We start from the raw sequence: 57,272 nt of genomic DNA, 5'->3' as shown, positions 1-57,272 counted from the left end.
GGCGGCAAGTCCGAGATAGTCGTTCGAGGAGAAATCGAGCCCGGTGCGGGGCGAAAGCGTCCGCAGGCGATCCTTGCGCGCCAACCCCTGCAAGGTCGCCTCAAAGCGAGCAAGCGGCGGCTCGTTCATCTGGCCTCACATTCCATCGGCTCGATGCCGAGACGCTGAAATAGAAGCCTGTCCTTGTCCTCGTCGGGATTGTCCGCCGTCAACAGCGTGTCCCCGACGAAGATCGAGTTGGCGCCGGCAAAAAAGCACAGCGCCTGCGTCTCGTCGGTCATGCCGGTGCGACCGGCGGAGAGCCTTACATAGGACTTCGGCATCAAGATGCGGGCGAGCGCAATGGTACGGACGAACTCGATCGGATCGATGGGTTTGGACTGGCCGAGCGGCGTGCCATCGATCGGGATCAGCATGTTGATCGGCACGCTTTCGGGCGGCTCAGGCAGCTTTGCGAGCGTGATCAGCATGTCGATGCGGTCGGCCTTTTCCTCTCCCATCCCGACAATGCCTCCACAGCAGACCTTCATGCCGGCCTCGCGCACATGCTCAAGCGTTTCCAGCCGGTCGGCGAAGGTCCTGGTCGAGACGACCCCACCGTAATGGCGCTCGGAGGTGTCGATGTTGTGGTTATAGTAGTCGAGGCCTGCCTGTTTTAGACGTGTGGCCTGCTCAAGATCGAGCATGCCGAGAGTCATGCAGGTCTCCATGCCGAGCGCCTTGACCCCCTCGACCATCGCCACGACCGCATCCATGTCGCGCGCCTTGGGCTTTCGCCAGGCAGCGCCCATGCAGTAGCGCGTGGCTCCGGCCTCACGCGCCTTGGCCGCCTCGGCGATGACACGCTCGACCTCCATCAGCTTCGACGCTCTCAGGCCAGTTGCGTGATGCGCAGACTGGCTGCAATAGCCGCAATCCTCCGGACAGCCGCCGGTCTTGATGCTCAGCAGCCGGCTGAGCTGCACACGGTTTCGATCGAAGTTCTGCCGATGGATGGTCTGTGCCAGGAAGAGCAGGTCGTTGAACGGCATGCCGTAGATAGCCTCGGCCTCTTTGCGGTTCCATCGCGCCAGCACTCTGTCCATCGGTCCCAGGGCTTTGTTCATCCCCACTTCTTTCCAATCGTCATCGTCAAAAATTCTTTGTTTCTGGTCCACGAACGCATGCCGAAGTCTGTCGGTCGGCGAGCCTGTTACGACATGAGCCATCGATCAGCGCAATGCGCGCGGGGGTGCAGGCTCCTGCAGCACCTGGTCTGCGCCTGCAGCTGCGAGGCTCTTCCTTTTTCGTTTCCATCAGTTCAGGCTGCAGCCGTACCCGTGGGCCGGCATATCCAGGCCGATGTCGAGGATCGGCGCGCTGTGTGTCAGCCATCCGACGGAGATGAGATCTACTCCGGTCGCCGCGATCGCCGGGGCCGTGATCGGTGTCACCCGACCGGAAGCCTCGGTGATGACGCGGCCATCGACCGTCGCCACGGCGCGCGCAAGATCTTCGACCGACATATTGTCGAGCAGCACTGCGTCGATTCCCAGTGCGAGCGCTATATCGAGCTGCTCCAGCGTGTCGACCTCGACCTCGATCTTCACCATATGGCCCGCGGCGGCGCGCGCTCGCTCTATTGCCGTGCGAATGTCGCCGGCGATGGCGATGTGGTTGTCCTTGATCAGCACGGCGTCATCGAGCCCGAAACGGTGATTGGCGCCGCCGCCGACACGCACGGCGTACTTCTCAAGTGCGCGCAAACCGGGCGTCGTTTTTCTTGTGCATACGATCTTTGCCTTATGGCCACGCACAGCCTCGACCATCGCGGCTGTGGCCGTGGCAATGCCGCTCAGGCGGCAAAGGAAGTTAAGCGCCGTGCGCTCGGCCGTGAGCAGGCCACGCGCCGGTCCGCACAGCTTGGCAATGATCTCGCCGGCCGCGACATCGCTGCCGTCCGGGCGCCAGATTTGCATTTGGATCGCAGGCTCGACGAGCAGCAGGGCGAACGCAACCAGATCGAGGCCGGCGATGATTCCCGTTTCGCGCGACTTGAGCATCAAAGTGGCCGTGCAATCATGCGGGATCACCGCATCGCTGGTCAGGTCGCCGCATCTGCCCAGGTCTTCCAGGAGCGCACCGCGCACGATCGGTTCAATCAGGGTCGAGGGCAGGGGTGCGAACGGTTTCATATCAGGTGCTCCGTGTCCGTGCCTGCCACCCAATTGCGAGTGCGACCCGCACTGCGCCGCGGAGTGTCAGCCTGGCGAGGCACGCCTCTGCATCGCGCCAGGGAAATCAGTGCGGAAGTGCGAACCACGGCTCTCTTGGTCAGCCACACGGTGAAAGATTTCGGCGACTGGTAATTGTGCGCCAGGATGACCGCATTGCGCGCGCGCTTCAGCGCGAGGATCGCTTCAATGTCGTCGGCAAAAGCCGACCATTCGAATGGCGGGATCACCCGCCTGACGCGCTCATTTAGGGACGCGGCCATAGGTAACGCCCAGTCATCAGCGCCTCCGATTATATTCGATGTGACAATAAGGGGAATATTTCTAGCTTGACTATAAGCTGTGTCAAGCCCGAGACATTGGCAATTTTGTCCCGGCGAAAGCTCTTTCATCGAGCACGGCACGGCGGAAGCGATAGAGCTTTGCGGGCCGCCCACCCGTATCGACTGAAGTGTCGCCAGTCTCCTCGACCAGCTCTTGTTGCTCAACAAGCCTGCGGAAGTTCGGCTTGTCGATCAGTCTGCCAGCCAATGCTTCCACCGTCCGCTGCAGCTGGAGCAGCGTGAAAGTCGGTCTCATGAGCTCGAATACGACTGGCCGGTATTTGATCTTGGAGCGCAACCGCGTAACGCCTGTCGCCAGGATGCGGCGATGATCAGCGACCATCGCCTTGCCTGAGACGGCCGCAGACGGAGGCGCGGCCTTCCCGTCGCTAGCCTCTTCGACCAATCCTGCTTCGTAGAGCAACTCATAGCGTTGGAGCGTGAGCTCCTCGTTCCAATGGCGGTCGTCAAAGCCGAAGGCGATCGCCACCCTCTGCCGGCGTTCGCGCTGCCTGGCCGGATCGCCAGCGCCGTCTGCCCATTCCATCAAGCGCGCTCGCAGAATATCCAGGCCCATCGGCGGCGAGCCGGAGCGGTGATCCTCCCATGGAAAATATTCGTACCAGCTTTGCCAGCCGCACGTGGATGAGGCCGTCCCCTGTTCCTTCCGGGTGAGTGCGAGATAGCTGATCGAGATGACGCGCTGCTGGGGCTCGGGGCCGGCACGGTCCCGATCGGCGAACGTGTAGAGTTGCTCGATATACCCAAGGGGATGGCCGGTTTGCTGTTCGACCCACCCCCTCAAACCGGATTGCGGCGATCGGTGCTCGAGCGCAAATGGTCCGGAGGGCAAGGTGTCCGCCTGACCGATTGTGAGAAGACAGGGCTCACCGCCATTTACGGCGACGACCACCGCGGTCAGGTCCACTTTGGCTTCGTCGGCCTTATCCTCGGCTCTGTCTTTCCCGGGTCGTGTTCGTTGCTCTTCCATATCTGCGAACTTGGTTGGCCCCAGCTCGGCGAGACTCTAATCGATTTAGTGTAAGCGTGACTTCCTGCACGTCAACACCCCACAGCTGGACGGCATTCTTATCTCTTCGCACTTGCACTAAAATGTGCCAAACGCGACTCCGGCGGTTGGTAACGCAACGGAAGGAGGCCTAGATTGAGCGCTCCGAGTGATGCGTAGGCAAATACGCCACCGGATATCCCCTCGCGGAAAGGCCAGGCCCCACTCGTCCGCCTCACTGCCTATACACCCCGGTCGCCAGGATGGCCGATCGACATTGCGACATTGGCCTCGTCGGGGACACGTCGGCATGATAATGCACAGGCTATCCTCGGCGCTGGGGGGGCAGCCTCGAAAGGATGATCATGCACGGCCGCGGCCTGCAACACGCGCTGATGGTCGTCGACATGCGGTTCGGTTCTACCAAGAGGGGCCGCAGCAGGCCTTCCGCAAAGCGGCCGCCTTATCGCAGAGACCGGATGTGCAGCGGTGAAGCTCGAGGGCGGCCGGTCCATGGCCCATACAATTCGCCTTCTCACCGCCCGCGGTGTACCTGTAATGGCCCTTGTCGGCTTGACCCCGCAGGCAGTCAACATTTTCGGCGGCTACCGTGTCGAGCGGCGGGGAGACGATGCCGAGCGGATCAGGCGCGACGCTGCTGCGGTCACGTAGTTAGGCGCTTTCTCAGTGGTGTTTGGAGAAATTCCCCGAGCCGATCGCACGCCGCATTAGCGCAGAGATCGAAATCCCCACTATCGGCATCGGCGCCTCGCCAGCCTGCGGCGGCCAGTTCTGGTGAGCGACGACATGCTCGGCCTCTTTACCCCTGTCCGGCCGAAATTCGTCAAGCGCTACGCCGAACTGGGCGACCAGGCCGATGCGGCGATTGCGGCTTATGCCGCCGGCGTGAGGGAACGGCGCTTTCCGGCGGCCGAACATCTTTAGCGAACGAGACCAAGGCCGGAGACCTCACATGAGTCGTGCCGATCGTTGGAACCGTTGCCGAGCTCCGCGCTGTTGCAGCGGGATGGCATCGTGCTCAGGGCGCCCGTGTCGCCGTTGTGCCGACCATGGGGGGCCTGCCTGAAGGCCATCCGAGCCTCGTGCGTGCCGCGCTTCAGAAGGCTGAGGCGGTAGTCGTGACGCTGTCGTCAATCCTAAGCAGTTCAACAGTGCCGCCGACCTTTGCCGCCTATCCCCGCACGGAAAACGAAGATGCCGCCGAGCTCGTGACGACAGGCGCACATCTGCTCTATGTGCCGGATTAAGACGAGTTGTATCCAGCTGGCGTTGACACGACCGTTTCGGTGTCCACTCTCAGCGAGGGCCTGTGCGGCGCCTTCCGGTCCGGCCATTTCGACGGTGTGCGACGGTCGTGGCCAAGCTCTCCCTGCAGACGGCGCTGACTTCGCCTGTTTGGCGAAAAGAAATTCCAGCAGCTTCAGCTTGTCAGGCGCATGGTCCGGGACCTCGATATTCCGACGCCGTGGTCGCATGTCCAACAGTCCGCGAACCCGATGGTCTTGCGCTATGTCGCGCAACGTCCGGCTCTCGCCAGCAGAACGCGTCATCGCCCCAAGGCTCTTCGGTCTTGCTCGACACGGCGGAGCGGCTTGCGCGCGGCTTTCCTGTCCTGCCCATGCTTGATGAAGCGCGTGCAGCAATTCTGCCAGCGGGTTATCGCGGGGTCGAGTACCTGGAACTCCGTGGGGAGACGGACCTGCAGCCATTAGCAAAGTTTGGGCGCTTATCTACTTTACAAACAGACCAATGGTCGGTAGTAACGCGCCGGATTACAACTGGAGCGATTCGATGGCTGCAATTGGCGATATTTTCAAACCTGGTGACAAAGTTCAGCACTCGGGTATATACCAAGTTGTTCACGACAAGAACCATGCCAAGGAACATGAAGTGACTTGCGTGTTCGAAAAGACGTTTCCGCCATGTCGCGGCTGCTCTCACCCGCGCTTCAAGCTCCTAAGAGCCGCTCAGCACATCGATAATAACGAACACTTCACGGGGAAGTAGGATCATGGTCGTCGATTGAAACGGCTAGCAATCGGTGGCCGCCGAGGCCTTTTGACACTGATTCGCAAATTATCGTCATGCTCTGCTTCAGTTAGCGCAGCATTGATATGCTCCTGAATCTCTTCCAAGCTGTAGCAAAGCGTTCTCGTTTGAACGGTCCATTGGTCCTCTCCATCAAAAAGCCCGCTCATCGCGGGCTTTTTTCCTTTTCCAGTCGGCCTGTGTTTTGGGTCTGGCGGGGTGTGCGCCAGCTTGCCAATACTTTGCTGTTTCCGGTTGAAGCGAACACCGCGAAGCTGGCCACGTGCCAACCGGGGATGTTGAGACGTTATCGATGAGGCGTGTGTCGCCGAGCCAAGCCGCGACAAGCAAGGCGATGATGGCGAAGTCGTCCCCGTCGCGTCGGTGCGGGGTCGTTAGACCAAGTCTCAGCCTAATCATCGAGCAACACTTGAGAAGGTTGCGCAAAGGGCAGATCTATCGCGTGTTTGAAAACTCGTCGAGCAACTCTCTGCAAGCGTCGATGCTGTCGATCTCCATGAGGCAATGCCGCCGCAGCCGGATTCAATTTTCCGCTCTTCGCCTATTTCAACCGTCCGCCTCCGGCCAGACGTCCCTCACAGCAGGAATTCTGGAAAAAGCAGCTGAGTTTGGCTGACGCCGCGGGAGTTTGAATCACGGACATAGGCAGCGCGCGGTAAGTCGGCCTGGGATATCAGCTGGATCCTTGCCGTCTCGAAGCGCACCGTGACGTTCCACCTGGAAAACACCAAGGCAAAGCTTGGCGTGCGAACCATCAACCAGTGCGTGGCGCGACTGACTGCTTCCGCCAGTGGAAATCCTGACCCGTTTTTTGTCCGATAGCTGTAAAGGTCTACAGGCTGCATCAATGTCGGCTTTGCTCTTCAATGGCGGGAACATATCCTGCCCGGAGGCGACAAATGATGCAGCTGATAACACCTGAACTCTACGGCGAATTTCCAAACGAGCTCAAAGAAATGCACGGGGTCAGGCATCGGGTCTTCAAGGAAAGGCTGGATTGGGAAGTTGAGACCGAAAGCGAGATGGAAACAGACGCATTTGACAGCCTGAACCCCGTCTATCTGCTTCTCAAGGGATCCGACTGGCGAATTTGCGGTTGCGTCCGTCTTCTGCCGACTACCGGACCGACAATGTTGCGCGACACATTTCCGATGCTGCTGGGTGAGACTGCGGCGCCCGCGAGTGCCTGCATTTGGGAGAGCAGTCGTTTCGCACTCGATCTACCTCCATCAGCGCCTAAGGCTGGTGGACTGGCGCAAGCAACCTACGAACTCTTCGCCGGCATGATCGAATTTGGCTTGGCGAACAATCTCACTCGGATTGTGACAGTGACCGATACACGCATGGAGCGGATCCTGCGTCTTGCAACGTGGCCGTTGTCGCGCATCGGACAGCCAAAGCCAGTCGGTAACACGGAGGCAGTCGCCGGCTTTCTCGAGATTTCCCACGCTAGCCTCTTGCGCATCCGCTGGAAGGGACGTCTGAACGGACCGGTGTTATGGCAACCGGTTTTCGGCCTGTCGGCATAGGCTAACGATGCTCAGCCTGACCAATGCTCCTGCCCGCGGGCGCTACGAACTGTCGATTGCTGACCAGACTGGCGTAGCTGCGAAGGTTACGACCTTCCAGTCAATTCATCGACGGGTGAATGGTGGCTCCGACACGGCCAGGGAGCTGTCACGACGGCCTTGGATTCAGCGCTCCGCAAGCGTCGAATTCCTGCCCAAGAGGTTCGGCGATGAGCAGCCGCCGGGATCGCGCAGCGACTAGTACAGCCGATCAGGCCATCTTAGGCAGGCAGGTTCTTCGGACTTGATCAGAACCAGTTGAACCGCCATATACCGGTCCGGCCGCCATTCAGGTTGCCCATGGACGAGACCGAACCGGTCGAATTGATGTCCATCTATTCGACTTGCTACGAGCGCCAACTCGGGTGGAACTCTCCCGAGCTGTCAGGCGCCTCTGCTCTCCTTCGAGGTGATATATGAAAGATCCGCGCATTCCCGAGCCAGTCTTGAAGGCTATGTTGGGGGGAACCCACATCATCCGTGCTTATCGTGAGCACCTTGGATATTCCGTCGACGACCTGGCGGTGGCGTGCGGCCTAGCCGCTGAGGAAATCCTGAACATTGAGTCCGGTCTGAGATACAACAAGGGTTATCGAGATCGGATCGCGAAATCGCTGTCACTACCCGTGGGAATTCTTGAGGCGGACATACTTGACGCGGCCTAATCAGGGGAAGACTTGTTGCCCGTTAGGTCTGTGGGGAGCAGGTCGCGTACAAACCAACTAATTGGTGTTCCGATGGCGACAGGATTAATAACAGAACGGAACCACCAGCAAGCACATGATGCATCTTTCCCTCTCAAGCTACCACTGCTGATCTGTCAATTTTAGCCGACCGGGCAGCACGGAACGGCGCTTTCGCCGAAGCGCCGTCCTTGCCTCGAGGAGTTGCGCGAGCGCACAACCTCCAGACTCGATAATCAACACGCCGCTCTAAAGCGGCGGCACGCGGATTGAAGCGTGTCTTTTGTGCAGAGTTCGGGCGCGCCCGAATTGCGCTTTTCCGATTGCGCTTTTCCGGCTGAGCATACGCTTGGGCTTGGAATCCACGAACGAGGCTCAGCCCCGCTGTCGGGAACCCTGCTGCACCACCTTCTGCACCACGGCACGTCAGCGCATAGCGCATCAGACTAACACCGGGTTCACAACATTGACTCGCTGAGATAGGAGGAGCGCAGAGAAATCTCCGGTCGCAGCCTTACCCGGTCAAAACAAGGATCCCACAATGAAGACTCTCGTTATCTGTTCCGGAGGATTAGACTCCGTGGCCCTTGCTCACAGCGTGGCAGCGGAGCACGAACTCGCCGGCCTCCTGTCTTTCGATTACGGCCAACGGCACAGGAAAGAATTGGGCTTTGCCGCTCTCTGCGCGGAGCGACTGAACACTTTGCACCAGATCATCAACATCCCCGAAATTGGCCGCGGCCTTTCCGGTTCAGCGCTGACCGATGATGTCGACGTGCCGGACGGACACTACGCCGAAGACACGATGAAGATCACGGTGGTGCCGAACCGGAACGCCATCATGTTGGCGATCGCCTTCGGTCTCGCCGCCGCGCACAAGGCAGAAGCGGTGGCGATGGCCGTACATGGTGGGGACCATTTCATCTATCCAGATTGCCGTCCGGCCTTCATCGAAGCTTTCCAGGTGATGCAAGACCGCGCGCTCGACGGCTACGCCGACATTCGCCTTTATACCCCCTACGTCAACCTCACGAAGGGCGACATCGTCGGGGATGGAGCAAGAAACGGAACCCCATTTGCGGAGACCTGGTCGTGTTACAAGGGCGGCGAGCTTCACTGCGGACGGTGCGGGACCTGCGTGGAGCGGCGCGAGGCGTTTCATCTCGCGAGGCACGCTGATCCAACCGACTACGAAGACGCCAACTTCTGGCTCGAGGCGCTGCGGAGGAGGAGGGCCTGATGTTCCGCATCACCAAGGAATTCCACTTCTCGGCCTCGCATCAACTAACCTCGTTGCCACCCGATCATCAGTGTGCACGCCTGCACGGGCATAACTACATCGTCGAAGTGGAGCTATCGGCGAAAGACCTAAACGCGCACGGCTTCGTGCGCGACTATCACGATCTGGCGCCGCTCAAACGCTATATAGACGACAGCCTCGACCATCGGCACCTCAACGAAGTGCTGGGACATGAGCAAGTCACGGCGGAATACTTGGCCAGACATTTCTATGAATGGTGCAAGGAACGTCTGCCGGAAACCGCCGCCGTGCGGGTAAGCGAAACCCCGAAAACCTGGGCGGAATACCGGCCGTGACGGACACGCGTCCTGCAATTCGTGTGAGCGAGATATTTGGGCCCACCGTCCAGGGCGAGGGAGTGCTCATTGGTTTGCCTACAGTCTTCATCAGAACCGGCGGGTGTGACTACCGGTGTTCCTGGTGCGACAGCCTCCATGCGGTGGACAACCAATTCCGCCGCGAATGGGAGATGATGCCGATCGATATGGTGTGGCAAAGCGTCGTTGGGCTTTCCGGTGGCCGGCCGGTGATGGTGTCGCTGTCGGGCGGCAATCCGGCGATTCAGCCGTTCGCTACGCTGATCAAGCTTGGCCATGGTGAAGGCTACCGTTTTGCGCTGGAAACCCAAGGTTCGGTGGCCAGGGACTGGTTTGCGGATCTTGACGTGCTGGTTCTCAGCCCAAAGCCGCCGTCAAGCGAGATGAGGACGGATTGGGCTGCATTCAAAGCGTGCACAGAAGCGGCGCAGGACAAGCCGCAAATCGTGCTCAAGCTCGTTGTTTTCGACGAGAGTGACTACGCATACGCCAAAGATGCTGCCGCGCGATTTCCACACCTTCCGGTTTATCTGCAACCCGGCAATCACACGCCACCGCGCCTTGGCAATGGAGACGCACCTGTCGACCTGAACGGAATAATCAAACGCATGGAGTGGCTTGTGGAAAAGGTAACACGCGACAGGTGGTTCGAAGCGCGCGTGTTGCCGCAGCTGCACGTTATGCTCTGGGGAAACAAGCGAGGCGTCTAGTCTCGCCTGTACGGGAAATGCGCCTGCGGATCTTCGGTTCGACGGTGGCTTCTATCTGGCGGCGCTGCCGAGTACTTGCGGAGGTGCTTGAGGCCAGGCAGCGGCTTCGGCCGCCGACAGAGTTCGACAGAAGGCAAGTCCCCGATCGTCGTTGCTCCGTTTTCGAATTCCAGCCTGGGGGATTGGCCGGTCGAAAATTTCGGCTTGTCGCAGCTCTTTCTCGCCGGTAGCGCTGAACATCTTCCTTGGGCGATCACGATGTCCTGGCGATGCAGGCCTGAAAGAGTTCGATGGTGTTCGCAAGCCCGACCCACAGCATGAACTTGCCCTGCGGAAGGTGACCTTTGTGCCTTGCGCTATCCGGCAGCGTTTCGTCGAAATCGGAAAGCGAGCGCGAGGCGCTGAGCATGTAGGAGTGCCCCGTGCCGAGCTTTGCGTGGGGTGCCAATGCGGGATGCATCTGTAGCATTATCTCCCGCAACCAGAGGGCTTACCGGATCGCTTGAAATGTATCCACGGGGTAGATGCGTCTCATCGAAACAAACGATTTTATCAATCCTCCGGAATCTCGCATCTGACGACAGCACCTTACAACACACTGATCACCCGCTACCACTATCGTGAACGACTGCGAAAAAAGGGCCGGAAAGGACAATCTATCCATGAGCTCAGACGTGCGACGGAAGTTGTGCTGGGAAAATGAGTTGTAGCTGGCCGCCGTTTCGAACTCTCCGACTTCCCGGAGAACCTATGGACTGACTGGGGTCTTCATCCAGACCCACTCGAAGGCGGCCGAGCCGTTTGACGACGGTCCACTTTGCACATCCGGGATGCCGGCGTGCCGGCGCTAAATCGGGTGCCGGCAAGGCTTTCGTCATCGACCCCTACCCCGCAGACCATCTCTAATCAATCGGTACTCGTGAGTGGCACAAGCCTGGTCAGGGACGATTTTCGCGACGCGTGGCAGAGGCATGGCGCCGCGCTCCACGTCAAAATAGGTGAAATGGAAAGGAACGGAAATGACTGATCAACTCACAACGGAAATCATTGCCATAATAAAGAAACGCGTCGAGTCAGAGAATGGTGAGGGGACCAAGCTATCCGTCGGCGAAATAACCACTACGACGGAACTGACTGGCCTCGGCATCGATTCACTGGGGTTAGCGGACGTGCTCTGGGACCTGGAGCAGGCGTATGGCATCAAGATCGAAATGAACTCGGCCGAGGCTTGGTCGGGTGTCCAGAATGTCGGCGGCATCGTGGAAGCTATCCGCAGCTTGCTTGCCAAGGCCGCTTGAATGGACAGACGCGTTGTCATCACCGGTATAGGCGGGCTGTGCGGGCTAGGCACCGATGCCACCTCGATTTGGACAGGCATGCGCGAAGGCCGCTCGGCCATCGGCCCGATTGTCAATTCAGAACTTCATGGTCTGGAAGGCATAATCGGCGCCGAGATCAAAGCATTGCCTGAGCACGACATTGAGCCCAGGCAACTCGTCTCCATGGGCCGCTGCAGCCTGCTTGCCGTGCTTGCGGCGCACGAAGCCATGCGCCAGGCCGGACTTTCCTGCGATGAAGGAAATGCCCATCGCTTCGGCGCTACAGTGGGCGTCGGCTTCGGTGACTGGGAGGCGACCGAAAAGGCCTACCGCGCCCTCCTTCTGGACGGCGCGGCGCGCGTGGGTCTCTTGACTGGAGTAAAGGGGATGCCGAGCGCAGCTGCCTGCCATGTCAGCATGAGCCTCGGCCTGCGTGGGCCGGTCTTCGCCACCACCTCCGCATGCGCCTCGGCCAACCATGCGATCGCATCGGCCGTCGACCAGATCAGGTACGGGCGAGCCGACGTGATGCTTGCCGGAGGCAGCGACGCGCCCTTCGTATTTTTTGTGGTGAAGGCATGGGACGCCATGCGCGTACTCGCTCCGGATACTTGCCGGCCCTTCTCCGCCGACAGAAGGGGCGTAGTGCTGGGCGAGGGTGCGGGCATGGCCGTGCTGGAAAGCTATGAGCATGCCACGGCGCGCGGCGCCACGATCCTTGCCGAGATCGCAGGCATCGGCCTTTCCGCTGATGCCTTCCACATCGCCGCGCCGGCTGTCCATGGACCGGAAGCGGCGATGCGCGCCTGTCTTGCCGATGCCGGGCTGAATGCCGAGGATGTCGAGTACCTAAACGCGCATGGCACCGGCACCAAGGCCAACGACGAAATAGAAACGGCGGCGATCAAGCGCGTCTTCGGTGACCATGCTAACTCGCTGTCCGTCTCCTCCACCAAGTCCACACACGGCCACTGCCTCGGGGGAGCGAGCGCGCTCGAAATGATCGCCTGTGTGATGGCGATCCAAGAGGGTGTTGTTCCGCCGAGCGCGAATTATCGCGAGCGGGATCCCAAATGCGATCTCGATGTCACCCCCAATGTTGCCCGCGAGCGCAAGGTGCACGTGGCCATGAGCAATGCTTTCTCCATGGGTGGCTTGAACGCGGTGCTGGCATTCAAGCAGGTGTAGAACCCATGCGAAATGCCTCCCGTAACTCTACCTCTCGTATCCAAATGCTTGCCGGATCACAGTTGTGAGGGGCTGCCTTTGGACCGTTTCGGTGAATGCGCCAAGTGGCAGCGGAAGCTCGACGAGCCTGGGCCCCGTTTTTGCAGATTTCTCAACTGAAGCGATTTGGACGTACCGCGGAAGGTTAAGCGACGCCTTCGGTTCGGCTCGAGGGTTTGTCCAAAGCTTTACCCGACAATGTCTGGAGGCACGCAGGGCCGCCAGTGACCGCTTCCGTGCGAAGCCGGTCCTTAGAAAGGGAATCGATAAATGTTCGATCTGACCGGCCGCAAGGCGCTCGTCACCGGAGCAAGCGGTGGAATCGGCGAGGCCGTGGCGCGGGCGCTTCACGCGCACGGCGCAACCGTCGGCCTGCACGGCACGCGTGTCGAAAAGCTCGAGGCGTTGGCTGCCGAACTTGGCGGGCGGACAAAACTGTTTCCGGCGAACCTTTCGAACCGCGACGAGGTCAAGGCCCTGGGCGCAAACGCGGAAGCCCAACTCGAAGGCGTCGACATACTGGTCAACAATGCGGGCATCACCAAGGATGGGCTTTTTGTCCGCATGTCGGACGCGGACTGGGACGCGGTACTCGAGGTCAACCTGACCGCCGTGTTCCGGCTCACACGCGAACTGACCCATCCGATGATGCGCCGCCGCAACGGCCGCATCATCAACATCACCTCCGTGTCCGGCGTAGCCGGCAATCCCGGCCAGGCGAACTATTGCGCCTCAAAGGCTGGCATGATCGGCATGTCGAAATCGCTGGCGCAGGAGATCGCGACACGCGGCGTGACGGTGAACTGCGTGGCGCCGGGCTTCATCGAATCGGCCATGACCGACAAGCTGAACGACAGGCAGAAAGAAGCGATCATGGCCGCCATTCCGGCCAGGCGCATGGGCACCGGCTTGGAAGTCGCCTCGGCTGTGGTCTACCTAGCCTCGAACGAGGCCGCGTACATCACCGGCCAAACCATTCATGTCAACGGCGGCATGGCAATGATTTAGCCTAAAAAGTTCAGTGCGCCCCGATGACGCGTATCAACAGGGCAGGAAGGTTCCCACCCAGATAGCGGTCGGTTGGTCTGGCAACTGACGACCCGGTCGGTGGGGCAACTGGCGAGGTCGAGCGTCGTGATCAAGGCCGCCTTGGGCGGAGGCTTAGATCAAGTTCTTTGAAGCGCATGCTTTCCTATCCATAGCGTGGATGCATTCATTCGAAACAAACGATTTTGCCAATTCTGCAAAACGTCGCATAGCGAGATTTCAAAGAATGCAAGCCAAAGGGCAATTATCCATGTTGTATTGGCTCCGAGCAGTTTTTTCCGGCGTACGCCTGACGGTGTGCTCGCAACACAACGGAGTCGCTTGGTCATTGCGGCTAGTTTCCTCGGTGACCTGCGCAAGTTGCATCGAGCCGGCTCGATGCGACAAGCATCCCCCTGCTAGGCGCTTCCCAACAAAACAGCAACAAAGATGAGGTGTTTCCATGTGCTCTGACGTGCGGTGGAGGTTGTGCTGGGAAAGTGACTTGCAACAGACCGACCATGTCGAACTCTCCGAGTTCTTCCAAAAAACCTACGGACCGACTGGGGCCTTCAACTCAAAGCCATTCGAAGGCGGCCGTAGCTGGGCCGGTGCGAGGCCGGAGCTCCGCGCAATCGGCTACGACGCGCACGGCGTAGCGGCTCATATCGGCATACTCCGCCGTTTCATCAAGGTTGACGAGGTCGAACTCCTGGTGGCCGACCTGGGGCTGTACGGGGTGCGTCCGGATCTTGAGGGACAAGGGATCAGTCATTCAATGCGCGTTGTATATCCGGTATTGCGGCAGCTTGGGGTTCCATTCGCTTTCGGCACCGTCCGGCGCGCGATGCGGAACCATATGGAGAGGTTCTGCAGAGACGGCATGGCGGCGATTGTGTCGGGCGTTCGCGTGCGGTCCACTCTCCCAGATGTGTATCTGGACCTGCCGCCCACGCGCGTCGAGGACGTGCTCGTCGTGGTTGTGCCGATTGGACGCTCGATGAGCGAGTGGCCATCCGGCACCCTGATTGATCGGAACGGTCCGGAGCTATGAAACATCTTGAAGTGCCGGGTGATCGCACTGAAGGCACCGCAGCGGCGGGTTTTTGCAGAGCTGCTCGGACTGAATACGCGATCCCATTCACGTTAGCTGTGGGCAATCGAGGCTGAATTAACATGCAAAATCCGCGCATCTAAATCGTCCGGACGCGGGGTTCCGCGCGCACAGACGTTCCGGACCCTCTTCGCCGTCACCAGATGCGAGACATTGCGGCATCCCACGAAGGCATGCGGTGCCGAAAGCGCTGTGGGTCGGCCTTTCGAAGCTGAGCGTCAGCCACTTCGTGGAAGACGCTCTTCGGCGCCGAGCAAGTTGCAACGAGGCGAAGAAGCTCGCACATCTGCTGAGCGCGGCTCACGCCCCGGAGACGAGGGCAGGAATGATCAAAGGCTCATTCGCCTCGTCAAGAACGGAGAAACTGTACCGGCCATCTGTGTCAAGATCGACGGAGTAGCTCAGGCGGTCGAGTATGTAGTTATCCTGGTCGAACGTAACGATCCGCGGCTTCAGCGAGGTGATATGCGCTTCGTCCAGGTAGATGGAGTTGCAGACAATAATCGGGTCGTCGGGCTGACAGGTACGAGCCGCCGCTCCGTTCAGGATGCAACAGCGTGAACCGCGCTCGCCGAGGATGACATAGGTCGAAATCCGCGCACCGGAATTTCTATTCCATATCTCCACGAATTCCATCGGCAGGATGCCGGCTGCCTCGCAGTGGTCGGGGTCGAGCGTTATCGAACCGTGGTAGTTGAGGTTCGCTTCGGTGACGTGGATGCCGTGCAGCTTGCCGGCCACTATTTTTCGCATTGTTGTCCTCATCAGCATACGAGGTGAGTCTTGGCAACGCCCGGCTAATCACAACGGCCAGCGCACCGCCGCTGAGACCCGCACCCGCCGCCCCCAAAAGAATTTTATCGCCCGGCCAAAATGGCTGCGCCCGATGGGCGAGCGAGAGCAAGATCGGATCGTCGCGGCGGAAGAGTTGCCATAGTGACGATTGCGCGATCGGCTATGCCGAGTTTCTCCCGACCACGACGAAAAATCGAACATTGGTCCTGATGTTGCACGAACCAATCGAGGTAGCGGTGCAGGTGAAGTCATATCAACAGCTCCGTTCGGATGTTTGCCAACTGATCGTGACGGCATTCTCAAAGGCTGTGCAGAGCGTCAGTCGTGAGGGGAGGGCAGCAGCATAGCGCCGGGGGAAATCGGATCGGTAATGTGAACCGCGGCTCTCCTCGCGTCGAAGGGCTGCGATAGCCATCAACAGTGTCACCAGCGCCGGATCGGCCGCGACCGTCTCGCCGACAGAGATCGGCAGCAGTGTCGCGACCGTATCGCGCATAGATTTGCCATTCCGAACAATGCCAAGCGCTTTCGACACGAGCGGGCGTATGGGTGAAGGGTCGGGCCGGACGGGAATGGTTGCGGGAAGCCTGGGCCACTGCCAACCCGCGCAAGATCCAGCCACGCTTGCCGCGACCCAGACTGCTGTCGCAACAGCTTCCGCGAGAGAGTTGCTGGCAAGCCGGTTGGCGCCATGCAGTCCCGTGCATGCGACTTCGCCGCAGGCCCACAGGCCGCCAACGGAACTGCGCCCTTCGGCATCAACGGCCACTCCGCCCATGTGATAGTGAGCGGCGGGACGCACGGGAATAGGCTCCACAGCCGGATCGATGCCGGCCTGCTTGCAAATAGCGTCGATCGCCGGAAAGCGTCTTGCGAATTTCTGCCCGAGGCAATGTCGGGCATCGAGATAGACGCGATGCCCGACAGCGAGCTGATCCGAGATCGCCCTCGCAACCACGTCGCGCGATGCGAGTTCTGCTCCGGGTGTGTCGGCCAGGAAGCGATGGCCGTCTTCGTCGATCAGCACCGCGCCTTCGCCTCGTACCGCTTCGCTGACAAGCGGCATTGGCCGGCGCGGACCATCGAGCGCGGTCGGGTGGAATTGCACAAATTCGAGATCGGCGAGCTCCGCTCCAGCACAGGCGGCAAGCGCAAGACCATGCCCGAATGAGGAGAGCGGGTTCGTTGTGTCGCAAAACAGCCCGCCTATCCCACCGGTCGCCAGCACCACGCGGCGTGTGGGGAATGCGAGCACGCCGCCGTGCAAGACTGCCACCAAGCCCACAATGCTGCCCTCCGACACAACCAAGCGAAGCGCTGTCATGCCTTCCATGATCGTGATCGAATGGGTTCGCCGCGCCACGCCGAGCAGCGCCCGAAACAACTCGCGGCCGGTTGCGTCGCCGGCGGCGTGGACGATGCGGCGACGCGAATGCGCCGCTTCCAGGCCGAGCCGCAGCCTCCCGTCGAGTGAGCGGTCGAAGGGAACGCCGAGACGGATGAGATTCTCGATGGCTTTAGGTGCGGCCTCAATCACCCGCCTGGCCATCTGTTCGTCGCAGTGTCCGTCGCCGGCAGCAAGCGTATCGGTGAGGTGGAGTTCCGGCGTATCGTCCTCGCCGAGGCTGGCTGCGAGCCCCCCCTGTGCAAGCGTGCTCGAGGTGTCGGTTCCGAGCGGGGTTCTGGAGAGCAGAACGACCGGTTGGGGCGCCAGATGAAGCGCCGTCAGCAGGCCGGCGAGGCCAGCGCCGATAATGACCGGCGCCCCACCAATGTCATGGATGGCGGGCGTCATACGAAGAGCATGCGTTCCACAGCCCAGCGGGCCCGTTCAGTGACGTGCGGATCGATGGTGATGACGTGACGGTTCTCTTCGAGCGCGGTGCGGATGTTGGCGAGCGTGATGCGTTTCATGTGCGGGCACAGATTGCATGGACGCACGAAATCCACGTCCGGATGCTCGACCGCGACATTGTCGCTCATCGAACATTCCGTCATCAGCACCACACGCGCCGGCCTATGCCGCGCGACATAGTCGGACATCGCCGCCGTCGAGCCGGCGAAGTCGGCTTCGGCCACGACCGCGGGCGGACATTCGGGATGGGCAAGTACGCTGATGCCGGGATGCGCCTCACGCAGCTCGCGGATGTCGGCCGCTTCAAAGCGTTCATGCACCTCGCAGTGCCCCTTCCAGGCGATAATCTCAACCTTCGTCTGTCGCGCGATGTTCTTCGCCAGATATTCGTCGGGCAGCATGATCACGCGCGGCACCCGGAGCGACTTCACCACTGCGAGCGCGTTGCCTGAGGTGCAGCAGATGTCTGACTCAGCTTTCACCGCGGCGGAGGTGTTGACGTAGGTGACGACCGGAACACCGGGATAACGCTGCCGCATCAGGCGCACGTCTTCGGCCGTGATCGAGTCGGCCAGCGAGCAGCCGGCGGCGAGATCCGGGATGAGCACGGTCTTGTCGGGATTGAGGAGCTTGGCTGTTTCAGCCATGAAATGCACGCCGGCTAGTACGATCACATCCGCGTCGACTGTCATCGCCTTGCGGGCCAGCTCCAGGCTGTCGCCTACAATGTCAGCCACGCAGTGAAAAATCTCCGGCGTCTGGTAGTTATGCGCCAGGATGACCGCGTTGCGCTGTCGCTTCAGTTTCAGTATCGCGTCGATGTCGTCAACGAAGACCGGCCACTCGATCGGTGGGATAACGCGCCGAACGCGGTGGTATAGCGAGGCGCTCGAAGGCAGGACGGCGCTCATCGAGCCTCCAGTTATAGTCAACGCGATTATAAGGCCTATAATCGTTGTGACTATAAGTGGTGTCAACCCCGTACGAGCGGCAATTTTGTGCCGGCCACAGGCCTCTCGTCTAGAATAGCATGGTGGAAGCGGTAGAGCTGCGCCGGCCGGCCGCCGGTCTCGGCGGTCGTCGCTCCGGTCTTCTCAACCAGCTCCTGCTGCGCTATGAGCCGGCGAAAGTTCGGCTTGTTGATGAGCCTGCCGGAGAGCGCCTCCACGGTTCGCTGTAGCTGTAAAAGCGTGAAGAGCGGCGGCATCAGTTCGAACACAACAGGCCGGTATTTGATCTTGGAGCGCAGCCGCGCAATAGCCGTTGCCAGAATGCGGCGATGATCGGCCCTCATCGATCTCCCCGGCACCGGCGCGAGGATGGCAGAATCTCCGCCGCGCTTTGCTTCCTCCACCAGGGCGGCTTCGTGGAGCAGCTCGTAGCGCTGCAGCGCGAGCTCTTCGTTCCATGCCCGGTCGTCCATGGCAAAGGCGACCGCCGCTCGCCGCCGGCGCTCGAAGCGCGTCGCGCCGTCGTCCGCGCCTTGCGCCCATTCGATGAGGCGCGGCCACAATTGTTCCAGCATCGGGGGCCTGCCGTAGCGATGATCCTCCCAGGGGAAATAGTCGTACCAGCTCGCCCAGCTGCGCCTGCCCGAGGCGCCCGCATCTTCTTGGCGGGTGAGTGCGAGATAGCTGATCGAGATCACGCGCTCGTCGCCGCCGGTCCGATCGCGATCGGCGAAGGTGTAGAGCTGCTCGATGTAACCGAGAGGCTGGCCGGTCTGCAGTTCCACCCATGCCCTGAGGCTCGACTGGAGCGAACGATGAGCGAGTTCAAACGGGCCCGAGGGGAGGGCGGCCCCTTGTTCGATGGTCAGAACACATGGTCCAGCGTCGTTCACGGCGACGACGACTGCGATCAGGTCCGCGTTGACGTCGTTGGTCTTGCCTATAGCTCTGCCTTTCCTCGGTCCCTTTGCCTAGTCCATAAGTCAATGGCCTACTTGGCAAGCTCCGCCCCGTCTAAACCGATTTAGCTCTGTGTTTTATCATACCACTCGTCGCGTCAACACCACGCGAGTGGCGATTATATCTCTTCGCACCCAGACAAAAATATGCCAAACGCGACAGTCGCCATGGGTAACGCCGGGTGAGGAGAGACGTGGATTGAGCGATCTCAGCCTGTCGGCCGAGCGGCGCGTGGCAGCACCGAAGCTCGCCGAAAGCGGGCTGTTCTTGATAGCAGCCGGCGTCAACAGGAAGGCCGCACCGCCTCACCGAGTCGGAGCCGAACAGCCAATCCTTGATTTGTCCCAGCTATTCGCCTCGCTCGGTATGTTGCGGCCCCGGCATGTCGGAAGGCCGGCTCAGAGACACTTGAGCTCGATATCGTGTTTCCTCAGGGCGTAGCCAATCTGGCGCGGCGTCAGTCCAAGCAGGCGCGCTGCCTTTGCCTGTACCCAGCCGGATCTTTCCATGGCCGCGATGAGACGCTCGCGATCGGTCATCTTCCCGTCGCTTACGAGGGCCACCCGAACAGGCGCTGGCAGTGCCAGATCACTGTAAACAGGCGGGGCCCCAAAGGCGGCCGAAGCAACAGCACCAGGCGATTGCATGGCCGGGTTCAGTGGCGATGGTGCGATCGGCTCCGATTTCGTCGCAGTCTCCGTCAATGCGTGCTTCCAGAGCATCGCGGAAAGGCATCGGCCGTGGCAGCAATCAAAATCGCTTCTGACGATTGACGCTCCCGCTGACAGGGTCGCTGTCCGCTGCACGCAATTTTCAAGCTCGCGGACATTTCCGGGAAAAGCACAGTTCATCAGCACTTCAGTCCCACTCGCATCGAAGACCAGGCTGCGGCCGTTCTCGCTGTTGAACTTCTTGAGAAACTCAGCGGCAAGCAGCGGAATATCACTGCGCCGTTCGCGCAATGCCGGCACCAGCAAGGGAACAACGCTGATGCGATAATAAAGGTCGGCGCGAAACTCGTTCCTTGCAACAGCGTCTTCCAGGTTCCTGTTCGTGGCAGCAATCACGCGAACGTCGACCTTAATCGTCTGGTTGCTGCCGACGCGTTCGAACTCCTGCTCCTGCAGAACGCGCAGCAGCTTTGCCTGGAACGAGGCAGAAATCTCGCCGATCTCATCCAGAAACAACGTTCCCTTGTCGGCGAGCTCAAAGCGCCCCTTGCGCGAGTTGAATGCACTGGTAAAGGCACCCTTTTCATGACCGAACAGCTCGGATTCCAGGACGGTCTCAGGGAGCGCTGCGCAATTGAGCTTGATGAACGGCCGCTTGGCGCGCCCCGACAACTCGTGAACGGCCTTGGCGACCAGCTCCTTGCCGGTCCCGGATTCCCCGCGCAGCAAAACGGTACTGTTGGACCTGGCTACTAACGCGACCTTCTCAAGTAGCCTGCGCAGCGCCGGGCTGTCGCCAATGATCCCCTTGACAGGAGCCCTTTTGCCCTCGTGCCCAGGCTGCTTGAGCTCGCCGAATTGCTTTTGCATCCGGATTTTCTCGGCCATCGGTCGCTCGCGGTCGGACGCGAACAGGCGATGCAGCTTCACTGTCTGCCCAACCAGATTGGCGATCGTGGTGAGGAGGCGGAGGTCGTAATCGAGGAGGGAGGCTGATTTGTTGTCCAGGATGCGATCGATGGTCAGCGTGCCCACGACGTTCGCATCGATGCGAATGGGGACGCCGATGAACGACACTTTCACGTTGTCGGACGCCCCGAGCACGTCCTTGTCGGCGGCGTTGAAGGCCGGATCCACCGCTATGTTCTCGGCGACGAGCGCCATGCCCGTCGTTATGATCCGGTCGATCGCCGCCCGTGGCAGATGCTTTCGGTGGCGATCATCGCTGCCTTCGCTCAAGCCGGCGCCGACGATCATGTCCGGTATGCCGGCACCGTTGAAGAGCGAGATGATGCCGTGCCGCACCTGCAACAACGATGGCAGGAGACCGACGACGTTGGCCAACGTGGCTTCGAGCGCAGCGGGGGCGGTGAGTGCTTTCGATGTTTCGAAGATATCTGGCGCCCTCTCGCGCAGCGGCACAAGAGACACCACGTGATTCGTCTCGGATTTTGAATTAGGTGTTTTCATTTCTGGAAGCGATATGCAGCGTGACGAGATCTGCCTGGCACTTTGCTCGCAGCTGCGAGCATCGTGCTGCATATGATCATCCATCTCGCGCCGTGAAATCGTTGCTCGAGGCAAGTGCGCCTATTGTCCGGCGCGCGGATATTCTTGGCCAATCGCATTGGCGGGCGTCTTCGCTCTGCAGGCCACTGCACAATCGACGAGTTTGCTCGCCTCGGCCTGGTACGCGGGAATTCATTTAAGCAGGAAAAGGCGTTGATGAAGACAGTCTTGACGATTGATCGGCCAGGGAGTGGGACGTCTGCAGCCGGCTCTTCGTGACCAATTAGGTGGCCGCCGAGATGATAGTCGATGTCGATGCCAGTCAGGCCCGGGTCGCGGGCAAGTGCGGCCCTGGCAAATTGGGGCGGGGTCATGCGGTCGATCGCAAAGCGGAGCGATGCTTGACGCATGGCTTTCCTTTCTCTTCCATGAAGTGCGGGTCGTCGTTCTCGGATGACTTGCTTGCGCCGCGCAGCAATCATTCGTTGTTAAACGAGACCGGAATGAAGGAGGTGAGTCAACCAAACTCCCGCCGCTTTCCTTTCATCGATGAAAGGAAATCAGGTTCTCATGATAGTATTTTATCACTCTTTCAGACGTTTTCCGGCAGATAGATCTCAAATGGTAGAAAAGTCTCCCCAGGGGTCTCCGAAGTGCCGACCTTGATGGCCTGGGCCATCAGCGTCATCAATTCCTGGCAAAGCAGGCGCTGGGACGTGCCGACCGACATCGTGATCGTGCCATCTGCGAGTGCTGCCCGCGACTCCGGCGTGATCTCGTTGACGATCGCGACGAGGCCCCGGCTTTCGCCTTCTTCACGGAGCGCGGAGATCGCTCCCTCCATACCTCCTCCGGCCACATAGAAGCCGGTGAGTTCGGGTTCCCGTTGCATGAGATCCAGCGTTGCCTCGTAGGTGATCTGCCGTGCCTCAAGGTTCACGAGCGGATCGAGCAGCTCGAATGTCGGTGCATTCTCACGGAAATAGGAGCGAAAGCCGACCTCCCGCAGCTCCTGCCCCTGAAAACGGTGGCTGCCGACAAAAATCGCCACCTTGCCCGGCCGTCTTGCAACCTTTGAAAGCATCCACGCTGTCGTCCGCCCGACCTTGCGGTTGTCGAGGCCGATATAGCCCTCACGAACACCTTCGGCGAAATCGGAAAGCAGCGAGAAAACCGGTACGCCTTTTTCCTTGAGTTCTTGGACGGCTGCCGTGATCGCGGGATGGTCCGGCGCCACCATGGCGATCGCGTGGCAGCGCGCGCCGAATTCCTTGAGCAGTGGAACAAGGTCGCACGGCATGTGCGACGGCGCGAATTCGATGAGCGAAGTGCCGTGGAAGCACTTCGCCGCGTTTACCGCCGCTTCAACCTCAAGCGCGAGGCGCTGGTAGAAGTGGTGAGTCGGTTTTCTCAGGATGAAGCCAAGCCGATATTGCGGCAGGTCCCGCTGCAGGCGCTGCTTGATAAGACCTGCGGCGTGATATCCGATGGCCTGTGCCGCGGCTAAGACCCGCTGCGCAGTCTCCTCCCGCACCGGATGACGGGCATTCAGAACTCGATCAACGGTGGCAACACTGAGCCCGGCTTCCCGGGCGATATCAGCAATTGTGGGTCGCTTCGCCATGGTCCGAGTCTGATTAAAACGACATCAGGAAGAAACCCGGTAAAGGTAAGATTTTTCAGTAAAATCTGTCATTCCTGCATGATCCTGTTCGCTACCGGGAATTCTTGTCGTGGCGGGGTGGGAGGCAGAAGCCGAAACCTGAACCACGCGCCTTCCGACCGTCTTCGACATCATCGATGCCCATAGATCATTGATCCCTCTGTGCCAAGGTCGCTTTCGTTGCGTAGAGCGTTGGCGAATTGCTCAGCCGTGTCGACGAGAGCTGACCGCGGGGCTCCGATTGAGTTCCGCGCCCGGTTTCATGAACCGTCGCAATCTTCGTAAGCCCTTAAGCGCGTCGTCGATGGCTTGTGTGTCGTGACCAGTGCGGGACCTTCGCAAGGCACACATGATTTTGCACTCACCGCACGTTGGGATTCTTGATTTCATTGGCCCGCGCGAGGCTGTTTGGAACCCGCGGCTCGATTGTCAGGCGTTTGCGACCAGCCAGGCGATTCAACCGGTGGCGATGCTGCCGCCTTGCACGGTGCGGGCGCCGTCAGTGGCTGGCCGGTTGATGTCTCGGCGGGCTGGTGGCCGAAGAAGGCAGCTTGCAAATGCGCCTGATCCAATTCGCCTTCCCAGCGGGCGACGACAAGCGATGCCACCGCGTTACCGATCAAATTGGTGAGTGCCCTGCATTCCGACATGAAGCGGTCGACGCCAAGGATCAGCGCCATTCCAGCAACGGGAACGGTCGGCACTACGGACAGCGTAGCGGCCAACGTGATGAAGCCGGCACCTGTGACACCTGCTGCACCCTTCGAGGAAAGCATTGCGACGAGCAGCAGGAGGACCTGATCGCTAACTGACAAATCCGTATTCGTCGCCTGCGCGGTGAAAAGGGCCGCCAGGGTCATATAGATATTGGTGCCATCCAGATTGAAGGAATATCCGGTCGGGATGACCAGGCCCACGACCGAGCGCTTGGCCCCGGCCTTTTCCATTTTCTCCATGAGAGAGGGCAGCGCGGCCTCGGAGGAGGAGGTTCCGAGAACCAGCAGCAGCTCTTCCTTGATGTAGCGGATAAGAGAAAAGATCGAGAAGCCGTTGTAACGGCAGACTGCACTGAGAACCCCGAACACGAATACAAAGGCGGTGAGATAGAAGGTCCCGACCAGCATCGCAAGGTTGGCAACCGAACCGATGCCGTATTTGCCGATCGTGAAGGCCATTGCTCCGAAAGCGCCGAACGGTGCGGCTTTCATGAGGATGCTGACCAATTTGAAAACGGGTGCAGTGAGGTCCTGAAGGAAGGAAAGAACCGATTTGCCCGATTCCCCGACCATCGCCAGCGCGATGCCGAAGAGGACGGAGAAGAACAACACCTGGAGAATGTCGCCTTCCACGAAGGCGCCGACAATCGTGGTCGGGATCATGTTTATCAGGAAGCCGGTCACGGACTGCTCATGGGCCTTTGCGGCATAGCCATTGACGGCTTGGACGTCGAGCGAGGCCGGATCGATGTTGAGGCCGGCCCCAGGCTGAATGACATTGCCGACGATGAGGCCGACGAGAAGAGCGAGCGTCGAGAAGGTGACGAAATAAGCCATCGCCTTGCCGGCAACACGGCCGACCTTCTGAAGATCGCTCATGCCGGCGATTCCGGTCGCCACGGTCAGAAAAATAACGGGCGCGATGATCATCTTGACGAGCTTGATGAAGGCATCGCCGAGCGGCTTCAGGTGTTCTCCGATTTGCGGATAAAAATGGCCAACTGCAACTCCGAGGATGATTGCGACAAGCACCTGCACGTAAGGCTTGGCACAAAGAGTCTTGCCGGATGCGCGGTTTGCGCCGGGGGCCAGTGGGGTCAACATGTTATTCTCTCCCTGACCGGTTTGGGGCGGGCCCTTCCTCCCTTCCCGTGCTTCTCCCATCGCGGCACTCCGGTCGAACGCTGCTTCGGTCCCGGTCGCAACAGTCGTGCCAAGCCAAGAAATCGCCCGGTCTCAGGTATTTGCTACAATTGCAGAGCAAGATTGGGTGGTTTTGTGCACTGATCGCTGGCGGGAGACCCAAAGTTCCGAACCAGCCCGCTTGCAATGGTTAATTCCAGCAACGCAAAGTTCTGACTTTGAAGGACCCAAAGCGCGTGCACATGGTTCTGCCAGGCTCACAACAGGTCGTCTTAGACGGTGGTTCGCCACGGGGGAAATGCTCCGGCGTAGAGGCGGGCGAAACTCCGAGCGAGCGCTTCCTCGCTATGCTCGAGATGAGCAGCCGTCAGGTGTTAGCAGTGAGTAAGCAGCTGACCGTCCTTCCGCCGCTACTAGCGCACTCCGTTACTTCCAAGCGACAACCAAGATCGACATCTCCGTCGGAAACCTGGCCTTGCCGCCGTAAATTTGGGCGGCTTGTCCGGCGGCGAACCCTTTCAGATTGGTCGATACATCAGAACCCGACCCATCGGGATCAGCTGCAGTAAATAGTCGAAATCGCTGATGTTGCCCGTTAGAACGGTAAATCCCAATTTCTGCGCATGCAGGAACAGCACGCAGTCCTGAAGTGCCCGAAGCCTTGAATCATGCTTGTAGCCTCGGAGGCGACACAGCATTCCTGACAGAAGGGCGGCTCGGCCCAAGACATCGGGATCTGGCGCAAAAACCCGATGGGGCGGCATATCCTTGATCATGGTCCCGATCTGCTTGATTGCCTTGCCGGTGCCCGAATGTTTCGGGTCAAGGACACCGACTGTGTGCATCAGCTCTTGGATCGCTACGGTGGAATGGTTGATCTGCCTGACATCGAGGAGGTCGGCAACTGCTTCAGGCGCCCGGCCTTGCAAACCGTCGATGTAAACGCAGGTGTCCAGCAGCAGTTCTTGCCCCGCCCCGACCAGGTTGCCGATGATCGGCAGTTCCATGTCGGGGCGGCGGCTTAAGGTTTTTTGTGGATCAAATCGCGACCATCTTACGGCCACACTAAAGTCGAAATCGGCCAATTCAGAATCCGAGCTTCAGCGTCGGATCCACAGTTCCCCGTGTTTTCCTGAAGGTCTCGGCGAAGTTGTCTTCCAAAGCCACATTAGCCAACGCAAATTCGACGAGTTCGGTATCAGACATCAATCCGGTTCGAGCTTTGGCCTTCTTGATTAGATCAGTACTCACCCGCCCCGCAATCCTGCCGTCCTTCTCAGCGCGCAGGCCGGATTCTTCCGCCCTCTGCAGGACGGCCTTAATCCTGGCCAAGCGACGGACCTGCAATTTCTCAGCCAGTTTGGGAAGGGTTCTCGTCCGCTTGCCCACTGCCCCTCGGCCGCGACGCATACGTACAGCAGTCTTCGTCATCGCGACTCCTCGCATGTCCGTTTAACAAAATTCGAATTTAGTGAACATAGCAGGCAGGGTGAATTTTTCAAATCGAAAGGTGCGAAGACATCCCGATCCTCTCGCCGGCCGACCTGAGGCAAGGCCCGCGGACTGATGCCGTCAACAACGCCTCCTGGACCGCCAATGGCGAGCGCGCCGGCATCTCATGGGGAACGCACACGGGAGCAGCTGGGCTATCTCTCGGGCTATTATGGCCGCACCCCCGTCACCCGTGTCGGCAAGCTTGAGCTGCGGGTTCCGCAGGATCGCGCCGGCCGCTTCTCCACCGAGTGTTCGAAGCGCCTCGGTGGCCACCCTAGCGGAGATGTATGTGCAGGCCGTGTCGACCAGGAAAGTCAGGGTGATCACGGCTGAGCTGTGCGGCCATGCGTCCTGGGCGGCCTCATCGATCTTGGCCATCAACAAGCGACTGCACGAGCCTGAAGACCTTTGCCGAGCGCCCGCTTCGCGGGCCGTTTGCTTACTTAGACGAGCAGCCTATCCCTTATCCATAGCGTGGATGCTCGCGATCTAAACAATCGATTTTACCAATCCGAGCCTGTCGTACATAGACCGGCTAAGTGACATGCACCGCCGCTGCTCTATCGCGTGAGGTGCACAAACGAATCCAATTGCTGGGAGAATGAGTTGCAGATTGCCGACCCACCTCGAACTCTCTGATTTCTTGAGAACACTGCGAGCCAGCCGGGGTCTTTAACGCAAAACCGTTCGAAGGCTCGACGTTGCGCCGGTGCACGGCTGAGGTCCGGTTAAACCGTGCTTGCAGATCTGCTCAACCGATCGACGGCAGACCAGGCGTGGAGCTCTCGCAAAGGAGCTGCGGCAATTGCGGAAGCAGCGCTGCGTTCGGTTGCGCCACATAGATCCTGTAGTATCCATCAACACAGCGGTCAAGGGCCGAAAGGATCAGCGGCCTCTACGAAAATGGGTTGGCCAGTTCAAGGCAGTGATACGAAGACTATGCAAATGCAATTGGCAACGACCACTATCGTTGGCTATTGGTCCGCGCGGGAGCGAGACAGCCAACCCTCCTAATGCTTATGGTGTTCTGAAGGAGACAATGTAGATGCGTGTTAATGGCTCGAGAATGGGTCGGTTCGTTGTTTCTCGACGGCGCGAGGGTCTCGGTGACTGCCTGTGGTCTCTCGCATCGGCTTGGGACTACGCACGTCGGACGGGACGAGCTTTAGGAATAGATTGGCGCGGCTCTTGCTACCTTGACGATCCTTTTGCGAATGCCTTTCCGGTTTTCTTCAAGCCAATTGAGGAGATCGGTGGTGTACCGGTCATTTGCGATGACCAAATCAACCACGTCTCATTCCCCGGACCGTTCTTCCCGTCGTGGTGGAACAAGCCATCCATTGACTGCGTGTACCGTCCGGATGAGCAGATTTTCCAAGAACGTGATGAGCTTAGCGGTCTCTTCCGAGCCCAGGATGATTGTGAAGCGAACACGGTAATTTGTGATGCTTGTTTGATGTGGCGTTGCGATGAGGAAGCCGAGCGAACGATATTTCGGAGCATCACGCCGAGGGCCGAAATCGAGGATCGGATTGAAGCGCTTTACCAAGAACACTTTGCCGGCCACAGCGTAATTGGAGTCCATGTCCGCCACGGCAACGGCGAGAATATTATGGATCACGCCCCCTACTGGGCTGATCAAAAGATTGCCTTAGAGCAGGTATGCACTGCCATTCGTATGGCCAAAGCGCAACCGCATCCAAAGCCTGTAAGGGTGTTCTTGTGCACAGACAGCGCCAAGGTTGTTGATCACTTGTCGGGCGCATTTCCCGAACTTTTCACTGTCCCAAAACGCTTCCAGGCGGATCAGGCCGGCCCGCTACACAGTGCAGCACTGGGCGCGGAAGGGGGTTTCTCCGCTCTCGTTGAAATGTATCTCCTTGGTCGATGCGACACTGCAATTCGCTTTCCTCCGACTAGCGCCTTCAGCCGCTATGCCCGCCTCTTCGTGCCGCGCATTATTGAATTCGATTTGAATGACCCACGTCGTTTGATCTCGAGTGATAGGGCCTTCGAACGTTCCCCGGCTCCATGAAAGCGTTGGCATGCCTTTGCGCAGCGTCGCCGTTCGCCTTGCCCAATTCGTCCCCTTCTCGCCACGCAACCCCGCCGCAGGCATGCAGGTTCTTGGGCCCGTCAAAATCAAAAAAGGATTGAAGCTTGTCGCAGAGAAAAGTAGCTTTGATCACCGGGATCACGGGGCAGGACGGTTCCTACCTTGCAGAACTGCTTTTGAAAAAAGGCTATTCTGTGCACGGGATAAAGAGACGCTCGTCCCTTTGCAATACAGATCGTATTGACCATCTCTATCATGACTCTCATGAAAGTGGTGTGAACCTTACACTTCATCACGGTGATTTGACGGACTCGTCCAGCCTTACGCGCGTGATCCAACTTGTTCAGCCGGACGAGATTTACAATTTGGCCGCTCAGAGCCATGTCGCAGTCTCCTTTGAAGAACCAGAATACACCGCGAACTCCGATGCGTTGGGGGCGCTGCGTATCCTCGAGGCAATTCGGATCCTGGGGCTCGTCAAGCATACGCGCTACTATCAGGCCTCGACCTCCGAGCTTTACGGGCTGGTGCGGGAAACGCCACAGACCGAGACTACACCGTTCTATCCCCGGTCCCCCTACGCCGTGGCCAAATTGTATGCTCACTGGATGACCGTGAACTATCGAGAAGCTTACGGTTTGTATGCATGTAACGGCATTTTATTCAATCATGAATCACCGGCGCGCGGAGAAACCTTTGTAACGCGCAAAATCACGCGCGCCTTGGCTCGGATTAAGCTTGGAATGCAGCGGAGCCTCTTCTTGGGCAACCTTAATGCGCGTCGTGATTGGGGGCACGCGCGAGACTACGTCCAGATGCAGTGGTTGATGCTTCAGCAGGAGCAAGCTGAAGACTTTGTGATCGCTAGCGGTGAGCAACATTCGGTGCGCGAATTCGTCACCGTCGCGGCCGCTGAACTCGGCATGGATATTCGTTGGGTGGGGGAAGGGGTCGACGAAGAGGGGTACGATGCAAAGACCGGCGCTCTGATCGTAAAGATAGATCCCCGTTACTTTCGTCCTGCGGAAGTCGAGACACTTCTTGGCGATGCGCGCAAGGCCAGGGAAAAACTTGGGTGGGAGCCCAAAATCTCCTTCATTGAATTGGTTAGGGAGATGGTTCGGGAAGATTTGCGCATGGCAGAGCGTGACGCAGTGCTGATGAAGCAAGGTTATTATTCACACAGTCCACGAGAGTTATGCTGACAACGGCGGCGCCATGCGGGCTTGTTGTCAAGTGCTATGGCGGCCTTCTTAAGGAGCGCTTAGAGCGCGATCAATGGAAAATAAAAAAATGAAGAAAGTTTATGTAGCAGGCCATCGCGGCCTTGTTGGATCCGCCACGATGAGAGCCCTCGAGGCGTTGGGATCCTATGAAATAATAACTCGCACTCACGATGAATTGGATCTATTTGATCGGAGCGAGACGCGCAGGTTCTTCATGTCGCGGCGGCCTGATTACGTCGTTATGTGCGCCGCAAAGGTTGGTGGTATACTGGCGAACGCGAGCTCCCCCGTCGATTTCCTTCATAACAACCTGGCGATTCAACTCAGTGTTTTTGATGCCGCTTACGCTTCCGGCGTCGAACGGATGATTTTCCTTGGCTCCTCGTGTATCTATCCACGCGACTGCCCGCAGCCGATACGTGAGGAATACCTTCTAACCGGTCCGCTTGAAGCGACGAATCGTCCCTACGCTTTGGCAAAAATCGCAGGAATCGAATCATGCTGGTCTTTTAACCGGCAGTACCAGACGCGCTATCTCACGTTGATGCCGACCAGCTTATATGGTCCCGGCGATAATTATGACCCCAAAAATTGCCACGTTCTGCCTGCTCTGATACGCCGTTTTCATCAAGCTAAAATGAACGGCGACTCCTCGGTTGAGGTCTGGGGATCCGGAAACCCGCGGCGAGAGTTTATGTATTCGTCGGATGTAGGCGATGCCATAGCATTCCTCCTTGGCCTGCCAGATTCAGATTTTGACGCCTTAACGGCTCCTGACACTGCGCCCCTGATCAATGTTGGCGTTGGCGAGGACGTCACGATTCGCGAAGTGGCGGAACTCGTCAAGGCGGCGGTCGGCTGGGAGGGCAATTTGGTATTCGACACGACGAAGCCAGACGGTACTCCGCGCAAGTTACTGGACGTAACGCGCATGCGTAACCTTGGCTGGAAAGCCAAAACGTCCCTTGGTGCCGGGTTGCGAGCGATGTATGAGGATTTTCTCCGCGTTCATGCGGCTTGATGTTGATGCGCGCATCCTGGTCGGACTGCGTGCCCGAACGGGTGCAAGCTTGTTCAGTCAGGCCAAATAGAAGAGAGGGACGCATACGGCCTAGGCGGCCACAATATTGGCCTGCGCTAACGGTGCAAACCGGACCTCTTTGCGACCGGCGATGCAGGGGATCAGTCGGAAGCTTGCCCAAACCAATGGGGAGGCCGCATTACCGGCCGCACCTGGAGGCTGTGCGTGAGCGCCGTCGACTCAAGCCGCCGGTTAGACTGCTCGACCTCGCGGAGCCGCTGCTTAGGAACCTGCCATCGCTACGAACGCAACCGGGGCCCGCCATGCCTCGGGCAGGGCTTATCCCAAGGCGGTCCGGTAATGGCGGACGTGGATGTATGCTATTCGCAGCCGCGGGATCGTGTCCCCCTAGGTGGTGTAGCTGACGGCATTGGTCGCCGTGTTCTCCGTCTGGGAATGGATCAAGCGATTGCACTTTTGCTTTCATGCAATGTCTTGCCCAGTCCGACCAGACGGGCCGCCGCTTGACCCGTCGGCATGTCAATGACCGTGATTGCCCTTTCTGCAAGGAAGCGCCGCTCGTTCCTGGTCAGCGTTGCTGTATCGATTGCCGCAAAATGTGGGCCATGGGAGCGCTTCATGATCTGTCGGGCATAGGTGCGCAGCATCTGATCGTTGAAGCGGCAGCCGAGGAAGAATAGACCACGGCTGGCTCGCCGTTCCTTCACCAGGTCAGGGATCGGCGTTTGGATGTCGATTTCGCTCAGCACTTCAACGTAGTCGGAATCTGCGACGAGGAAGTTTGCCGCCGGCCTGGCACCGCCGTGAGGGGCGTAGAGAACCGTCTTCGCCGCTGGTGCGGATTCGAGTAATATCCCGGCCAAATCGTAGGCTTTCGTCCAAATGTCACCGATCTCGTGCGCCCGTGTCACGCCCTGTATTTCGACGACGTCCGTTCGGCGGGTCTGTATTAGAGCCGCGCGCATAGCACCGTCGTACCAGCTGTCGACGATCAGTGAGAGCGGCAGCGTTGCAAGCCAGGCATGCAAGATGGTCGGAACCACAGGGGTCGCGAATATTTCGGCCATCCAAACTTGAAGGGTCCGGCGGTGCCGGCGCTGTTCGATATACTGCGCTACCGACCACATGTTGGTGCGAATCTTCGAAGGGGCTGGGGTGCGCTTGTTGAGCGCTGCGGCAACGGCTTCGGGGGTATGCGGTACGGGCGGCCCCGCGGAGCGGATCTCAAGCAGACCTGGGCCGAGATAGGGGATGACCTCGTCGGCCGCGAGCGCTTTCTTCAAAAGGTCAAGCTGCCTTTCGGCAAAACTGTCCCGAACGACCACGAGGTGGCCCGAGGTCATTGTGTTCATGCTCGTATCCCTTTGCCGCTCTCTTTGTGTCAACCCGGAGTCAGTCCTCGTCGGAAATCTTTCTTGCCTCCACGGTAATCGGCAAAGCGGTATCCCGCGGAAGGTCGGGCAAGACTAACCGCCAGCCGTTCTTCAGCGTCACAGCCCCACCCCACAAGTGTTCGTTGTCGACCTTGATGATCGGCTCTTCGAGATCCTTTTTGGGAATATATGCCGACAAGCCAGCACCGGTCCTGCGGATCATTACCCTCATCGGGTCGTTCCTTCGTCAAAACCAGCATCGATTTCGGCAGTGCAAGAAATCCCAGCCGTCTCAAGGCTCATGAGTTCACGCGCACGCATGCCGACGATGGTGCCGCGATCGATCCATTCGACCGCATAGATGTAGAATTGCTGGAGAAAGGTGCCGATGTCGCGCACATAGCCCTCGTCGCCTTTGCGCACCAGGTTTTCGCCGATCTCCTTGCCAGGATAGGTGCCGTCATTTTTTATGTGGCGTGTGGCGCGGACCCGCTCACCCGGCATGAATCGCGGGGGTGTACGGATTTCGATGTCCTGTTCGCGTCCGAGGCTCATGGCCGTTCCTTTCTCTCGGCTGCAGCTTTCCAACAGGAGGTCGATGGTCCTTCGGAGGCCTGACCCGGTCGGTAGCCGAAATGGAGGGTCAGGCGGGGACGCAAGTCTTCGACACCGGACATACCGAGGCGCATTGCTGCGTTTCGAAGGCCCCCTCGCATTCGGTGCACTTTTTTGGATCGATCACGTAGCTCTCGCCCTTGAACTTGATCGCGCCGGAAGGGCATTCGAACTCGCAGGAGCCGCACTGGGTACATTGGGACGCGATGATCTTATAGGCCATTTTCAACTCCGGTCGGTTTGAATGAGACGGCTCAGGCCGTCGCAGCCAGTGGCTCACCCCCAAACTCGGCTGCGTAAAGCGCGCCGATGGCGGTCTCGATGTAGTCATACCCGTAAGCATCCGTTGCTCGGATACCGCCCTCCTTGAGTCGATCCTCGGGGCAATTTCCAATTCTCGCGCACAGCACGATGTCTACGCCTTCGAGCGTAGAAATGACGCCGTCGAGGCTCGTGTCCTCGGCCCGGCCGCCGAGGCAATACTGCTCGACCTTGCGATGACCGACGAAGCTGATCCCTTTCGGCGAGGCCTCGTAAACCTGGAATTCCTTCGCATGGCCGAAATGCTCGTTGATGCGGCCGCCACCTTTGGTCGCTACCGCGACCAGAAGCGACTTGCCGGAGCCCGCGGTCTTGACCATCCCGAGCGCCTCGCTCTTGGCCGCCATGCGATCGCCCCGCTCGCGCGCGACCACCGTCCGATAGGCCTCGCGCTTGCTGGCGTCGTAGGTGACCTTGTCGGGAAGCCGGTCGAGCGTGAATTCCTGGCCACGATCCTCGCCCAGCATGCCGACAGCATCGGCCCGGCACTGCCGGCAGTGGCGCATGAGCTTGGCGCCGCCTTCGAGACGATCCTGAAGGGTCTTCAGCTCCATTGCCGTGGGGCCGCACTGCCCGCTCAAGCCGTAGTGCGTACCGTGTACCGGGTCAGAAATCAGCGGCATGACATTGTGCAGGAATGCGCCGCGCTCCTTGACCCATTTATTCACCTCGATTAGGTGCTCGTCATTAACGCCGGGGATCATGACCGAATTGATCTTGGTGAGGATGCCGCGCGCCGTCAGCATCTCCAGCCCCGACATCTGTCGTTCGTGCAGGATCGTGGCTGCCTCGACGCCGGCATAACGGCGGTGATCATAAAAGATCCATGGGTAGATCTTGGCACCGATCTGCGGGTCGACCATGTTGATGGTGATCGTCACGTGATCGACATTCATTTCGGCAAGCTCGGCGACGTGGTCTGGAAGCGCGAGGCCGTTGGTGGAGATGCACAGCTTGATGTCGGGGATTTCCTTGGCGACCAGTTCAATTGTCGCCTTCGTCTTCTTCCAGTCGTAACAGGCATCGCCCGGTCCGGCGATGCCAAGTACGGAAAGCTGCGGCACTTCGTTGGCGACCTCGATCACCTTGCGCAGCGCCTGGTCGGGCGTCAGCCTCTCCGAGACGACCCCGGGCCGGCTTTCGTTGGCGCAGTCATATTTGCGATTGCAGTAGTTGCACTGGATATTGCAGGCCGGCGCGACCGCCACGTGCATGCGCGCGAAATAGTGGTGCGCTTCCTCTGAAAAGCAGGGATGATCTTTGATCTTCTCCCAGACAGCTGTGTCCATCTCGTGCGGCTTTGCGGAGGAGCCGCAGGATGAAGATGCGCAGCCAGCGGACCTCGCTCTGGCCGGCAACTGATCGAAGGATGTCGTGCCGGAAAGGCCCTTCAGCGAAATCATCGGTGCGGACATTGAAGGGCTCCGTGCGTAGTGGACTCCGCACGTCCGAGCGCAAGAGATATGCCAACTCCAAAAGCGGGTTTTGTCCGTCAATGTTGGCTTTACGTCCGCCTTTGTGCCCCACTGTGTCCGTTTCGCTGCGACACGGTTGTGTCAGGTCCCCGACGACGGACAAAAACGTGGTCGCGAAACGTACCCGTGTTTGTCTCAGTTTCGCCTATTGCGGGGAGCAGCCGTGCCCCCAAATGTGGTGCATCAATGACGTTTAGAACTTCTTCACGCCGATACGATGCCTGCGCAAAGCATAGCCGACCTGCCGCGGCGTGAGACCGAGGAAACGAGCCGCCTTGGCCTGAACCCAGCCGGCTTTTTCCATAGCCTCGATTAGTCGGTCACGTTCCGTCAGACGCGGGTTCATTGCAGGGCAGGCGGGATGGTTGGGGTCGCAGGTCTTGCCGGGCGATGCCTCATTGTGGGAAGCGCCGCCTCGCATGGCAGGCAGCGGTGACCCAACCGGCATCATATTGCCACGTGCGAACTCGTCGACGGCATAGCCGCCTTGCGAACCGCCGACTCCTTTCCACAGAAGAGAAGAAAGGCACTGGCTGTTCTGGCAGGCAAAATCCGCCGGACTTATTGTCTTTGAGCGCGCAAGTGTGGCCGTCCGTCGCACACAATTCTCCAACTCACGCACGTTGCCAGGGAAATAGCATTGCGAGATCAGGTCAAGCGCCGACGGCGTGAAGGCAAGATCGCGATGGTTCTCCTTGTTGAATCGGTCGAGGAGAGATTTCGCAAGGCGCGGAATATCGCCCGGGCGTTCTCTGAGGGGAGGCAGGACTATTGGCACCACGTTGATGCGGTAATAGAGGTCGGCTCTGAACTCTCCATTCCGGACAGCCGTCTCGAGGTCCTTGTTGGTGGCGCATATGAGCCGCACGTCAACCTTTAGGGTCCTGGTGCCACCCACTCGCTCCAGTTCTCCTTCCTGCAAGACGCGCAACAGCTTGGCTTGAAAGGCAGGCGAAATCTCGCCGATTTCATCAAGCAGCAGGGTTCCGCCATTAGCCAATTCGAACCGGCCGGCGCGCTGCAGGATAGCCCCGGTGAAGGCGCCCTTCTCGTGGCCAAAGAGCTCCGATTCCAAAACGCTTTCGGGCAGTGCGGCGCAGTTCAATTTGACGAAGGATTTCTCCCTCCTGTGCGAAAGCTTATGGATGGCCTGTGCAAAGAACTCCTTTCCGGTACCGCTTTCGCCTCGCAGAAGCACGGTGGAATTGGTCCTGGCCACGACCGAGACGATCTCGAGCACTTGCTTGAGCGCGGGACTTTCTCCGATGATTCCGTCGATCTTGACATGCCGATGCCGGGCCGGATGGGTCCCGTCCTCGTCGAGCGACTGCTCTGGTCTCGGTTGCTTTTCGATAAGTGACTGACGAGCCGTGCTCAAAGTGCGATGGAGGCGGATGGTCCGAGCGACCAGATTGGCGACCATGGCCAGGAAGCGTAGGTCCTCCTCGCAGCCGAACATGGTAGTATCGTTCTTGACGCGGTCAATCGATAGTGTCCCGAAGATCCTTTCCTCAGCCTTTAGCGGGACACCGATAAAGGCAGTTGCGATCGTACCGCTGCTGGATTGAGGATCAGCCTGGAATAGCTCTGACGTGCTTGTGTCTTGTATGACAATCGGCACTCCAGTAGCGACGATTTTGTCTATTACGGCCTGGGGTACGACGCTGCCGGCGCCTGATTGAGTGACAGTGCCGCCGCTGGTTGCGCTAATCTGCGGCTGTCCTTCAGCGCCCAGGACGACGATTGCACCATGACGAATATGCATAAACGAGGAGAGGACATTCGCGACATTGGTAAGCGTAATCTCCAGCCGGGCCGGGGCAGTCAGAACCTTCGATATCTCGTAGATTCCCCCGAGCAAGCTGTCCGCGCCGCGCACCGCTTCGACCGCAGGTTCAGGCGGAGTGTGTCGTGATCCAATTTCACCGACCTGATCTGGAGGCATGTGAGCCATGCGAACACCTCAAGCGTTGTCTAAGGTGGTCCCTCCCGCGCCCTTTTTGTATTTTGCGTTCGAGAAACATAGTCGGTAATTGCGACCAATATTGACGGTCTTGACCGCAATTTGCGAACCTCTCGTTCTCGCACTTTGCGCCAGTCATCCGAACTTGAAGAGAACGCCGAAGCCGCCGCGCGGGTAATTCCACACGATCTCACCGCTGGCCTCGCAAAGCACGCGACACGTGCCGCATTCCATGCAGCCGTCGAAAGTGGTCTCCACCTGGCCCTTGTCGTTCTCCTCATAGCACTTGGCCGGGCAGATGTATGTCAGCGCCAGCAGGTTCGCGCTCGGCCTCTCGTGCGGTTGCACTTTGATATGCGGGCGGCCCGGATCGACTAGATAGCGATTCTGATAAAGCTTCTCCTCGACGCGTAACTTCGTCACAGCGATCGTCATCCTGTTTCTCCTTCAGCGCCATGCGAGTGCCAGGCGGACCACATCGCTGATCAGCCCCCAGCGCGAACGCGCCTTGATGAAGGCAGCAGTGGTCGCCTTTTCCTTCTCGATTTTCGGAGTGCCGTCGACGCGCATGAAATTCTGCGCGGCCTGCGACATCAACTGCGGGTAAGTCATGAAGAAATTTCGGGAGTTGGTGTGTATCAGGGCCGGCATGTCCTTATATTTCCGCAGGTCTTTGACTACGAAGGACTTGTCCAGCATGGTCTTGTAGAGGGCCAGGTTCTTCCTGATCATCGGCTGGTTGCGGCCCTTGATCTCAATGATCGCCTCGCCCGCGATGCGACCGGAAGTCATGGCAAGGTTCGAACCCTCGCGGTGAATAGCGTTGTTCAGTTGGGCGGCATCGCCGACCGCGACCCAACCGTCGCCGAAGAGCTGCGGAATTGCCTTGTAGCCACCTTCGGGAATGAGATGCGCGGAATACTCCTTGACTTCAGAGCCCGCGATGAGCGGCCGGATCGAAGGATGGTTTTTAAAAGCATCGAGGAGGACGTATGGGCTCTCCATTGTCTTGGCGAAATCGGAGACGAGGCAGCCGATGCCCAGAGAGATCGACTCCTTATTGGTGTAGAGGAACGCAAGTCCAGCCATGCTGCGGGAGATCGTGCCCGCCGCTTCGATCACGCAGCCTTCGTCCCCTTGGAGGCCGAATCGCTGCTCAATGACCTCATCGGGTAGGAAATGCATCTCCTTGACAGCGAGCGCCACGCTTTGTGGCTTCAGCATCTTGCGCAGGCCGGCCCGTGTACCGAGCAGTCCGTTGACACCTTCTGCGAGCACGACGACGTCCGCGTAGATCGGCCCGCCAGCCCGGTCGGTGCGCACGCCGATCACCTTACCTTTGGCATTGCGGACTAGGTCGGTCACTGTCGTCTCGCACAGAACCGTCGCGCCGGCCTCGCGCACCTTGCGCGAAAACCACTTGTCGAACTGGGCGCGGATGATTGTGTAGCGATTAGGCTTCGCCTCGTTGAAATCATCCGATCGATACTGCATCCCGGTGTGGGAGGTGTCGTCCATCACCCAAAGTCGCTGCTCGACCAGATGCCGCTCGAGAGGCGCATCATTCCGGAAATCCGGGATGATTTGCTCCAACATGTCTGCGTACATGATGGCGCCCTGGACATTCTTGGAGCCCGGATACTCGCCGCGCTCCAATTGCAGCACCGTCAGGCCCTGTCTTGCCATAGTGTAGGCGGCCGCGTTTCCGGACATACCGGCGCCGACGACGATGGCGTCGAATTCTTCTTCGATCATGGCCGTCTCCCTTAGCTCGCAAGCTTGTCGTGGCTGTGCGGCGACAGCCGCCGGGTGAAAGCTTCCGTCAATGCCGGCAGGAAACGGATCGCATCGGTGACGATGCCGAGGTGGGCAAAGTCGAAGATCGGGGCGTTCGGGTCGGTGTTGATGGCTACGATCAAATCAGCCCCCTCCACGCCAACCCGATGCTGGATAGCGCCCGAAATCCCGGCCGCAATGTAAAGCTTTGGCCGGATGGTCTTGCCCGTTTGGCCAATCTGCCGATCGGCCGGCATCCAGCCCTTCTGGACCAGCGGGCGCGAACAGCCATATTCGGCGCCGATTGCGCGCGCTAAATTCGTCACAAGCTGTAAATTCTCCGCTGAGCCGAGGCCGAGGCCTCCGGCAACCACGATGTCAGCGTAGGCGAGATTTGCCTTTGCCGATTGGCGATCGAGCTTGAAGCCAAGGACTTTGGTAATGATCTCTTCCTCGGTCATCGACAGCTTGTGACGGATGACACGCCCAACCGGCTTATCCGTTCGCGGTGGCATGGCCATGACCCTCGGTCGTACGGTGGCCATCTGCGGCCGGTAGTTGAGCGTATAGATCGTGCATAGCAAGGAACCGCCGAAAGTCGGACGGGTCGCGGCGAGCGAACCGTCGACATCCACATCGAGTTCGGTACAGTCGGCAGTGAGCCCTGTCAGCAAGGTCGTTGCTACTGAGCCGGCGAGATCCCTGCCGAGCGTGGTCGCACCGAGAAGCAGAATTTCCGGTTTGTGCGTATTGACCAGATCCGTCATCGCCTTGGTGAAAGGCTCGTTGCGATAGTCAGCAAGCAGCGGTGCCTCGACGAGGTAGACAAGGTCGGCCCCGTAAGCGAAGGCCTCGGCAACGGCATGCTGGGTGGCCTCACCCGGCGGTCCGAGCACGATTCCCGCAAGCTGAATGCCAAGCTTGTCGGCGAGCTTGCGGCCTTTGCCAAGCAGTTCGAAGGAGACGGGATGGACCTCGCTGCGTTCCAGTTCGATGAAAACCCAGACATGCCGATAGTCCCTAAAGTGCTCAGGCAATTCCTTCTTGATTCCGGCACGGCCGGCGGACGGAGGAGCTTCGCGTTTCGCCTTCAACATCTCTCTCCTTGCCGTCCCGTCACTGGCCGCCGTCGAAGGCGAGTTCGTGTTCCAGCGCTGGCTGGCGGGTGAAGATTGCGGCAATCAGTTCGTCAGCGACGCCATGCTGCGTCTTGTCGGTCATGTCGATCTGCGTCGCCTTTTCCGCCCGCGTGGTAGGGGCGAAAACGCGCTTGACGACCGTCGGCGAGCCGTGCAGGCCGCATTTGGTGAGGTCCTCAATGCCAGCTTCGGCCGCGCTCCACTTCACGATCTGGCTGCGTGCGGCGCGCATGGCGTCGTCGAGCGAGCCCCTGCGGATTTCGTTGGTGCCTTCCAGCATTGTGATGAGGCAAGGCAGCCGGCTTTTCAGCGTCTGCGTACCGCCTTCCGAACGGCGCTTGACGGTGATCTCGCGCGCGTCGAGATCGATAGAGGCGATCTTCGGCACATAGGTGAACTGCAGGAGGCCGAGGCGCTTGGCGATGCCGGGCCCGACTTGGGCGGTATCGCCGTCAATCGTCTGCTTGCCCGCGAAGACGATGTCCGGCGCGCCGAAGGTCTCGCCAATTCTCACAATTGCCCGAGAAAGCGCAAAGGACGTCGCCAGCGTGTCGGAGCCGGCAAAGCAGCGGTCGGTCAAGAGTACCGCGCGGTCAGCGCCATAGGTGAGCGCCTTGCGCAGCGCATCTTCTGCCATCGGCGGACCCATGGTAAGCACGGTGACCTCGCCGCCATGGGCGCCGCGCAATCTCAGTGCCTCTTCGAGGGCGAACAGGTCGTAAGGGTTGATGATGGTTGGCACGCCCTGGCGCATGATCGTGTTCGTCACCGGGTGGACACGTATCTGCGCGGAATCCGGCACCTGCTTGATACAGACTACAATGTGCATTGCTTCCCTCTCGGCTCTAGTCCGCAAGCCGCCCTGGCGTTCATCTCCTAAGCAGCATCATTCGTGCCAACCGTTCTGCGCTGCTCTGTCCTCCTTGAGATCGGGTCGTTTTGTTCCGAAGGTGCCGTCGTGATGACCGGTTTTGTCGGCTTTTCGTCATTGTCGCGTCGCAACTTTGTCGCGCTCATTCTGTCCCGAAACGCCTCAGGATCGCATCGAACGGTACAAAGGCGCGGTCCCGAGTGGCGGGCTTGTCCGGATCGTGCTCTTTGAGCACCTTGAAGACCCGTTGCGTGAGTGGCGAGGATGTCGCGAAATCCTCATAAGCGCGTTCCAACGTCGCACGCGCCCGCGCGGCGATCACCCCGTCGGGAAGACCGGCGAAATCCTCTTCAGCGAGGTACTGGCCCATGCGCTTCATGATATGGAGCCGCGATACATTGAGCACCTTCGAATCATAAGAGATGCCAAGGACCTCGAAGAACTCCTCCGCAGCCGACAGGCTCTTCAGCCGGGCGAGGATGTCGGTGACATCGATGGCACGGCTTTCAGCAAAACAGCTGCGCATTGCATTTTCCTTGGCCGGAGACGGCGGTCGGGGTTGCGTCGTCGCTGGTGAAGACCGGGACAGGTCACGCAGCTTCTTAACGATCCCGGGCATGACCTCGAGCACCCGGTCGACATCCTCCTCGCCGTTGTTGCGCGAAAAGGAGAAACGGATTGCGCCGTGTGCCGCGCTATCGGGGATATTCATCGCCACCAAGACATGGCTCGGCTCCAGCGAGCCGGAGGCGCATGCAGAGCCAGAGGAGCAGGCGATGCCCTCGCGATTGAGGAAATGCAGTATGCCCTCACCTTCGATGTGTCCAAAGGCGATATTTGCAGTGTTCGACAACCGCGCTCGTAAATCGCCGGCCACGAAGGCGTCTGGGATGTGCTGGAGAAGTTCTTTCTCGAGGCGGTCTCGCAATGCCTTTACCCGTGTGTTCGCGTCGTCCATGAACTTCAAGGCAAGATCGGCTGCCACGCCGAGGCCGACGATGCCTGGCGTATTCTGCGTGCCCGCGCGGCGGTTGCCCTCCTGGCGTCCCCCTTTGATCAGCGGACAGAAGCGCACGCCGCGCTTTACATAAAGTGCCCCGACCCCTTTCGGTCCGTGTAATTTGTGACCGGAGAGAGACAGCATATCGATTGCGGTCGATTTCAAGTCGATCGCAAGCTTGCCGACCGCCTGCACCGCGTCGGTATGGAAAAGGGCGCCGACGTCCTTGGCCAACTCAGCAAGCTCGACCACCGGGAAGATCGTTCCGGTCTCGTTGTTCGCCGACATGATCGAGACGATCGCCACGCGCGGGGTGAGGGCGGCCTTATAGGTGTCGAGGTCGAGCCGGCCGTGACGATCCACCGGAATCCTATGCACCTTGATGCCGCGCGTCTTCTCAAGGTGGGCACAAAGCGTCAGCACGGCCGAATGCTCGACTGCGGAAGTCACGATCTCAGTGCGCTCAGGCATCACCCCGAGCGCCGAAAGGAACGCCGTGTTGTCGCTTTCCGTCCCGCCGGAGGTGAAGGTGATCTCGTCGTCGAACTCCGCGCCGATCAGCGTTTGCACCTGCAGGCGCGCCTTTCTCACCGCCGCCCCGGCGGAAACACCAAAATCGTGGCTCGACGAAGGATTGCCGAATTGCTCGGTAAAAAACGGCAGCATTGCTTGAACGACTTCAGGATCGACCCGTGTCGTTGCGTTGTTGTCCAGATAAACAGGCCTCATGGATGTGATCCTTCTCCTGAGGGCAATTACGCAAAGCGCACGCCCTGACTGTCATGATGATGGCTAACCGAAGGAGTTGCCGCGGCCATATTCGGCCCGCGGTTCTTGGGGTCGACGCGGCCACTCGCCTCGACTTAGTGCGCCAGCCCTGCACCGGCCTGGGAAGGCCCGGTCTTTAGGCCACGGCGTTTTCGGTCCGCTGGGCGTGGACTGTTTCTCCTTCAGGCCGGGACGCATCCTCGAACAGCTACGCATGGACCGTGCCAAACAAGGAGATCATTTCGAAACAATAAGGTGGCTCCAACACTGCTATGTCGCATGTCCGACATCGGCGGGCATTGTTCGACGGTGAACGCCGTTGGATTGGGCGTGAATTCCGCTTCGCGTGAGGAGCAATCCTGTCGGGCTGTTCGCCAAGGATGCCCCGCGCGACCGATGCATCCTGCCGGTTTGTCGAGCACGCGACGCGGCGCTGTCCGCCCCCGTCGCCTGCTGAAATCTCGTTGTCATTGAAGAATATGCAGAAAATTCTTCTGGGCTGTCTGAGCCTTTGGCACGGCCATTGCGATTCTCCCCTCGTAAGGCAGCGCGTGCCCGTGGCCGATATTCATCTCGCTGGTGACATCGCGGTCGATGGAACGAAGGAAAGAAAGCAACATGTCAGGTCCAGATCGGCCACCCGCGTTCCGGGCGATGTTTTCGTCCTCACTCAGATCTTCCATTTCAGGTTACTTGAGACCGGGCGTCCTCGTGCGCTCGTTCAAAGCCAGGCGTCGTTTTCACATCGGTCTGCGCGGCGCCGCCTTTCGCGACGTTTTCGCCTTCACCGTGCGCCACTGCAGCAGGCAGCCGATCCGGCTCGCGATCATTATGATCGCGGTGCTTGGCGCAACGCTCCTTGACGTTCTGACGCCGCTCTATTCCGGACGGCTGGTAGACGCGGTCGCCCAAGGAGCGGCAGCCGACGCGATCGTGTGGGATGCGGCACTTGCGGCCTTTTCGATTTTGATTGCGCTCGCACTCGGCGCCGTCGTCATGCGCAACATCGCCTTCATTGCCATCAATGACTTCATTCTGAAGATGATGTCGGACATCGCCAGCGACGCGTTCCATCGTGTCCAGCGCTTTTCGGCCGATTGGCATGCGAAAACCTTCGCCGGCTCGACGGTGCGCAAGATCACGCGCGGCATATGGGCGCTCTGCCTCTTCAATGACACGATCCTTTTCGCGTTGTTCCCTTCGCTCATTATGCTCGTAGGCTCGAGCATTCTGCTCGGCTGGTACTGGCCGATGATGGGGCTGATCGTCGCCTGCGGCTCTGTTGGCTATGTGGCGCTGATCGTTGCGCTGTCGCTCGGCTACGTAGCGCCAGCGGCAAGCCTTGCCAATAATTGGGATACGAAGCTTGGCGGCTCGCTTGCCGACGCGATCAGCTGTAACGCGGTGGTCAAAGGCTTCGGCGCCGAGGTGCGGGAAGATCATCGCCTCGCGAAAGTCATCTCCAAGTGGCGGCACCGCACTCGCCGGACGTGGGTGCGCGGCACGATCAGTGCTGCATTCCAGGGCATCATGCTTCTTGCGATGAGAGCGGCTTTGATCGGCTATGCCTTATTTTTGTGGGCGCGCGGCCAGGCTACCCCCGGCGACATCGCCTTTGTGCTCGCGTCTTTCACCATCCTGTATGGCTACTTGCGTGATGTTTCCAGACACGTGCGCAACATCCAGCAAGCTGTAAATGAGATGGAGGAACTGGTCAAAACCTGTAGCCAGCCGCCCGACGTGGCGGATGTTCCGGGCGCCAACGCGATCCGGATCACGAAGGGTCACATCGATTTTGAGAGCGTCCATTTCCACTACGGCAATCATTGGTCACCGTTCTACAGCGACTTGTCGATTTCGATTGAGGCCGGCGAACGGATCGGTCTGGTCGGCCCCTCTGGCTCCGGCAAGACCACCTTCGTCAAGCTCATTCAGCGGCTCTACGACCTAGATGCTGGACGAATCTTGATCGATGGGCAGGACATTTCGCGGGTGACGCAGGGCTCGCTGCGCTCGCAGATCGCGATCGTGCAGCAGGAGCCTCTCCTGTTCCACCGCTCGCTGGCCGAGAACATAGCCTATGGACGGCCGGGTGCTTCTCGGTCCGACGTTGAGCAGGCGGCGCGGCTCGCCAGCGCGCATGACTTCATCGCGCGTCTGCCGAACGGCTACGGTACGCTGGTCGGCGAACGCGGCGTGAAGCTTTCAGGCGGCGAGCGCCAGCGTGTGGCGATAGCGCGCGCCTTCCTCGCCGATGCCCCGATCCTGATTCTGGACGAGGCGACATCGAGCCTCGACTCGGAATCGGAGGTGCTGATCCAGAACGCGATGGAGCGCCTCATGGTCGGGCGCACCACGCTCGTCATTGCGCACCGGCTCTCCACGGTGCGCGAACTCGACCGGCTGCTTGTCTTCGACCGTGGTTGCATCACCGAGCAGGGCGACCATGCCGCACTGATCCGTCGCGACGGCATCTATCGCCGCCTGTTCGAGCGGCAGGTCTTGGAGCAGACAAAGGGCTGGAATGAGACTGTGCAGCGCGGTTGAAGGCGGCGTGACTTCAACTTGCCTCCCCAGCAATCCTGTCGGACCGTTCTTGAAAGGCGGCCGCCACTGTCGTTGGATCTTTCGATCCCACGACACGCCTGGGGCCGACCTTTCTCCTGCCGCGCTCTCGAGTAAACCGATGACTGGAATGCAGACAATTTTTTATGAGCTTCTCCCTGCGTTCCCGTCGCGGAGGTCGAGACTTACTCCTGAGGCGGCAGACGAGCGATCACTTAGATTCCCGTTGATGCCATCAATGGAGAGAAGAAAAGCAACGCGCGGGGTCCCCGCTGCACACGCGTTCTCTGGAATTGGGTGTCGCCAAAATCGACGCCCCCCAGCAATCGTTCACCGCCTGCGTCGACATCGGGCACAAGATCTTGAATGTCGGCTGCGACCCACCGAACTTATGCCGAACTCGAGACGTTCTGGAAAATCGCCGAGGCCGGCACGCCGGCGATGCGGTCGCGGCCATCGAAGCGCGTCCCGAGATGGCGCGAGCGTAAGAAACCCGGCTTGCGAGGAAGGGAACATGTCAGAGTTGGAGATGAAGAAGCTCCGCAAGCTGCAGGCGCGCGCCCGAGACGCCAAGATGGACTTGCACGACCTTGCCGAGGACCTGGCGGTCAACTGGACCGAGATCGAGGCGGTGGCCAGGAAAGCCTTCGAGATTTTTGCCGAGTTGGATGCCGCAAAGGAACAACTCGCGGCGTTGGAGAATTCACAATGACGAACGTCACCCGCGACGGCTCTCCCTGGACGCCGCACTATCTGACGGCGATCGATGGCGCGACCTGCATCGGTTGCGGCCGCTGCTTCAAGGTCTGCTCGCGCGAGGTCATGCACCTTCATGGCGTCGATGACGCGGGCGAAATACTCGGCATCTGCGCGGGCGAGGATGACGACTTCGACGGCGAGCTCAACCGCATGGTCATGGTTGTCGACCAAGCCGGCCGCTGCATTGGCTGCGGCGCCTGCGGCCGCGTCTGCCCGAAGAACTGCCAGACCCACCTTACGGCTGACAAGCTTGCTGCATGAGCTGGGGACACGACCAGGAGAACGGCGCCACAGTCGCCGATCACCGTGGTTGTTTCAGCACCAGCCAATGGCCGCCGACAGGCTTGGGGGCGGCGTTCGACCGGCATGCGCTTGCCTGTGTTGCCTACCTCGCGTTCGAGGAGGTCGAGGCAGGCAAGGCGACCGCGACCGAAGCAACCGGCCTTTCGCGTGCCGACCTGCGAGATGTCATGACACGCTATTTCCCGACTGTGCCCGTCAACGCCTTGGCGCTGGAAAAGCTGGCCGATCCTGAGCCGGATGTGGAGGAAGAGCTTCTGCGCGGCCTGCTCATTGGGCATGCCAGGCCGGGCGATCCGGCGAGCACCCTCTTCGCCAAGATCATCGCCAGGCGTAGTTTGCGCAATGACCATCTGTGGCAGGACCTTGGCCTTTTCAATCGGGCCGAACTCAGCCGCTTGATCGCCAGGCATTTCCCGGCGCTGGCGGCCGGGAACACCGAAAATATGAAATGGAAGAAATATTTCTATCGTAAGCTATGCGAGGCAGAAGGCTTTTCGCTATGCACCGCGCCCAGTTGTCAGGAATGCCGCGATTTCGAAAGCTGTTTTGGCCCGGAGGAAGGCGAAAGCCACTTGGCACGGATCAAGAACGGGTTCGCTTTGGATTAAGAGCCGCCTTCGTCGCCGCCTCCGCCTGGGCTTGATTGGCATCGAAGCCGCACGCGCTTCTCCCGGCGACGTCGCGCGGAGGATGGGATGTTCAGCGCCTCACGATATTTCGCAACGGTGCGGCGAGCAATGTCGATCCCGGTGTCCTTGAGCCGGGTGGCGATGTCGTCGTCAGAAAGCACTTCGTCGGACGATTCCGCGGCAACCATCGTCTTGATTTGATGGCGGACAGCTTCGGCGGAGTACGCGTCGCCGCTTTCGCAGGAGCCGATCGCGACGGTGAAAAAATACTTCAGTTCGAACACGCCGCGCGGGGTCAGCATGTACTTGTTGGACGTCACCCGGCTTACCGTCGATTGGTGCACGTTGATCGCATCCGCGACAGTCTTGAGATTGAGAGGCCGCAGGTGGGCGACCCCATGTTCAAAAAAGGCGTCCTGCTGGCGGATGATTTCAGCCGTTACCTTGAGGATCGTCTTGGCGCGCTGATCAAGGCTGCGGATTAGCCAGTTCGCTTTTTGGAGGCATTCGTTGAGAAATGACTGGTCTTTGGAATTTTGGGCGCTAAGGCGGGAGACTTCGGCAAAATAGTTCTGGTTCATCAGCAGCCTGGGCAGCGTGTCTGGATTGAGTTCGATTTGCCACCCACCTCCGGGCGAGGGCAGGACCAAGACGTCTGCTATGATCGATTGAGGCCCCCCGGATTGGAATCGGTTTCCAGGCTTGGGATCGAGCGCGCGGATTTCGTGCAACATGTCGAGAAGGTCGTCTTCATCAACACCACAGTGGCGCTTCAATGTTTGAAAATCGCGTCGCGCTAGCGCTTCAAGATTGGCGACCAGCGCTGCCATCGCCGGGTCGAACCTGTCTAGCTGCCGCAATTGTATCTCAAGGCATTCGCTGAGAGTTCGCGCAAAAATCCCCGGTGGATCGAACTGCTGCAAAGTTCCGAGAACCCGTTCCACGTCAGCCTCCCGGACATTCAGGCTGCTGGCCAGTTCCGAAAGGTTCACCTGAATATATCCGGTGTCTTCCAGATGACCGGCAAGCTCGCCAGCTATTCGCCGCTCCAGCGGCGCAAATGCGCTGAGAGCGATCTGACGAGCGACATGGTCGTGCAGTGTTTCGGTGGAGGCGCAGTAGTTTTCGAGAGCATTGTTTCCCCCGGGTGCGACATTGTTTTTGCCGCGGATTGATTTCCACTGCGAGGCCCGATCCGATACTCCGCCCATCGTTGGCCCGATGTGCGGGGTTCCGGCCGAAATCGAAGGAATGTCCTTCGGCGCCTGGTCTGATGCCCGTTCCAGAAAGGGGTTCTTCTCGATTTCCTGATCGACGAACTGATGCAGTTCGGGATGCGCCAGTTGCAACAGGCGAATGGACTCCATCATTTGCGGCGTCAAAACCAACGATTGCTTCTGACGCTGAAGCAGGCTTGCTGAGGACTGCATGGTTAGCGTGAAACTCCTACCGAGCGACCCTTGGCCTTGTGCAATGGGATTTTCGAGACGTAGGTCATGCAGCCGTCTCGGCTTTGGCGGCTTTCAGCGTTTCAAGAATGTTCTGGGGGGAGGAGACGCAATAGGGGTCGGTCTCGCAGTTGTCAGAAAAACCTTCCTCCTCGAACCACCGCTCCACCAAGCCATTGTTGATCAGAGCGGCGTAGCGCCAGGAGCGCATACCGAAGCCGAGATTATCCTTGGCGACCAGCATGCCCATCTTGCGCGTGAACTCGCCTGAGCCGTCCGGAAGGAGCTCGACCTTCTGCAGCCCCAAGGCCTTCCCCCACGCATTCATGACGAAGGCATCGTTGACGGAGACGCAGTAGATCGCTTCAATTCCCAGCTTCTCAAATTCGTCATAGAGCTCTTCGAAGTTGGGCAGCTGGTAGGTCGAGCAGGTCGGGGTGAAGGCGCCTGGCAGCGAGAACAGTATGACGCGCTTGCCGACAAAGTAGTCGTCGGATGTCTTTTCTTCCCAACGGTATGGATTTGGCCCTTGGACTGAAACATCGCGAACACGCGTTAGAAAGGTGACGAAAGGAACCTTTTTTTTGACGGTCATCAATGTTGCTCCTGGAGTAAAAATTGAGGCGCTGCTTTTTCGCTTGAAACTGCATCGGTTTCGGCCGAGCGCCGCGCGTTTGAGTGTCGGCCTTGGATCAGCCGTGGCAAAACCGCTCGCGAGCACGGGCGGCTGAAGAAAACGAGGTCTCTATTTGCGGCGGCAACGAGAACGGTTTCACTACGCTCTTGTACGGGGTGTCGCGATGTCAGCAATGGTCTTACTCCTGGCCACCTTGTGATGGGTTCTGCCGAGTAAGACGCAAGCGCCATGCCATTCGATTTTAAGGCCGGGGTCACACTGGTTTTTGCAGCGACACTCTTTGCCTTGAGCGGCCAGGACCGTACCTTCGCCAGGACCGAATGCCCCCACGATCACCTGATCGTGAGCTCTGGCTAGAGCGCAGCCCCTTTATACGCTCAAGCCTCAAACCTTTTTTGTCCGTAGCTGGACAAAAATGTCGGAATTCGGACAGGGGGGCCTCGGCGCGGAGAACAGGTGGCTCAAATTAGAACCGGAGAAATCTGGGGCTGATCACAGGAGTCGATCGGGGTTAACCCGACGAGGGTCCCTGTGGCCTTCGTTCTCAGGTTTGAGACGGCTGACGGGGCTTACGCGTTTCGCCCTGTCGACGCTCTCCGATCGTGTCCCGCGGGTGGTGTGGCTGGCGGCATTGGTCGCCGTGCTCTCCCGGCAAGGGCCGGGCTGGTCAGCGCGCCACGGCTGGCAGGCTGATCAGGGGATCATCGCTCATCTGGCTGATCGTTTCCAGGGTCATATATCTGGCCCGCTGCACTGCCCATTCATCGTTCTGTTCGAGCAGGATTGCGCCGACGAGGCGCGCTGATCGCATCGTCATTTGGGAAGATTCCGACGACCTCGGTGCGCCGCTTGATCTCGCCGTTGAGACGCTCGAACGGATGCGTCGAGTGCGGCTTCATAACCGCCGAGCTACACCACCTGATGGGACACGCCCCGCTCTCCACAAAGCTTCGAAATTGACAATGATTACAAAAAACCCAACACGTCCATTGGCAAGGTCCCATGTGCATCTTCCTGAACGGCGCCCGCGTGATGCGGGCACGGTCCCGAGGTGACGGGAAACCGCCGTGCACTCGCGGAGCATTTTGAATCTGCCGCGACTTTGCTGTCGGCTTTGTCATGTCCGCGACACGGCTGTGCTCCGCCAAGCTTGCGGCTGCGCATTCGTTCAAGCCTTGAAGATATGTAGAAATCTCCTGCAGGGCTCTTTCCGCGCCGCTGGCACGACTTTTGAAGCTCTCTCGTGAGACGGCGGCAGCTACCGCGTAGCGTTCATGTTGTGGGTGACATCGCGATCAATGCAGCCAAGGAACACAACATGTCGGGTCCGCGTCGAGCGGCTCCAAGGCACTGCCTGTGAAAGCCCGACCGGCGTGACTGGCGTGGACACCCGCAGTTCGCCTGGCAACGGCCAACGGCCATCGATCGAAGAGGAGATGAGATTCGACCCGCATGTTTGCTCACGCCCTTATGGCGTGCGCTCGTGGAAACGAGGAAAGTGATGTCGACGGGCACCGCCTCTCGCGTGCCGTGCTACGGACATCCTGAAGAGATGACTGGCCTGAATCCGTTGTGGAGAAGAGCTTATTTCCGGCTCGCCGGTCGAAGCTGGAAAATGCCGCGTCTCCGACTAATTGCTCGTCGCTCTTTGGCGGGGCAGGCAGCGGTCTGGCCAAGAGGGTTGCAAGCTAGCCGGATGGCCAAGATGCCATGCCGCGCGGCCTTAGTTAGGGATTAGACGGCAGGAGAAATCCAATGGCGATCAACCCGGTTCCAGATCATGTCCCGCCCGAAATGGTGAGGGACTTCAGCCTGTTCACGTCGCCAGGCATGCCACCAACGCCCAACGGGGATCCACACGCAGCGGTCGCTTGCGCACATGACGGGCCTCCGATCTTCTATTCCCCCTACAACACGCAAGATGGCCGGGGTACCTGGGTCATCACCCGCGCCGCAGACCAGCGTAAGGTGCTCCAGGACGCTGATACCTTCTCCAGCCATCGCAGCATCTTCTCCTCCATACTGGGCGAAACCTGGCCGACGATCCCGCTTGAGCTCGATCCACCGGCCCATGGCGTCTTTCGCTCGCTACTTAGTCCGCTGCTTTCGCCCAAGCGTGTGACGGCACTGGAACCTGCTGTCCGTGAGCTAGCGAGCGCCCTGATCGACGGGATCACCGCATCAGGCACCAGCTGCGACGTTATGAAGGATTTTGCCTTTCCGTTCACTGTCGGCATCTTCCTCCGCTTTCTGGGGTTGCCGGATCAGGGACTGGATACATTTGTCGGCTGGGCGAAAGATCTGCTCCACGGCGACGAAGTGGAACGACCTGTGGCTGCCCGCAAGATTGTGGCCTTCATCGATGAACTTGCAACCAATCGCCGCAAGGATCCGGCCGACGATCTCATGACATTCATCGTGCACGCACGGGTCGAGGGCCGCCGGCTAACCGAGGCGGAAATCCGTGGCATCGGCGTGCTTGTCTTCGTCGCGGGACTTGACACCGTGGCAGCAGCTATAGGCTTTGACCTGGCTTATCTAGCGCGCAACCTCAAGGATCAGGAACTGCTGCGCAGCGAACCAGATCGCATCCTGCTCGCAACCGAAGAATTGCTGCGGGCCTATCCGCCCATTCAGTTGATCCGCGTGGCTACGAAAGATGTCGACTTCGAAGGCGCGCCGATCCGAAAGGGGGACTACGTTTCCTGCGCCACGATGATTGCAAATCGCGACCCGGAAGAATTTGAATCCCCCAACACGGTCGATCTGGCGCGAGAGCACAACCGCCACGCCGCCTTTGGCTATGGTCCCCACCGTTGCCTTGGCTCACATCTTGCCCGGCGCGAGATTGTCATTGGCCTGGAGGAGTGGCTGGCGCGCCTTCCGACCTTCCGGATCAAGGAAGGTACAGCGCCCATCACCTGTGGCGGCCATGTGTTCGGAATCGAAAATCTGATCCTGGACTGGTCATGACCATGGCCGTCCCGAGCCATGGCAAGACAATGGAGGTCAGCGCTATGCGCATTATCGTCCACAATGCCAAATGCCAGGGTCACGCGCGATGCTCGGCGCAAGCGCCAAGCATTTTCACGCTTGATGATGAGGGATACGTCCTGCCTGGCGATATCAATGTGGCGCAAGGGGACGAACTGCTCGCGTCACGCGCCGTGCGATCCTGCCCCGAACGTGCGCTAGAACTCGACCGCACAACCGCCGCGCGGTTCGATCCGGGCACCATTCAACCAAAAGCTGGCGAAGCTTAGGTGGAATCGACGAGACGTGGCCTCACACCCTCCAGCAAGGCGTCCGGCCGCTTCCCTGCCTACATTCTCTCCGGCGTCAGACCTCCATGACACGCGCGACACATGAAGTTGCCTCCTTTCTGGCTCTTCAATTGCCGATCGGATCGTCCTTGCACGGCCCCTAGAGACACAAACGCCCCTCCCAATCTCAGAATTTGCGACAGAGCGATGGACCAGGCAAAAATCACCCGACTGCACGACCGCGAGGCGATCCGCGACTGCCTTTATCGGTACTGCCGCGGCATGGACCGCGCGGATGCGGCTGCGCTGCGCAGTGCGTATTGGCCCGATGCGCATGACAGTCACGGCGCCTATTGTGGCCCAGCCGGGGGCTTCATTGAGTTTGCAGTTGATGTCTTCAAGACTGGACCGCGCTTAATCCACCAGATCACGAACGTATTGATCGAATTCATCGATCCGGCGGAGGCCGTGGTCGAAAGCTATTTCACCGCGCTGCAACGCGGACCAGATAACGACGGAGAAGTACGCCAGGTACTGCTCTGCGGCCGTTACTGCGATCTGTTTCAGAAGAGGGAAGGGGTTTGGCGCATTGCCGAACGGACCGTGGTTTACGATTGGGTCGAAGAGCAGACCCCAGCAGCGGTCCCCGAAGCAGAACGGTTCGGCTTGCGGCAACCGATCGGAACAGCCCATCCCAATGATCCGGTTTACGCGCTCAGGAAGCGCCGCAGCTTGTCATCAAAATGAAAATGCAATGCATGTCACCACAATGCTTTCCAAGGCTCCCAACTGGAGAAACGCATCGCGGGAGCGGTCCCGGAACCCAGTCGTCTATCAGGTGGTCGGAGAGCGCGGCCACCAATCCAAGCAGCGTATGGAACGAGTTTTGCGTGGCTAGTTTGGAAAAATTCGAGCGTTACCCGCTCACCTTTGGACCCACACCCATCGAGAAGCTCGACCGGCTGGGCTAAGCATCTGGGCGGTAACGTGGAGATCTATGCCAAACGCGAGGACTGCAACTCCGGTGTGACGTTCGGCGGAAACGAACTCCGCAAGCTCGAATACCGTCATGAATGGCTTCAGGCCTCAAGCAACAGGTGGCCGCAATCCATTGAATCGAGCCTGCTCAGGCCGGGCGCGAATTGCTCCTCGGCCGGCGCCTGCCACGTCAGACAATCGACTGGATTGTAGCTAAGGAGCCAAAGAGTCAAAGTGAATGGAGACCATTACGTTTGCTCAACAGGAGATCCTCATCGGCCTTCGTAGGATACAACCCGCCGATGAGGATGCCTTGTTCCCTTCCGAAATTGCTGCCCTGGGGGGAGCTGTTGCGAAGGTCCGTCGCCGAAGTGGTTCCGCCAGGATCATCGCTCGAACGCTGCTTGGCGAACTGGGGTTTTCGCCAAAGCCCATCCTGAAGACCCGGCTTGGTGTTCCGATCTGGCCAGATGGCGTGATTGGATCTTTAGCCCATCACGACACGGTGGCCGCCGCCGCCGTCGCAGACAGGAAACATATTGCTGCACTCGGTATCGATATTGAACCAAATGAGCCTCTTCCGGACGGTCTGATCGATTTGATCGCAACGCCCAAAGAGCGAAGCATGTACGGCCTGCGCCTGCTTCGGCGGCGGGACCTTTTCGTCCTTAAGGAGGCGGTTTACAAAGCGTATTGCCCAACGCACAATGAAATACTCGAATTTCAAGACGTTGAAATCGACATTGGCGCCGGATCGGGTGCCGTTCCCAAGGCAAATTGTTCCTTCTCAGTTAAACTCGTTCCATCAACGAATGTCCTGGGTTTGGCCTATCTGAGCGCTCGTGCGTCGTCTGAAAGTGGCCTCCGTTCAAGCGATTTTGTGTAAAGTTCGCGAGACTACCGGTCCCCCCGGCGGGACCTGCGGGAATGAAGCCCTTCGATGGCCAGTCTGCTCTCTCAAGAGCCTCACCTGTGAGCCTCGAACCACCCGATCGGGCGATACCACAGACGTGCGCCACAAAAACCGACGTCCGGTTTCCGTCGAATCGAAGGCGTCCTCCCGAAAGCACCAAACCCCACCATTCCACAGTAACGTTTTAGGCGTGTCTCCCATCACGGGCATCGGCGGCCGGCGGTCTTATCCAAGCCGTCAACAACTCCCCGCACACGGGTGAGCGCTTTCGTTCTTCCGCGCTTTCAACCAAGCTTTGCACCGTTTGTGGCACGCTGATTGCTACGAGACACCAGCATCCGCAGGACTATGGCGGTCCTCGGCCGCGCCGCCCAACACAGACACACAAAGCTTGTTCAACTTATGCCATTCACTGCCATAGATACTGCACTCCTTGGTGCGGTTCCGCCAAAACACTTCGCGTCCATCGAGACGCCGCTGTCGTTCGCCGCGCAAGGCTACCAGCTCAACTCAATCCGCATTCAGCACGGAACTTCCGAGCAGCTTCTGACCGGTGGGGTAGGCCGGACGGGGCGCCTTCGATGGAAGCAGTTCATGCGCTTCGATGGATTGGCGGAGGGATGAAAATGGTACGTCGACCTCCTCCGATGCGCACAGATGCTGGCGAGCCAAGCGGGTATGGTAGACTGCAAGCTACAACGCGGCCAATTTGTTCTAGCGTTATTGTCGGCGGCGGCACGCTGGCGATCAGCTGTGCGCAGCTGGCTATGGAGATGGGCCACGATATTCGCGCGGTGCTATGTGCCGATGCGACATTCGCCAACTGGACGGATCGCGCCAATCTCCCATGCCTGTCAAGCGTGGAAGAGCTGTCGAGCTTCCTCAAGACCGAGCCGGTGAAGTGGCTCTTTTCCGTTGCCAATCCGTTCATCTTGCCGGCCGATGTGTTGGGACGGATCAGTCAAGGTGCTTTCAACTATCATGATGGTCCCTTGCCGCTCTACGCCGGAACTCACGCGACGTCTTGGGCGCTGCTGGCCCAAGAGAGCGAGCATGCCATCACCTGGCATTGCATCAATGATGGGCTTAATCCAGGTGATATAGCGGTTCAGCGCAAAGTGCTGGTTGCGCCTAGCGAAACGGCGCTGACCCTGAACCTCAAATGTCATGAAGCCGCCGTCGAGGGCTTCCGCGAGCTGCTGGGTGGCTTGGCGGGGGGCAAGCTCACTACCCGTCCACAGGCGCGGGAATACAGAAGCTATTTTCCCAGGCGCCAGCGGCCAGATGCGGCGGGTATTCTGCGCTGGGATCGATCCGCGCAAGATCTGTCGGCGATGGCGCGAGCCTTGGATTTTGGGCCGCATCATTCCAATTCATTGTGTTTGTGCAAGGCCCTGGTAGCGGAAGAGGTTGTCGCCGTCAGGCGCTTGGACGTGCTGCCTCGCCGCTCGGGCTTTGAGGCAGGTCGCCTGCTTGAAATCCATCCGAGCCATTGGCGTGTGGCGACGGCTACGCACGATGTAGAGGTCTGGTTTGGCAGTTTGGACGGTGAGCCGCTGGAGGCACAAGCACTCGCCAGCCGCAATGATCTGGCTGAAGGCGATGCCCTTCCTGTCCTCAGCGACGATCAGGCGCGACGCCTGACAGCCATCCACGAAGAAATAGCGCCTTCGGAGGCTTTTTGGGGACGACGGCTTGAGCAGTTCAAAACTGTGCAGCTGCCTTACCTGTCGTCCGGCACAGCAAATGCGCCGCCGGCCTGGCAGTCGAGTTCCTGGCAAGTGTCGAATGCCGTGGCGGAGCTTCCCCCTGCCGATGGGGTGGAATACCTGCTTACGGCATGGCTGATCTATCTGGCCCTCGTTTCGGGCCAGATAGATCTTCAACTGGGATGGAGGCCAGCGCCGAAACCGGCGCGAGCCAGGGTGAAGGCGGCGGGGGCAGTTATCGCTTCCGCCGTGCCAATGGAAGTCACCCTCGATCTCGCATGGGACTTCAAGCAAACACGCAAGGCAGTCGCGGCCGAGATCGCTGATCTCAGCAAGCACGACAGCTTTGCGCGCGATCTTGTCGGTCGGTCTCCGCCATTGCGCCATATCGAGGCGCTGCGGTCGCAAAGGCCCTGGCCGGTTGGTGTGGCGATTGCGGGACAAAACAGTTCTGTCGGTCCCAACTCAGCTTCGACCGGCAGATTCGAGGCAGCGCTGCCGGGCGAGCTGGTGACATTCGAGGTTTGCGCCATCGACAGGCGCTTTCGGTGGCATTTCGATGCCAATCGATTGGCCCCGGAGCAGATCGATCGCATGACCCGGCATTTGGAGACCTTGTTGGCTGATGTGGTTGCCGATGCCGCGCAGCCGGTGGGCCGCATCGAGCTGCTGCCGCGCGAGGAGCGGACTTACCTTTTGGAGGAGCTGAACCGGACGGAAGCGGACTATCCGTCGCACAAGTGCATCCACGAGCTGTTCGAGGCGCAGGTGCGTCAGGGGCCCGACAGGGTGGCGCTGGTGCATGAGGCCGAAGCGCTGAGCTATGGCGAGCTCAATGCTCGCGCCAACCGGCTGGCGCATCATCTGATCGGGCTTGGGGTGAAGCCTGCCGATCGCATTGCGACACTACTGGACCGCTCCGTCACGCTTGTGGTGGCGCAGTTGGCCATTCTGAAGACGGGCGCGGTTTATGTGCCGATAGATCGCGCTGTTCCACTCGCGCGACAAGAATGGCTGATGGCTGATTGTGCTGCACGCCTGGTTCTTAGCGAGAGTAAGCGGGTTGATCTCGCCGAGGTGACGATCCCTGTTGTGCCTATTGAGCCGTTAGCGGCCGATACAGAACTGAGCACCGATCCTGGGCTGAGATTGAGCGCCGAAGATGCCGCTTACGTGATGTACACTTCCGGCTCGACCGGCCTTCCTAAGGGAGTTGTTGTTCCTCACCGTGCTGTCAACCGGCTCGCGATCAATAATGAATATCTGACAATCGATGCCGGCGACCGTGTAGCCTGGGCGGGCAATCCCGCCTTCGACGCCAGCACATTTGAAGTGTGGGCGCCGCTGCTTAACGGGGGCTGCGTGGTTGTAATGAATGCCACCACCGTCTTAGATGCATCGAGTTTTTCCAAGGCGCTCGAACGTCAGAAAGTGACATCTCTGTTTCTGACAACAGCGTTATTCAACCAGTATACGTCATCGATTGCCCCGACGTTATCACAACTTAAATACCTCCTTTGTGGAGGCGAGCGGAATGACCCCTCCGCCTTCCTAAGGTTGCTGAGAGAAGAAGGCCCTGTACGTCTCATTCACTGCTATGGTCCGACCGAGACGACGACATTTGCGGCTACCTATACTGTGGGTCCAATGCAGGAGAAGGCCCTAAATGTCCCGATCGGCCGCCCGATCGCGAACACGCGGGTCTATCTGCTGGATGCTCATGGCACGCCGGTTCCGTTCGGGGCGGTGGGCGAGCTCTATATCGGCGGGGCGGGCGTGGCGCGCGGCTATCTCAACCGGCCCGAGCT

The 57,272-nt window shown here is 59.4% G+C and carries 49 protein-coding genes and 10 pseudogenes (1 of these 59 running past the window's edge); 27 read left to right on the top strand and 32 right to left on the bottom strand.

The window, feature by feature from the left end:
* From CK218_RS28740 to CK218_RS28720, 5 genes and pseudogenes are all read right to left on the bottom strand, one after another.
* Window positions 1-129 carry the 5' portion of an 8-amino-7-oxononanoate synthase gene (locus CK218_RS28740; RefSeq protein WP_095779891.1) on the bottom strand. It extends 1,011 nt beyond the left edge of the window, so 129 of the gene's 1,140 nt are visible here — the first part of the coding sequence; the start codon lies at window positions 127-129; the stop codon falls past the left edge of the window.
* On the bottom strand, window positions 126-1,106 hold the full coding sequence (bioB, locus tag CK218_RS28735; RefSeq protein ID WP_095779890.1) for a biotin synthase BioB: 981 nt from the start codon (window positions 1,104-1,106) through the stop codon (window positions 126-128). The genes CK218_RS28740 and bioB overlap by 4 nt, the downstream gene beginning before the upstream one ends.
* Before the next feature lie 189 nt (window positions 1,107-1,295).
* A complete protein-coding gene (nadC, locus tag CK218_RS28730) occupies window positions 1,296-2,174 on the bottom strand; it encodes a carboxylating nicotinate-nucleotide diphosphorylase (protein WP_095779889.1) in 879 nt (292 codons plus the stop codon).
* Between the two features lie 152 nt (window positions 2,175-2,326).
* Window positions 2,327-2,476, bottom strand: a pseudogene (locus CK218_RS31320) (quinolinate synthase NadA); the annotation flags it as partial.
* Between the two features lie 82 nt (window positions 2,477-2,558).
* A complete protein-coding gene (locus tag CK218_RS28720; protein WP_095829674.1) occupies window positions 2,559-3,527 on the bottom strand; it encodes a hypothetical protein in 969 nt (322 codons plus the stop codon).
* A 216-nt stretch (window positions 3,528-3,743) separates the two neighbouring features.
* Between CK218_RS28720 and panB the strand changes: the two are divergent.
* The 9 genes and pseudogenes from panB to queE all read left to right on the top strand — a co-directional run bounded on the left by panB (window position 3,744) and on the right by queE (window position 10,193).
* Window positions 3,744-4,490: pseudogene (gene panB / locus CK218_RS28715) on the top strand (3-methyl-2-oxobutanoate hydroxymethyltransferase).
* Between the two features lie 35 nt (window positions 4,491-4,525).
* Window positions 4,526-5,278 (top strand): annotated as a pseudogene (locus CK218_RS30450) (pantoate--beta-alanine ligase).
* 79 nt (window positions 5,279-5,357) lie between these two features.
* Window positions 5,358-5,573, top strand: a complete 216-nt coding sequence (locus CK218_RS30880) for a hypothetical protein (protein ID WP_141247142.1) — start codon at window positions 5,358-5,360, stop codon at window positions 5,571-5,573.
* A gap of 648 nt (window positions 5,574-6,221) precedes the next feature.
* A pseudogene (locus CK218_RS28700) lies at window positions 6,222-6,437 on the top strand (helix-turn-helix transcriptional regulator); the annotation flags it as partial.
* 77 nt (window positions 6,438-6,514) lie between these two features.
* Window positions 6,515-7,144, top strand: a complete 630-nt coding sequence (locus CK218_RS28695; RefSeq protein WP_095779886.1) for an acyl-homoserine-lactone synthase — start codon at window positions 6,515-6,517, stop codon at window positions 7,142-7,144.
* A gap of 455 nt (window positions 7,145-7,599) precedes the next feature.
* Window positions 7,600-7,848: a helix-turn-helix transcriptional regulator gene (locus CK218_RS28690; RefSeq protein ID WP_095779885.1), complete on the top strand. Its 249-nt coding sequence runs from the start codon at window positions 7,600-7,602 to the stop codon at window positions 7,846-7,848.
* Window positions 7,849-8,407: 559 nt separating this feature from the next.
* Window positions 8,408-9,106, top strand: coding sequence for a 7-cyano-7-deazaguanine synthase QueC (queC, locus tag CK218_RS28685; RefSeq protein WP_095779884.1), 699 nt, complete (start codon window positions 8,408-8,410; stop codon window positions 9,104-9,106).
* Complete coding sequence (gene queD / locus CK218_RS28680) at window positions 9,106-9,462, top strand: 6-carboxytetrahydropterin synthase QueD (protein WP_095779883.1); 357 nt, start codon at window positions 9,106-9,108, stop codon at window positions 9,460-9,462. Before queC ends, queD begins: the two co-directional genes overlap by 1 nt.
* Entirely contained in the window at window positions 9,459-10,193 is a 735-nt protein-coding gene (queE, locus tag CK218_RS28675; RefSeq protein ID WP_095779882.1) for a 7-carboxy-7-deazaguanine synthase QueE, read from the top strand. Before queD ends, queE begins: the two co-directional genes overlap by 4 nt.
* A gap of 253 nt (window positions 10,194-10,446) precedes the next feature.
* Here the strand turns inward: queE and CK218_RS30445 are convergent, their stop codons facing one another.
* Window positions 10,447-10,653 (bottom strand): hypothetical protein, encoded by a 207-nt coding sequence (locus CK218_RS30445; protein WP_141247141.1) that lies wholly within the window; start codon window positions 10,651-10,653, stop codon window positions 10,447-10,449.
* 559 nt (window positions 10,654-11,212) lie between these two features.
* Between CK218_RS30445 and CK218_RS28670 the strand changes: the two genes are divergently transcribed.
* Both CK218_RS28670 and CK218_RS28665 read left to right on the top strand, forming a co-directional pair.
* On the top strand, window positions 11,213-11,491 hold the full coding sequence (locus CK218_RS28670) for an acyl carrier protein (RefSeq protein WP_067318693.1): 279 nt from the start codon (window positions 11,213-11,215) through the stop codon (window positions 11,489-11,491).
* Window positions 11,492-12,700, top strand: coding sequence for a beta-ketoacyl-[acyl-carrier-protein] synthase family protein (locus CK218_RS28665; RefSeq protein ID WP_095779881.1), 1,209 nt, complete (start codon window positions 11,492-11,494; stop codon window positions 12,698-12,700). It begins immediately after the preceding gene.
* Here the strand turns inward: CK218_RS28665 and CK218_RS31315 are convergent.
* Window positions 12,687-12,841: pseudogene (locus CK218_RS31315) on the bottom strand (LysR family transcriptional regulator); the annotation flags it as partial. The gene CK218_RS28665 and the pseudogene CK218_RS31315 overlap by 14 nt on opposite strands.
* A gap of 168 nt (window positions 12,842-13,009) precedes the next feature.
* Between CK218_RS31315 and fabG the strand changes: the two are divergent.
* Window positions 13,010-13,747 carry a 3-oxoacyl-[acyl-carrier-protein] reductase gene (fabG, locus tag CK218_RS28660; RefSeq protein WP_095779880.1) on the top strand — a complete coding sequence of 246 codons (738 nt, stop codon included), beginning with the start codon at window positions 13,010-13,012 and terminating at the stop codon, window positions 13,745-13,747.
* A 481-nt stretch (window positions 13,748-14,228) separates the two neighbouring features.
* A complete protein-coding gene (locus tag CK218_RS28655) occupies window positions 14,229-14,819 on the top strand; it encodes a NodA family N-acyltransferase (RefSeq protein WP_095779879.1) in 591 nt (196 codons plus the stop codon).
* A gap of 360 nt (window positions 14,820-15,179) precedes the next feature.
* On the opposite strand, the gene panD is transcribed toward CK218_RS28655, so the two are convergent.
* From panD to CK218_RS28600, 10 genes and pseudogenes are all read right to left on the bottom strand, one after another.
* Window positions 15,180-15,632, bottom strand: a complete 453-nt coding sequence (panD, locus tag CK218_RS28650) for an aspartate 1-decarboxylase (RefSeq protein ID WP_095779878.1) — start codon at window positions 15,630-15,632, stop codon at window positions 15,180-15,182.
* Between the two features lie 46 nt (window positions 15,633-15,678).
* A pseudogene (locus CK218_RS31310) lies at window positions 15,679-15,844 on the bottom strand (3-oxoacyl-[acyl-carrier-protein] synthase III C-terminal domain-containing protein); the annotation flags it as partial.
* 83 nt (window positions 15,845-15,927) lie between these two features.
* Window positions 15,928-17,469, bottom strand: coding sequence for an L-aspartate oxidase (locus CK218_RS28640; protein WP_095829673.1), 1,542 nt, complete (start codon window positions 17,467-17,469; stop codon window positions 15,928-15,930).
* On the bottom strand, window positions 17,466-18,440 hold the full coding sequence (gene nadA, locus CK218_RS28635) for a quinolinate synthase NadA (protein ID WP_095779876.1): 975 nt from the start codon (window positions 18,438-18,440) through the stop codon (window positions 17,466-17,468). The genes CK218_RS28640 and nadA overlap by 4 nt, the downstream gene beginning before the upstream one ends.
* Before the next feature lie 62 nt (window positions 18,441-18,502).
* A complete protein-coding gene (locus tag CK218_RS28630) occupies window positions 18,503-19,423 on the bottom strand; it encodes a hypothetical protein (RefSeq protein WP_245322505.1) in 921 nt (306 codons plus the stop codon).
* A 414-nt stretch (window positions 19,424-19,837) separates the two neighbouring features.
* Complete coding sequence (nifA, locus tag CK218_RS28625; RefSeq protein WP_245322504.1) at window positions 19,838-21,580, bottom strand: nif-specific transcriptional activator NifA; 1,743 nt, start codon at window positions 21,578-21,580, stop codon at window positions 19,838-19,840.
* 631 nt (window positions 21,581-22,211) lie between these two features.
* Window positions 22,212-23,243 carry a LacI family DNA-binding transcriptional regulator gene (locus CK218_RS28620; RefSeq protein WP_095829672.1) on the bottom strand — a complete coding sequence of 344 codons (1,032 nt, stop codon included), beginning with the start codon at window positions 23,241-23,243 and terminating at the stop codon, window positions 22,212-22,214.
* 425 nt (window positions 23,244-23,668) lie between these two features.
* A complete protein-coding gene (locus CK218_RS28610; protein WP_095829671.1) occupies window positions 23,669-25,102 on the bottom strand; it encodes a dicarboxylate/amino acid:cation symporter in 1,434 nt (477 codons plus the stop codon).
* Between the two features lie 557 nt (window positions 25,103-25,659).
* Window positions 25,660-26,226 (bottom strand): DNA-binding protein, encoded by a 567-nt coding sequence (locus CK218_RS28605; protein ID WP_095829670.1) that lies wholly within the window; start codon window positions 26,224-26,226, stop codon window positions 25,660-25,662.
* A gap of 1 nt (window position 26,227) precedes the next feature.
* A complete protein-coding gene (locus CK218_RS28600) occupies window positions 26,228-26,572 on the bottom strand; it encodes a hypothetical protein (RefSeq protein WP_095829669.1) in 345 nt (114 codons plus the stop codon).
* Between the two features lie 62 nt (window positions 26,573-26,634).
* Here CK218_RS28600 and CK218_RS28595 point away from each other — a divergent pair.
* From CK218_RS28595 to CK218_RS28580, 4 genes and pseudogenes are all read left to right on the top strand, one after another.
* Window positions 26,635-27,081: pseudogene (locus CK218_RS28595) on the top strand (transposase); the annotation flags it as partial.
* 599 nt (window positions 27,082-27,680) lie between these two features.
* Window positions 27,681-28,670, top strand: a complete 990-nt coding sequence (locus tag CK218_RS28590; protein ID WP_095829668.1) for a nodulation protein NodZ — start codon at window positions 27,681-27,683, stop codon at window positions 28,668-28,670.
* Between the two features lie 125 nt (window positions 28,671-28,795).
* Window positions 28,796-29,896: a GDP-mannose 4,6-dehydratase gene (gene gmd, locus CK218_RS28585; RefSeq protein WP_095809153.1), complete on the top strand. Its 1,101-nt coding sequence runs from the start codon at window positions 28,796-28,798 to the stop codon at window positions 29,894-29,896.
* A gap of 73 nt (window positions 29,897-29,969) precedes the next feature.
* Window positions 29,970-30,938 (top strand): GDP-L-fucose synthase, encoded by a 969-nt coding sequence (locus CK218_RS28580; protein ID WP_095779868.1) that lies wholly within the window; start codon window positions 29,970-29,972, stop codon window positions 30,936-30,938.
* 461 nt (window positions 30,939-31,399) lie between these two features.
* Here CK218_RS28580 and CK218_RS28575 read toward each other — a convergent pair whose 3' ends face one another.
* The 12 genes and pseudogenes from CK218_RS28575 to nifS all read right to left on the bottom strand — a co-directional run.
* The gene (locus tag CK218_RS28575; RefSeq protein ID WP_095779912.1) at window positions 31,400-32,311 is read right to left on the bottom strand and encodes an SIR2 family protein; all 912 of its coding nucleotides are present in this window, start codon (window positions 32,309-32,311) and stop codon (window positions 31,400-31,402) included.
* Between the two features lie 40 nt (window positions 32,312-32,351).
* Entirely contained in the window at window positions 32,352-32,564 is a 213-nt protein-coding gene (gene nifT, locus CK218_RS28570) for a putative nitrogen fixation protein NifT (RefSeq protein WP_067318665.1), read from the bottom strand.
* Entirely contained in the window at window positions 32,561-32,887 is a 327-nt protein-coding gene (locus tag CK218_RS28565) for a nitrogen fixation protein NifZ (protein WP_095809154.1), read from the bottom strand. Before CK218_RS28565 ends, nifT begins: the two co-directional genes overlap by 4 nt.
* Window positions 32,888-32,975: 88 nt before the next feature.
* Window positions 32,976-33,170, bottom strand: a complete 195-nt coding sequence (locus tag CK218_RS28560; protein WP_095779866.1) for a 4Fe-4S binding protein — start codon at window positions 33,168-33,170, stop codon at window positions 32,976-32,978.
* A 31-nt stretch (window positions 33,171-33,201) separates the two neighbouring features.
* Window positions 33,202-34,683: a nitrogenase cofactor biosynthesis protein NifB gene (nifB, locus tag CK218_RS28555; protein ID WP_095779865.1), complete on the bottom strand. Its 1,482-nt coding sequence runs from the start codon at window positions 34,681-34,683 to the stop codon at window positions 33,202-33,204.
* A 253-nt stretch (window positions 34,684-34,936) separates the two neighbouring features.
* A complete protein-coding gene (gene nifA, locus CK218_RS28550; protein WP_095779864.1) occupies window positions 34,937-36,697 on the bottom strand; it encodes a nif-specific transcriptional activator NifA in 1,761 nt (586 codons plus the stop codon).
* 144 nt (window positions 36,698-36,841) lie between these two features.
* Window positions 36,842-37,141: a ferredoxin family protein gene (locus CK218_RS28545; protein ID WP_095779863.1), complete on the bottom strand. Its 300-nt coding sequence runs from the start codon at window positions 37,139-37,141 to the stop codon at window positions 36,842-36,844.
* Window positions 37,142-37,153: 12 nt separating this feature from the next.
* Window positions 37,154-38,461, bottom strand: a complete 1,308-nt coding sequence (locus tag CK218_RS28540; protein ID WP_095779862.1) for an FAD-dependent oxidoreductase — start codon at window positions 38,459-38,461, stop codon at window positions 37,154-37,156.
* Window positions 38,462-38,472: 11 nt separating this feature from the next.
* Window positions 38,473-39,579, bottom strand: coding sequence for an electron transfer flavoprotein subunit alpha/FixB family protein (locus tag CK218_RS28535; RefSeq protein WP_095829667.1), 1,107 nt, complete (start codon window positions 39,577-39,579; stop codon window positions 38,473-38,475).
* A gap of 19 nt (window positions 39,580-39,598) precedes the next feature.
* Complete coding sequence (locus CK218_RS28530; RefSeq protein WP_095809156.1) at window positions 39,599-40,450, bottom strand: electron transfer flavoprotein subunit beta/FixA family protein; 852 nt, start codon at window positions 40,448-40,450, stop codon at window positions 39,599-39,601.
* Window positions 40,451-40,634: 184 nt separating this feature from the next.
* Entirely contained in the window at window positions 40,635-41,018 is a 384-nt protein-coding gene (gene nifW, locus CK218_RS31305) for a nitrogenase stabilizing/protective protein NifW (protein WP_095779859.1), read from the bottom strand.
* A gap of 51 nt (window positions 41,019-41,069) precedes the next feature.
* Window positions 41,070-42,221 (bottom strand): annotated as a pseudogene (gene nifS / locus CK218_RS28520) (cysteine desulfurase NifS); the annotation flags it as partial.
* Between the two features lie 693 nt (window positions 42,222-42,914).
* Here nifS and CK218_RS28515 point away from each other — a divergent pair.
* The 4 genes from CK218_RS28515 to CK218_RS28500 all read left to right on the top strand — a co-directional run bounded on the left by CK218_RS28515 (window position 42,915) and on the right by CK218_RS28500 (window position 46,495).
* Window positions 42,915-44,807, top strand: a complete 1,893-nt coding sequence (locus CK218_RS28515) for an ABC transporter ATP-binding protein (RefSeq protein ID WP_245435233.1) — start codon at window positions 42,915-42,917, stop codon at window positions 44,805-44,807.
* Between the two features lie 532 nt (window positions 44,808-45,339).
* A complete protein-coding gene (locus CK218_RS28510) occupies window positions 45,340-45,537 on the top strand; it encodes a CCE_0567 family metalloprotein (RefSeq protein ID WP_095779857.1) in 198 nt (65 codons plus the stop codon).
* On the top strand, window positions 45,534-45,845 hold the full coding sequence (gene fdxB / locus CK218_RS28505) for a ferredoxin III, nif-specific (protein ID WP_095779856.1): 312 nt from the start codon (window positions 45,534-45,536) through the stop codon (window positions 45,843-45,845). Before CK218_RS28510 ends, fdxB begins: the two co-directional genes overlap by 4 nt.
* Window positions 45,842-46,495, top strand: coding sequence for a nitrogen fixation protein NifQ (locus CK218_RS28500; protein WP_095779855.1), 654 nt, complete (start codon window positions 45,842-45,844; stop codon window positions 46,493-46,495). The genes fdxB and CK218_RS28500 overlap by 4 nt, the downstream gene beginning before the upstream one ends.
* Here CK218_RS28500 and rpoN read toward each other — a convergent pair.
* From rpoN to CK218_RS28485, 3 genes and pseudogenes are all read right to left on the bottom strand, one after another.
* Entirely contained in the window at window positions 46,492-47,946 is a 1,455-nt protein-coding gene (rpoN, locus tag CK218_RS28495; RefSeq protein WP_095829665.1) for an RNA polymerase factor sigma-54, read from the bottom strand. The genes CK218_RS28500 and rpoN overlap by 4 nt on opposite strands.
* A gap of 64 nt (window positions 47,947-48,010) precedes the next feature.
* Window positions 48,011-48,559: a peroxiredoxin gene (locus tag CK218_RS28490; protein ID WP_095779853.1), complete on the bottom strand. Its 549-nt coding sequence runs from the start codon at window positions 48,557-48,559 to the stop codon at window positions 48,011-48,013.
* Between the two features lie 709 nt (window positions 48,560-49,268).
* Window positions 49,269-49,491, bottom strand: a pseudogene (locus CK218_RS28485) (transposase); the annotation flags it as partial.
* 865 nt (window positions 49,492-50,356) lie between these two features.
* Between CK218_RS28485 and CK218_RS28480 the strand changes: the two are divergent.
* The 6 genes and pseudogenes from CK218_RS28480 to CK218_RS28450 form a co-directional block, all read left to right on the top strand.
* On the top strand, window positions 50,357-51,574 hold the full coding sequence (locus CK218_RS28480) for a cytochrome P450 (protein ID WP_095829664.1): 1,218 nt from the start codon (window positions 50,357-50,359) through the stop codon (window positions 51,572-51,574).
* Window positions 51,575-51,618: 44 nt separating this feature from the next.
* Window positions 51,619-51,864: a ferredoxin gene (locus tag CK218_RS28475; RefSeq protein ID WP_095779911.1), complete on the top strand. Its 246-nt coding sequence runs from the start codon at window positions 51,619-51,621 to the stop codon at window positions 51,862-51,864.
* A gap of 207 nt (window positions 51,865-52,071) precedes the next feature.
* Complete coding sequence (locus CK218_RS28470; protein WP_095779851.1) at window positions 52,072-52,611, top strand: nuclear transport factor 2 family protein; 540 nt, start codon at window positions 52,072-52,074, stop codon at window positions 52,609-52,611.
* A 143-nt stretch (window positions 52,612-52,754) separates the two neighbouring features.
* A pseudogene (locus CK218_RS28465) lies at window positions 52,755-52,929 on the top strand (aminocyclopropane-1-carboxylate deaminase/D-cysteine desulfhydrase family protein); the annotation flags it as partial.
* Between the two features lie 151 nt (window positions 52,930-53,080).
* Complete coding sequence (locus CK218_RS28460) at window positions 53,081-53,728, top strand: 4'-phosphopantetheinyl transferase superfamily protein (RefSeq protein WP_095829663.1); 648 nt, start codon at window positions 53,081-53,083, stop codon at window positions 53,726-53,728.
* A gap of 800 nt (window positions 53,729-54,528) precedes the next feature.
* Window positions 54,529-57,272, top strand: a 2,744-nt coding sequence (locus CK218_RS28450) for an AMP-binding protein (protein ID WP_179294631.1), incomplete at its 3' end; no start/stop codon positions are given.

Origin of the sequence: Mesorhizobium sp. WSM3879 (assembly GCF_002294915.1) — a bacterium.
Lineage (GTDB): Bacteria > Pseudomonadota > Alphaproteobacteria > Rhizobiales > Rhizobiaceae > Mesorhizobium.
Note: the sequence above shows the minus strand (reverse complement) of the source record. Positions and strands in the feature narration are given on the sequence as shown.

Excerpts from the sequence above, each read along its gene's own strand:
- bioB (WP_095779890.1), bottom strand. The coding sequence starts at position 1,106 with ATGAACAAAGCCCTGGGACCGATGGACAGAGTGCTGGCGCGATGGAAC.
- nadC (WP_095779889.1), bottom strand. The coding sequence starts at position 2,174 with ATGAAACCGTTCGCACCCCTGCCCTCGACCCTGATTGAACCGATCGTG.
- CK218_RS28720 (WP_095829674.1), bottom strand. The coding sequence starts at position 3,527 with ATGGAAGAGCAACGAACACGACCCGGGAAAGACAGAGCCGAGGATAAG.
- CK218_RS30880 (WP_141247142.1), top strand. The coding sequence starts at position 5,358 with ATGGCTGCAATTGGCGATATTTTCAAACCTGGTGACAAAGTTCAGCAC.
- CK218_RS28695 (WP_095779886.1), top strand. The coding sequence starts at position 6,515 with ATGATGCAGCTGATAACACCTGAACTCTACGGCGAATTTCCAAACGAG.
- CK218_RS28690 (WP_095779885.1), top strand. The coding sequence starts at position 7,600 with ATGAAAGATCCGCGCATTCCCGAGCCAGTCTTGAAGGCTATGTTGGGG.
- queC (WP_095779884.1), top strand. The coding sequence starts at position 8,408 with ATGAAGACTCTCGTTATCTGTTCCGGAGGATTAGACTCCGTGGCCCTT.
- queD (WP_095779883.1), top strand. The coding sequence starts at position 9,106 with ATGTTCCGCATCACCAAGGAATTCCACTTCTCGGCCTCGCATCAACTA.
- CK218_RS30445 (WP_141247141.1), bottom strand. The coding sequence starts at position 10,653 with ATGCATCCCGCATTGGCACCCCACGCAAAGCTCGGCACGGGGCACTCC.
- CK218_RS28670 (WP_067318693.1), top strand. The coding sequence starts at position 11,213 with ATGACTGATCAACTCACAACGGAAATCATTGCCATAATAAAGAAACGC.
- CK218_RS28665 (WP_095779881.1), top strand. The coding sequence starts at position 11,492 with ATGGACAGACGCGTTGTCATCACCGGTATAGGCGGGCTGTGCGGGCTA.
- fabG (WP_095779880.1), top strand. The coding sequence starts at position 13,010 with ATGTTCGATCTGACCGGCCGCAAGGCGCTCGTCACCGGAGCAAGCGGT.
- CK218_RS28655 (WP_095779879.1), top strand. The coding sequence starts at position 14,229 with ATGTGCTCTGACGTGCGGTGGAGGTTGTGCTGGGAAAGTGACTTGCAA.
- panD (WP_095779878.1), bottom strand. The coding sequence starts at position 15,632 with ATGCGAAAAATAGTGGCCGGCAAGCTGCACGGCATCCACGTCACCGAA.
- CK218_RS28640 (WP_095829673.1), bottom strand. The coding sequence starts at position 17,469 with ATGACGCCCGCCATCCATGACATTGGTGGGGCGCCGGTCATTATCGGC.
- nadA (WP_095779876.1), bottom strand. The coding sequence starts at position 18,440 with ATGAGCGCCGTCCTGCCTTCGAGCGCCTCGCTATACCACCGCGTTCGG.
- nifA (WP_245322504.1), bottom strand. The coding sequence starts at position 21,580 with ATGAAAACACCTAATTCAAAATCCGAGACGAATCACGTGGTGTCTCTT.
- CK218_RS28620 (WP_095829672.1), bottom strand. The coding sequence starts at position 23,243 with ATGGCGAAGCGACCCACAATTGCTGATATCGCCCGGGAAGCCGGGCTC.
- CK218_RS28610 (WP_095829671.1), bottom strand. The coding sequence starts at position 25,102 with ATGTTGACCCCACTGGCCCCCGGCGCAAACCGCGCATCCGGCAAGACT.
- CK218_RS28600 (WP_095829669.1), bottom strand. The coding sequence starts at position 26,572 with ATGACGAAGACTGCTGTACGTATGCGTCGCGGCCGAGGGGCAGTGGGC.
- CK218_RS28590 (WP_095829668.1), top strand. The coding sequence starts at position 27,681 with ATGCGTGTTAATGGCTCGAGAATGGGTCGGTTCGTTGTTTCTCGACGG.
- CK218_RS28580 (WP_095779868.1), top strand. The coding sequence starts at position 29,970 with ATGGAAAATAAAAAAATGAAGAAAGTTTATGTAGCAGGCCATCGCGGC.
- CK218_RS28575 (WP_095779912.1), bottom strand. The coding sequence starts at position 32,311 with ATGAACACAATGACCTCGGGCCACCTCGTGGTCGTTCGGGACAGTTTT.
- nifT (WP_067318665.1), bottom strand. The coding sequence starts at position 32,564 with ATGAGGGTAATGATCCGCAGGACCGGTGCTGGCTTGTCGGCATATATT.
- CK218_RS28565 (WP_095809154.1), bottom strand. The coding sequence starts at position 32,887 with ATGAGCCTCGGACGCGAACAGGACATCGAAATCCGTACACCCCCGCGA.
- CK218_RS28560 (WP_095779866.1), bottom strand. The coding sequence starts at position 33,170 with ATGGCCTATAAGATCATCGCGTCCCAATGTACCCAGTGCGGCTCCTGC.
- nifB (WP_095779865.1), bottom strand. The coding sequence starts at position 34,683 with ATGTCCGCACCGATGATTTCGCTGAAGGGCCTTTCCGGCACGACATCC.
- nifA (WP_095779864.1), bottom strand. The coding sequence starts at position 36,697 with ATGGCTCACATGCCTCCAGATCAGGTCGGTGAAATTGGATCACGACAC.
- CK218_RS28545 (WP_095779863.1), bottom strand. The coding sequence starts at position 37,141 with ATGACGATCGCTGTGACGAAGTTACGCGTCGAGGAGAAGCTTTATCAG.
- CK218_RS28540 (WP_095779862.1), bottom strand. The coding sequence starts at position 38,461 with ATGATCGAAGAAGAATTCGACGCCATCGTCGTCGGCGCCGGTATGTCC.
- CK218_RS28535 (WP_095829667.1), bottom strand. The coding sequence starts at position 39,579 with ATGTTGAAGGCGAAACGCGAAGCTCCTCCGTCCGCCGGCCGTGCCGGA.
- CK218_RS28530 (WP_095809156.1), bottom strand. The coding sequence starts at position 40,450 with ATGCACATTGTAGTCTGTATCAAGCAGGTGCCGGATTCCGCGCAGATA.
- nifW (WP_095779859.1), bottom strand. The coding sequence starts at position 41,018 with ATGCGCAGCTGTTTTGCTGAAAGCCGTGCCATCGATGTCACCGACATC.
- CK218_RS28515 (WP_245435233.1), top strand. The coding sequence starts at position 42,915 with ATGTTTTCGTCCTCACTCAGATCTTCCATTTCAGGTTACTTGAGACCG.
- CK218_RS28510 (WP_095779857.1), top strand. The coding sequence starts at position 45,340 with ATGTCAGAGTTGGAGATGAAGAAGCTCCGCAAGCTGCAGGCGCGCGCC.
- fdxB (WP_095779856.1), top strand. The coding sequence starts at position 45,534 with ATGACGAACGTCACCCGCGACGGCTCTCCCTGGACGCCGCACTATCTG.
- CK218_RS28500 (WP_095779855.1), top strand. The coding sequence starts at position 45,842 with ATGAGCTGGGGACACGACCAGGAGAACGGCGCCACAGTCGCCGATCAC.
- rpoN (WP_095829665.1), bottom strand. The coding sequence starts at position 47,946 with ATGCAGTCCTCAGCAAGCCTGCTTCAGCGTCAGAAGCAATCGTTGGTT.
- CK218_RS28490 (WP_095779853.1), bottom strand. The coding sequence starts at position 48,559 with ATGACCGTCAAAAAAAAGGTTCCTTTCGTCACCTTTCTAACGCGTGTT.
- CK218_RS28480 (WP_095829664.1), top strand. The coding sequence starts at position 50,357 with ATGGCGATCAACCCGGTTCCAGATCATGTCCCGCCCGAAATGGTGAGG.
- CK218_RS28475 (WP_095779911.1), top strand. The coding sequence starts at position 51,619 with ATGCGCATTATCGTCCACAATGCCAAATGCCAGGGTCACGCGCGATGC.
- CK218_RS28470 (WP_095779851.1), top strand. The coding sequence starts at position 52,072 with ATGGACCAGGCAAAAATCACCCGACTGCACGACCGCGAGGCGATCCGC.
- CK218_RS28460 (WP_095829663.1), top strand. The coding sequence starts at position 53,081 with ATGGAGACCATTACGTTTGCTCAACAGGAGATCCTCATCGGCCTTCGT.